Genomic DNA, 57232 nt, shown 5'->3' on the forward strand with positions numbered 1-57232 from the left:
AGCAGATGAGCGCGAACAAGAAGCTGGTGGCGCCCGCCGACTACAAGGGATTGAAGTTCCGCATCCAGTCGTCGAAGGTGCTGGAGGCCCAGTTCCGCGCGCTCGGTTCGATTCCGCAGGTGATGGCGTTCTCCGACGTCTATCAGGCGCTGCAGACCGGCGTGGTCGACGGCCAGGAGAACACCTGGTCGAACATCTACACCCAGAAGATGCATGAGGTGCAGAAGTACGCCACCGTCACCAATCACGGCTACATCGGCTACGTCGTGGTCGTGAACAAGAAGTTCTGGGACGGCCTGCCGGCCGACATCCGAGACGAGCTCAACAAGGCGATGAAGGAAGCCACCGAGTTCGGCAACAACCAGTCGGCCAAGGAGAACGAGGACGCGCTCGCCGACATCAAGAAGGCCGGCAAGACCGAGATCGTCACCTTGACGCCGGAGCAGGACGAGGCGATGCGCAAGGCGATGATGCCGGTCTACAAGGACGTCGCCTCGCGCGTCGGCCAGCCGCTGATCGACGAATTCCTCAAGGAAACGGGCCGCAGCCCGATGAACTGAGGCGTGATCCGGAAAAGCGGACACCGGTTTTCCGATCATGCTCGACAAATCGCGGATCTGAACCGCAAACATAACGAACGCCGCGGCCGCGTGAGGCCGCGGTTTGGGTGCCGTGGCCGGTTGCCGCATCAGGCCATGACAGGGGAGATCAATGCTGCTGAAAATTCTGGACCGGCTCGAGGAAATCATCATCGCGAGCCTGATGGGCGCTGCGACGCTTCTGACCTTCATCACGGTCGTGCACCGCTTCCTGGTCGACGTGCCGGTGCTCTATCCGTATCTGTTCGGCATCAATCTCGCATGGTCGCAGGAACTGTGCATCTACATGTTCATCTGGATGGCGAAGTTCGGCGCCGCCTATGGCGTGCGTACCGGCATCCATGTCGGCGTCGACGTGTTGATCAACCGCCTCAATGATTTCTGGCGCAAGCGCACCATCACCTTCGGCCTGCTCGGCGGCGCGCTGTTCACCGCGATCGTCGGCACCATGGGCGCCAAGTTCGTGTTCGAACTGATGCACACCGACCAGGTCTCGCCGGACATGGAGATCCCGAGCTGGATCGTCTATGCCTGCATCCCGCTCGGCTCCTATCTGATGTGCTTCCGCTTCCTGCAAGTGTGCTGGACCTACTGGAAGACCGGCGAGCTGCCGCACCATGACGCCTCCCATGTCGATGGCGTCGAGACCAGCAAGACCGCGCCCGTCGCGCTTGGAGAAGCGTGATGAGCGCCGCACTGATCTTCGGACTGCTGTTTGCCCTGATGCTGACGGGCATGCCGATCTCGATTTCGCTCGGTCTGACCGTGCTCACCTTCCTGTTCACGATGACCGAGGTGCCGATCGAGAGCGTCGGCCTGAAGCTGTTTTCGGGCCTCGACAATTTCGGCATCATGGCGATCCCGTTCTTCATCCTGGCCGGCACCTTCCTGACCCGCGGCGGCGTCGCGCGGCGGATGATTGCGTTCACGACCTCGCTGGTCGGGCATCTGCCCGGCGGCCTTGGCCTCGCCGGCGTCGCGGCCTGCGCGATGTTCGCGGCGATCTCGGGCTCGAGCGTCGCCACGGTGGTTGCGATCGGCTCGATCATGATGCCGGCGATGGTCGATCACGGCTATCCGAAGCGGTTCGGCGTCGGCGTGATCTCGACCTCGGGCGCGCTCGGCATCCTGGTGCCGCCCTCGATCATCCTGGTGCTGTACGGCGTCTCCACCAACACCTCGATCGGCGCGCTGTTCATGGCCGGCATCGTGCCGGGCGTGCTGCTGGCGCTGATGCTGGCCGCGGTGACCTTCTTCGTCGCGCAGCGCAACGGCTATCCGAAGATGCCGCGCGCAACCATCGGCCAGCAGTTCAAGGCATTCCGCGAGAGCATCTGGGGTCTCTTGCTGATCGCGATCGTGCTCGGCGGCATCTATGGCGGCATCTTCACGCCGACCGAAGCGGCCGCGGTCGCCGCCACTTACGCCTTCTTCATCACCGTGTTCGTCTACAAGGAGCTGAAACTCTCCGAGGTGCCGAAGGTGCTGCTGCAGGCAGCGAGCATGAGCTCGATGCTGCTCTACATCATCACCAATGCGGTGCTGTTCTCGTTCCTGATGACGCATGAACAGATCCCGCAGGAGATGGCGGCCTGGATCATCGACAAGAACTTCTCGGTGTGGATGTTCCTGCTCGTCGTCAACGTCATCCTGCTGCTCGCCGGCAACGTGATGGATCCGTCGTCGATCCTCTTGATCATGGCGCCGATCCTGTTTCCGCTGGCGACCAAGCTCGGCGTGCATCCGGTGCATCTCGGCATCCTGATGATCGTCAACACCGAGGTCGGGCTCTGCCATCCGCCTGTAGGCCTCAACCTCTACATCGCGAGCAGCATTGCCAAGATGGGCATCAGCGAGATCACGATCTCGGTGTTACCGTGGCTGTGCGCGATGCTGGTGTTCCTCGGCCTGATCACCTACGTGCCGGAGATCTCGCTGTGGCTGCCGCGGCTGCTCGGAATGATTTAGCGCAAACAACAGACATCCAAAGCGCGACCTCGCGCTTTGGATGTTTCTGCGGTGCAATGAAAGCGGATTACATCTTGGTAAGGGACGTCTCTCTGTCCAATCCGTAAGTTGAAGGGAGTCGCGGGCGGCATCATCTTCGAGCAAACTTCAAAGGAGGTTTGGATGAAGAAAGTTCTGCTCGCCGGTATCGCGGCGCTCGCGATTGCCGGTTCGACCGCGGTCTATGCCCAGCATCGCCCGTGGTTCCATGGCCAGATGCGGATGAGCCCGGAGGATCGGGCTGCCTTCCTCGACGCGCGCATTGCCGCGGTGCACGCCGGGCTGAAGCTCACCGCCGATCAGGAGAAGCTGTGGCCGCCGGTCGAAGCTGCGGTGCGCGACTTCGCCAAGATGCGGCTCGATCGCGCCAATGCACGAATGGCCGCCGAGAAGACCGATGCGGACAAGGCACAGCCGGATGATCCGGTCGCCCGCCTGCGCGAGCGCGCCGACAATATGACGGCGACCGCAACCTCGCTGAAGAAGATCGCCGATGCCGCCGACCCGCTCTACAAGACGCTCGACGACAACCAGAAGCGGCGGCTGACCATGCTCACCCACATGGAAGGGCGCGGCTTCGGCGCCGAGGGCTGGCGCCGCCATCGCCTCGAGCGCGGCATGGACCGCTGGGAGCGCGACGGCCACGACCATCATTTCGACCGCGACGACGGTCCGGATCAGGAACGCTCCGGCCGGCTCTGAACGCCGCCCGCCGACATCCTCGCCAAGCCGCTGAAAGGCCGCCGGAATCCGGCGGCCTTTCGATTGTCAGAAAGTCGGGAAAAGTTACGCCTGCTTGCTGGACATCGGGGAATCGCTTTGCTAAACGACCGCTCTCTTGCGAGGGTCATTTCCGGACAAGTTCCGGGCGCATAGCTCAGTTGGTAGAGCAGCTGACTCTTAATCAGCGGGTCCCAGGTTCGAGCCCTGGTGCGCCCACCACTCTCAAGGGATTGGCCCGCAAGGGCTTTTTTCATTTTTACGGCAGAACAAACCGGGTCTCGTGCGACGCTTTTTGTGGTCGTACGTCGCACGCCGTGCGACGAGTCAGATAATTGGGGTGCACTGTCACCGGGCGCAGGCGATCGTAGATGGCAACCTTGCACGTTCACAGACGACCCAGGGCTGACGGCGCGGCTCTCGTTCAAATGAGGCGAAACACAGAGTACGAGATTGGCCGCGCGCTACACGACCTTTAGGGCGGAGCCCATGCTCCGCTGAAACACCAGCCAAATGAGACCTACCGGTCTGCGCTCAGCCCTTCATGCCTTCCTTACGCACCTGCAGTTCAAGCCTGTCGATGCCGGAATCGGCGCGAGCCGCATTCCGGGCGCGGTAGTGCTTCACGATCGTCTGCGCGCTTCGGTATGAGTGCCCAGTGATGTCGCAGATCGTCAGCAGGTCGCAGCCAGCTCGATCAAGAAGCATGACGCAGGTATCACGTAGGTCTTGGTCGTGCTTCTGGTCGAGTTCGCCGGCGCCATTTACAAACATCAGCGAAGGACACGGCTTCAGGCGCCATGCTGTTTCATCGCCATTGCTGTCGCGTGCGGTCTGCGCATCCAACCACTTAGCCAATGCACTCTTGCGCTGATCGACCGCTCGAGCGCGCTGCGCCTTATTCTCTTCATCCAGAGGAAAAGGGGCGAACAGCCTGTCGACATCTTTAATCAGTTCAGCGTTCAGTCGCTCTGCGCGTACAATTGCCTGTCGCCCGTTGTCGCGCGCGAGAAAGCCGAAGATTGCCACGGTCCGGGCGGTCGACACCCAATGGCGATAGGTGCTCTCATCATAAGGCTCACCATTGTCCTCATTGACCACGAGTTCGGGCGGTACCTTATCCAGTTGAAGCCGAAGCTTGATTTCCTTTACTCGTGCACGCGAGGCATTCAGCCGTGCGCTGAGTTGTGGCGCCTCTTTGATGTCGACAAGTTCGCCAGTCTTGCTCTGCCGGAACGCGTGCCGGCCCTCAACGTCGCTCTCATTGCGCATAATCAGACGGTCAGTCTGGCGCTGCCCGGTGAACAATGCCAGATGAAAGCTATCGCCGACCGAAGGCCGTTCGATCGCATCGGCTGCGGCAACCCATGCGGAAAACTCGGGCATCGCAACCTGCACGATGCGTCCCTCTGGATGATCGAACTCCATGCCTTCTCGCGGATTGGGTCCGAGACGCCACAGGGTGCTTTCTTGCCCCCAAGTGAATGCCGCTGAGAGCGTGGCTATCATTGAGAGTGCCATATGATGGCCGCGAGCTGATTTCGCATAGTTATAAAAGGCGCGGAACTCCGGTTTTCCGATTGATGTCGGAGTCGCAGTCGCGATCGCCTCGAGTTCTCGGACGGGCTCGGCTACGCCAAGCAGCTTGGCGGCACGGATTTCGGCACGCATCTTCGCCGCCAACTCACGTGATTGCGGTCGGTACAAGATGGCGGAGATACATTTGCGATAGGAAGCTTGCGAAGCTGACGACAACGCCTTGAACTCGACCGACTTGCTCCAATCGTCCAGAAGATCTTCGACCGTGGAACGCTTCCGGATCGTAATTTTCTTCGGTAGCTTGCCGGCGCGGCGCGCCGCCTCAATCTCCGACTTTCGCTTGTCTGAAAAGTCTGATGCTTCTTGGAGATTGAACCACGCACCGACCGGACGTCCTTTTTCATCGTACGGCGGATGGCGCAAGTCGGCATCGACAAAGCCGAGAGCTCTGGCATAAGCGCCGTGCGACGACCGAGGACGGCCATCACGCCACTTCACATGGGGAAACTTGGGATCGGCCATAAAGAGCCTCAGTGCCAGTAAGAGATGGCACCCATTGGAATCTAGCGCGATCTAGTCTGTCAAGAGTCGTGCTGGCCGTAAGCTCTCCGCAGCCGCTCCCGGTGATCCTCGTCGCTTGCTGCTGGCGGCGGCGCGAACGCGTCATTGGCAATCGTCTTTGGGCGCATAGGATGATGTCGGGTAAGCCAAGCATCGAAGCCGGTGCGTTCCCATTTCAGCGGTCCTCGCTCGCTGATCGGCGAAGGCAAGCCGTCGCGCTCATGCCTGAGGCGGCGCGTGCGATAGAAAGTATCCAGTGAGACGCCTATCGCCGTCGCGACCTCGGTCGAAGAATAGGGTGGCTGCATGCTCTGGGGGCGCAAATGCATATTGTCTCGCCACTCTTGGCTTTTTGACCGAAGGGTTTGGTGAGGCAAAATGAGCAGATAAGGTTACAGACGAAAAGCATTCCCCACCGCGCGGAGGGAATTCGGCTTCCTTGGAGTACGAATAGGACACCCCGGCGCTAACACGTCGGGCATTCGTTCGCCTTGGAGCTCACGATAGAACCGTAACTGATGCGGTGGGCCCGACGGCGCCTCATGGGGCTGCAGGTTTCTTTCGTCGGTCAGAACTCGAACATGCAACCAGACCGTTATGAGCGGCGGGATATGCGCGGATCTCGCGCACCGGGGTTCATCGAAAGATCCGACGATTGCGATAATAACCGCGATACAACGCCGTATCGAAGCGAGTCTCCAGCGGCAACGAAGCCGCCGTCAAGAAGTTGACATACAAAACGGCAGAGCCAAAATTCTAACCTCAGTTCTTACAGGCAAACTCTAGATCAGATCGCGAAAATCATCTTTCGGACTGTCCTTGGAGTTAATGAATTTCATATTCACGCGCGGCGGAACGGCAAAGTCGACGTCGAGAAAGGCCGTGCCCAATTTCATTGTGCTCTGAATCCGCTTAGCGGTCGCTGCGCTGGAGATTAGAGCGGAAACTAAGACGCCGTTGCTCGGAGCCTTCGCCACGATGGCGGTCGCCTTTTGCGTGTCGGGATTGCCGCTAGACTTCAGTCGCAGTCGCGCCTTCGGTGGCAGACCCCAGGTGACTTTGAACGTGGTGACCTCATAGCCCATCTGTTCTAACAGAGGCAAAGCATCTCCGACTTGCTGAGTGAACGAATTGAACTCCGACATTAGCTTGCCTGATGTATCGGACAGGTCAGGTAGCGATAGGTCCGGCATTGACGGCAGTGAGACGGATCGGCGCCCTGTCATTCCCAGCGCTGAGGCCCTGAAATTCCCAGTGTCCGTTACCTAGCAGGCTTACAGCCAAACAGCTGTTGCCTAACTCACACAGGCTACAAGAGAGGAGTCGACACCAGGGCCTACACGCCAGCTCCTCCCGAAACGAGACCATACTCAACTATTCCCCAGTACCAGTCCCGTCCCAGGGAGGGGAGTAATCCGTAAGGGCGCTTATCGATTGCCGCCTTCTTCCGGTACCGTGCACAGCGCTCGGATGGCGCATGGACGGCCCCGGTCCGGGCTAGCAGGGCCACGCGCCGAGGTCGTTTCCATAACGCTCGGTAACTGGGCAATGAATGGTGTCGAGTACAGCCTAGTGGCTCTTGCAGTGATCGCGCTCGTCGTCGGCGTGAGCGTGCTTCTAATCGCTTTCTAACTTGTCACATGGACGGCCTAAAGATGGGGCCTAGTAGCCTTGGCGCTCGTTATCATCCCGTCCGCTTGAGATGACTACGCGAGACAAGACATAGAAAATTGTTTCGCCCAGGAAAATCAAGAGTCGTTGTCGGCCTCTGCCGGCGGTGCGCGGCGTCGTGTTTCGGGAGCACGCAGGCTCTTGAAAACAGGAGAGGTCCGGAAGGATCGCATGCCGGCGCTCGCTATAGAAGACATTAGCAAGCCGACAAAATAGCCACCTTGGAGAACCGCTTCGGCGACGAGAATAATGATCAACGCATCCTCAAGGGGGTTGTCGCGAGATAGCAAGAAGATGATGACGACGAAAGGCATGAGGACGATGATCGGCAGAAGCACCATCCATCTAAAAGCAAATCCAGCCGCGGTCCCTATTATTGCCAGCGCGATGGCAAAATACATCATAGTGGCGCCCCCAAGATCGGCGCCCGGAACGCCGCACGCAATGTAATTTGGTCGATGGGCAAGACAAGCTCAAAGTCGATCTTGCTCCAGGCGGACGCAGCAGCGGATTGCGGGAAGACTGCGTGGGATGTCGCACTTGCAGAAGTACTCCTGCAACGCCCCTTTAAAGGACAGCGCGGCCGATCCCATATGCCAAGCCGCCCCATAATAATCGCCAGTGTGGCAGGGCCTTCCCAAATGCTCACAATGTTTGATCTAGCATCGTGTGAGCCGATTCGCGATCGGTTTCACTTTCAAGACAGGTCTGGCGCGGGCCTGAAGGTTCCGTGGCGCCAGACTGATCGGTCGACTATCAGTCGGATGCAGCGCATGAAACGACCGGGTCGATAATCTTCACATTCGTTAAAGCCAAGTTCCATTTAATAGGCGCTATTTGAGAAGCAGACCGCTGGTATGGTGGCTATGATGATCTTGGCGTCGAGGACCATCGACCAATGCTGCGCATAGTAGCTATCAAGGACAACGCGTCTTTGGAAAGTCGTGGTGCTGCGGCCGCTGACCTGCCAAAGACCGGTGATCCCAGGGCGGCATGCGTAATAAGCGTTGATGGCGTCGGAATATCGCCCGAGTTCTTCCTCCGTGACCGGGCGCGGCCCCACGATGCTCATGTCGCCCCGGAGGACGTTGAAGAGTTGCGGGAGTTCATCCAAGCTTGATTTGCGCAGAATAGCGCCAAACGTAGTGACGCGCGGATCGTGGCGCAGCTTCCTGGTCGCGATCCACTCTGCTGCCGCTACGGGATCTGTTTCAAGATGCCGCCTCAGGCGTTCCGGTGCATCGATCGCCATCGTACGAAATTTCAGGCAGTCGAACTGCTTTCCGTTGAACCCGACCCGCTTATGGCGGAATAGCACCGGGCCTGGAGAGAAGCAGATCAAAGCCACGCAGCAAATCACAAAAAATGGCGCGAGCAGCACGATGCCACATAAGGCCAAGATTAAATCTGCAGCTCGCTTGGCGGTGAGGCCTATCGGTTCGGAGGACGTCACTAGAACAAACAGCGTTTCCTGATCTGCACTGTTTGCCTTTGCCAATCCATTCATAGTGAACACTCCGAACGAACGAATGAATATTGCACTGCGAGCAAAATCGCATCGCTCGGCATCGTTCCAATTTTCGAAGAGTCTGCACGAAAGTACCCACTGTTCCCGAACTCACCACAACAAAAGGATTCTTCTGATGGTGTGCGCAGTTCCCATCAGCCGTGCCCAATCGTTGCGCAGGCAAGGGCTGCGGCAGGGTGCCCAAGTTTGGTATGGATGAAGCAGCAAGGGGCAGCCGAGTTGTTAGCCGAACGATATGCCCCTGTGGGCGCCATTTAGTCTCGGGCGCAGATTTTTGGATCGGCGATCGCCGATCACCTGCAATGAACCCAGCTTATCCAGAAAGCGTTGGGCGTTAGTGTTCCAGTTGAACAAATCCTCTGCCAGTTCGAATGCACGATTCTGCATCAGGTCCAAGCGCTCCGTGTCGTCCATCGCGGTCACAACTGTCGCCAGCAGCCTTTCGATGCCTCTTTCGACGATGAACTGATTCTTGAGCTGCGTGGGAATTCCATTAAGGGCCGCATCAACGGCGGCAACCGGAACGCGGGAGAAAATGTAATCCAGTGTTTTGAGTTTAAAGCCGCCGCCAATCTCCTCGGGAACCAGGGCAATTCGCGCATTGCGGAACTCCTTGGCCAGATCATCGACAAAGCCGCGAAACACGACCCAGGGAAACCGCAGCCGCAATCGGGACAGAAGCGGCTCGGGTACGGTTCCAATGACATGAAGTTCCACGCGATGCGCAGCAAAGATGCCACGATCGGCTTCCAGCAGGCGCTCCAGGTTCATCTGTTTGGCAATCCAGTTGAAGGAGCCGACAAGGATTGCGCGTCTTGGAACCTCCTTATTGAGCACTCGGTGCCGCTGCTTCGCCGCAGCGTAACCCGGGGGCAGTACAATAGCGGGAAGCGAGGGATTGATTTCGTTGAACGCCGTACGATCCTCCTCCGTTAGGGTCAGGAGCAAATCGCTGGAACGCGCAATGTGTTGTTCTGCAATCCGGGTCTTCCTTGCATTCTCCTTGAGCAGCAATTTCCGAAGGAAATCACCAGCGAAGTTGCGAGCGATTTGATCCGTGACCCTCGTCTCAAAGTCGTGAGACAGATGGACCAGAGCGGGTCGATTTCGGGCGATCTGCTGGACGCAGGCGACCGCCCAACTCATTCCATATTGATCGATGAGCACGACGTCATATTTGCCGGTCTGAAGCTCCCGCTCGACCATTTTGCGATAGTGTTTGGTGGCAAATCGCGCTCCGACCATGGGAAGATTACTCAGGAGAGATGGCAATCTGGCGTTCGGGGCGCCGTGCACCACCTTCCAGTGGGCCTTGGGCTCCAGTTCGGCAAGGCTACCGGTCTGATCATCGGGGTTCTCTAAGCCCAAAAAGACTACATGGGCTCCCTGACGCGCCACCGCTCCCGCCAATTGAGCAGAATAGATGCGATCGCCCGCGTTGAGTGGAATTGGCATTGTGCGCCCAAGCCATAGAATCGAAATCGTCACCTGGCACTCCGCATGTCGGCCTTCAATTGATCGGCGATGCGTACCGCGAGCGCGACAATCGTGAGCGTCGGGTTGGCATAACCACTGGTTGGGAAAACCGCACTTCCGGCTATGTAAAGATTCTCAACGTCGTGAGTTCGGCACTGCGGGTTGACGACACCTCGCTTTGGATCGTCGCTCATCCGGGCGGTACCGATGTGATGTCCTCCGACCGCGATGGTCTGCTTTACATTTTGATTCAGACCGTCGTCGTCGTAGATGATCGTCGCAACGTTCGTCTCCGCCAGAATGCGTTGCATCTGCCGGTAGCTTGCGGCAATCGACGCCATGTCGTCTGGACACACCCGCCAATCGATACGCAGCTTGGGAACGCCAAAGCGATCCTTGTCATGCAACAATGAAAGGCAACTGTCGTACAATGGCGTCTGCTCTGCGTTATAGTCGAGCGGGTAAGCGCCGTGCTTCGAGTAAAGAGCTACATAGGGGATCCGACGGTATCGGAAATGACGTTTGTAAACCCAGGAGCCCAGGAAACGGATCAGCGGCCAAGGATTCTTGGCGACGTTCGAAAGATGATGAGCCAGCAGAGCGCTGCCCTTTGGCAAACGATCCAGTGACTCTAGCTCGACCGTTGTAATCTTTCGTCGATACTCTGGAAGAACGAATTTCTTTGCAATGTACATCAGCGACAACACTGGATCACCGTGCTGCGGATCGATTGGATTCGCGTGGTGGAGGCGGAAGACCATGTTCCGGAGTTGGCATCGCCTCTGAACCTCGTCAGACAGTCGAATATGATGCTTGGCGTAGACGCCATCCCGCGTCTTCGAAAAATTCCAGGTCGCCGTTCGTCCGGCTGCGACTTGCAGCTGTCCCAAGGTACCCTCGAGGTGCGACATGTAATAGCGGCCGAGCGCTCCGCTCGAGTTGGCAAGACCCGCCGGAAATCTGTCGCTCGATGCCGCCAACAGACGCACGGATTCCAGTCCGCCCGCCGCAACAACGAAATATTTCGCGCAGATCCGAAAGTTGTTGCCGCCGACGGTCGAGCATTCGGCCGCCTCCACCGAGCGGCCGGGTTCATAGCTCAACAATCGGATGCAGGTGGACTCCAGCAAGATCCGCTGTTTAGGCGATCCGATCAGGTCCGATTTGAAACGCCGGCCAAAGTCGGTGGGCGGACTAAAGCGCTCCAGCCCAATCGTAATCTCCCTGGTCGCCAGACCATCGATGAGTGGTCCTGGTACGTCCAAACAGTCAGCATCAAAGGCAAACTCACCTGCGTCGCAATAGGTCAAGGCTTTTGAATAGTATGGCAGCAGCTCGTCGTACGAAATCGGCCAGCCGCTGTTGGCCACGTGGGATCGAGGTCCGAAATCGTTCCGGGTCAGCGGGACGCAGCGGCCTCCCCAAATCGTCGAGGAGCCGCCGAAGCGTCGTTCCCGATACATTTCAGGCGGGGGATGCCGGCTATCGGAGGCGAGTTCGGCCGCGTTCAAACCTTGCGTCAGCTTGTTCGGCCGCCATCCCCCGCTCTCGACTATTATGACCGAAAGCGGCGTACCCAATAATTCGCGTGCAATAACGATGCCGGCAGGTCCGCCGCCGATGATGCAGACCTCCGTGTGGAGCGTCGATCCGGCAGGTATTCGGCGCCCGTCTATGAACATGGCGTAGCTTTCGGGGGCCGGACCGCATCGAGCACCAGATCCAGATGTGGCAGACGGGTCGTGCCGATGAGCACGCGGCTGATTTCACCTCGCGGCAGGGAGGAAACGAGGGCCGTACAAGCGGCGCGCCATCGATCGTCACCGTTGGCGACGTTCATCAGGCCGCGCGCGATGACAAATACGGCCTGACGGTGGGCGCGATCAAGGAAGCGGTCCGTCGTCTCCGTCACCGGCCACAAGGGAAGCTCGATAGCCTCGACGCGTGAATCGTTTAGCGCTAGCAAAGCCGACGCAACGTCTTCGCAGGAGACTCCGATCCTGACGGCCTTGCCGGCTTCACGAAGTCTTTCCAGCGAGCCCAACGCGTCGCCCTGTGCGATGACGTCTGCGGGCGGGCTATGCAGGAGAACAATGTCTGCGTAGTCGGTATTCAGTCGCCCGAGACTGGCTTCGATTGACGCGCGAAGAAAGTGATCGGAAAAATTCTGCGGCAGCGGCGCTTGGCGCGCTTGTGAGACCATGTGGCGCCCGGCTCCAGCGCGCCGGAGCAAGGGCGCGATGACGCCCTTGAATGGCTTTGCCATGCGCATCCAGGTCGGGAAATACTGTCCCGCCTTCGTGACGATCGTGGCCTCCTTGCGCCGGCCGCCGAGTGCCCTGCCCAAAATCCGTTCGCTCTCGCCCTGACCGTAGATGTTGGCGGTATCGAAGAAGCGGATACCGCGATCGAACGCGGCCTGAACCAGCGCTAGGGAATGCGCCTGATCCCGGCCAAGAACCGAACCAAGCCGCGCGCAGCCAAGTCCAAGACGCCGCTGAACGACATCAAACCGGGCCGAGCGGTTCATCTGTAGGAACCTAGGTTATCGATCAGCATTGTGCCCTGCGGCGCCCGATCCTCCACGAACACGGTGGAGGTTTGCGTCGACTTGCGTTCCGTTTTGGAATCATCTCATGCGATCTGAACCGTGCGTCTCCATAATCGTTCCTACGCTGAACGAAGAGAAATACATTCGGGACGCAATCAATTCACTGATCCCAACAGGCGAAAGCCTGGATTACGAGCTGATCGTGCTCGATGGCGGCAGCACCGATCACACGCGGTCGATCGTCGAGAATATGTCCAAACTTAATCCGAGAATTCGCCTGGAGACAAATCCGGCGCGTTACCAGTCCGCGGCGGTAAATCGCGGCGCAATTATCGCAAAGCCGGAGTCCGAGATTATCATCCGCGCCGATTCCCATGCTGAATATCCGCTGGGCTTTGTTGCGGGCCTAGTACGAGAGCTGCAGGAGCGCGACGTCGCATCGGTCGTCGTCTCGATGCGGACCCGCGGAAAAGGCTTTCTTCAGCGTGGAATTGCAGCTGCGCAGAACAGCCGTTTGGGAAACGGCGGCGCGCTCCATCGGATCGCCAAGGTTTCGCGCTATGTAGATCACGGTCATCACGCCGCTTTCGCGCGCAAGACATTCCTGGCGATCGGCGGATATGATGAGAGCTTCACGCACAATGAAGATGCCGAGCTTGATATCCGGCTGAGGAAATCGGGTGAACAAATCTGGCTCTGTTCGGAACTGGCCATTGGGTACTTTCCACGCAACTCCTTCGGCGCGCTTGCCAAACAATATTTCAACCATGGTGCCGGTCGCGCGCGAACAATGTTCAAACACCGCCGTCCGCCAAAAGTCAGGCAATTGCTCCCTTTGGGCGTGCTTGGAATGAATATGCTTAGCTTCGCTGCGGGATGGGGTTTCGGATGGCTCTGTTTTCTCCCGAGTCTGGTTTACGTGGGAGGGTGCCTTGGCGGGGGGGCATTCTTGGCGCTGTCGGCGCGAGATCCGGCCGGGTGCGCCGCCGGTCCTGCCGCAATGATCATGCATCATAGTTGGGCGGCAGGCTTCCTTCACCGTGCTCTTCATGTTTCATTTTCCAACGATCGTCGCGTCGTTTCCGACGAGGCCCTCCGTTAGCGCGAATGTCGATCATAAGTGGTCTGACCGAACGCTTCGACGTAGGCGGCGGCTGCAGCTGGGTATTGGCGATCGCTGAGTTTCCCTGCGAAGGCATCGTTCGAATCCCAGATACTTTGATAGAGCACGTTGTGACCGGCGAACCATCGCGCCGCTCTTTCAATGTAGGGGCCTGCTTCATCGGAATTGATGCCCCATTCGGGATAGGCCGTCGGTTTCTTGTGAAGGCTGGCAAAGTCTTCCAGCCATTGCAGGCCATATTGGCGGTTGACCATTTCATCCCATGCCTGGGCAGGATTCTCTGGGTTCCATTTGATGTTGTAGTAAAAATCCATTCCGATGACGTCGACGTCATCATCGCCGGGATAGGCGTCGACCGGGTTCATGCGTGTTTCGCCCATATTGACGTTCCATTCAAAGCGGAAGCGATCCGACACAGAGCGAAACGCTTCGACAAAGTGCCGATACGCCCTGACAAAATCCTGCTCGTGCCCTGCGGCCGACCACGGCATCCAGTTTCCGTTGAATTCCTCGCCGGTCCGTACGTAGATGACGGGGTCCGACTGGCGCGTTCGGGCCAGAATCTTGGCCGCCTGTACGTAGTGATCCTGATACTGGCCGGTCGCGGCGTCCGATAAGGAACCTCCGTCGGCAAATAGAGGAATAGTCCAGCACATCGGCTTGTTAAACGGCGCCCAGAGATCTACCGACCATTTGATGCTGTCGACCCAGTCTTTCCAAGTGGTCCGGCCTGTATGCGCGACGATTTGATCGACGGGCCTGCCCAGCCAAGCTTCGAACTTTTGCAAGTCGGAAGGGCTGTTCCCGACGAAAGCGCTAAGCGGAGCAGGACCTGCGGAACAAGGCACGCCGCACGAGAGAAACAAAATGGCGGCCAGCGAGGTGCGCAAAGGCATGAGAATCTCCGTTTCCTGTCAGCTGCTTCTTTTGTGGCATGTCGGCGCCGCCGATTTGGTCGCCACCGGAGCTGGGAATTTTGGAACGAAGGCGCGATTTCGCACTTGCCACATGCCAGTTCGCACCTGCCAAAACCATAACAGCGAGATCTGCATGTCGTTCGATGCACTCAGCGAGATTGTTTGGGCAAGGAAGCTCACATTTTTGATGGTCTTCGCCTTGATCGTCGCGGCTGCCGTTGCCTTTACGCGAATGGTTACGCCAATGTTCCAGTCGGAAGCCTTGTTGATGACGACCCTTGAGCGGGCCCAGCGCCAGCAAGCCCAGTTTCCCGACACGCTTCGCTACCAGCTGAATTCACAGATCTACATCATCAATAGCGAGGACGTGCTGCGGCAAGCCATCGGCGAATTCGGGCCGCAAACGCTCTTCCCTGCCGAGAAGCCGTCTGCTTCTTGGCATGCTCCGGACTTCCTGCCGGCGATCTTGGTGATGAGTATTTCGAAAATCGCCGAGTGGCTTCACTCCGACCATCCGGACGAAGGGCGTTCTGACATCAACCGAGCGCTGTCGAAGGTCAAGAAGCGTCTGGCCGTCACCCTTGAAAAGGATTCGCAGATATTGTCGCTGACGTTCCGGCACGAGGATCCAAAAATTGCCGAGCAATTCCTCGGACTGGTCGTTCGCGACTTCCTCCAGCGGCAGGCGGATCTCAGCGGCAATGCCGAAGCACCGGCCTTCTTCCGTCACCAAGCCCTGCGCTATCGCGAGGAGTACAAGAAAGCGTCGGCCGAGTTGAACGAATTCGCCAGAAAGCATTCAACCTATTCGGTCAGCGACGAAGTAGAGCTCGCACTCACGCGGCGCGATAACGCGCTCGCCGCTCTCGCAAAGACGCGCGGTTCCGTCGCGGAGAAGGAAGCCCAAGCCGCTACTTTCCAGAATACCCTGACGCAGCTTCGACGCCGAATTTCTCTCCCGGGCGAGATAACAGGTCCCAAGCAGAGCGCTCCCGGGGGCAATAGCGATGCGTTGACCGATGTCAACAAGGTGCCGGCAAATGAATCTCCTTTGCTGCTGGTGCACGTATTCCAGGCTACAGCACAGTCCCTTGTGAATCTCAATTCGGAGATCGTGGGGTTGCGATCCCTCGAAAAGGCTCAGACCGATTCGTTGGCGGACGTCGACCGAAAGCTCAGCGATCTGTCTTCCATCGCACCTGAGTTCAGTCGCCTTAAGGACCAGCTCAATCAGGTGTCCAAGGTTCTGGAAGAACATGTCAGCCGCGCCGCCGAAGCGCAGCTGAACGCCGATTGGGACGCCAGCGAGAAGCTATCGAATGTGAAGATTGCGCAATCCGCCACGGCTCCCACCGAGCCGGTTTTTCCTCCTAAGCCGCTTTTTATCGCCTTGGGGGCCGTCATCGGGCTGGTGGGTGGGGGAGCGGTGTGCGTGATGCTGGAGGCCGTGCACGCGCGGCGGCGACAAGCTTTTGAGCGCTGGCGAGCTTCGGTCGCCGACGAGCGCTTCAGTGATCCGCCGGTGGACGAGCCGGATGACTGGGCGCTGGCTCATGAGATGATCGATTATCGTCTCCGCCGCCAGGGTCCTGTCGCGTGAGGCGCATTGAAGCCGCCTGAGAAAGCTCTCGATGGCCGAGACTTCGCCAACCGGGGCCACAGCGCTCCCAACCGCACGGTCGGGCTTCGCGATCTGCGCCCTGACGCTGTTGTCCGCCGTCTTTCTTCAAAAGATCGCGCTACCCGGCACGGGCGGCTTATATCCGCTCAGTCTTTTCATTTTTCCCGCCATGACGGCTGTGGCCTTCATTGCGGGCGTGTTTGAGGTCAATACGCCCGCATTCGTCTGGTACGCGATCTTTGTTGCGATGGCAGCGCTGAGCACGGCGCTGTCCCCAAGCCCGCACGTCTCTGTGCTATCGCTGGGATTCATGGTGGTCGCGCAATTTCCGCTGGTCCTCCGGAGCGTCTCGTCCGAGATCTCTTACCCCCGCGTGATGAATTTTCTTTCAACGGTCGGCTGTGTCAGCGCACTGATCGGCGTTTCACAGTTTGCGGGTCAATTCGTCGTCGGCGTCGACGCCGCGTTTTTTCTGGACACGCGCATGCCGGAAAACTTCACCGTTACCGGATACAATTCGCTTATCCCCCTTTACTGGTCTTCGCCGGTCTTCAAGAGTAATGGGGTCTTCTTCCTCGAGCCCTCATTCTTCTGTCAGTTTCTCGCGATAGCACTGGTCGCGGAACTGCTGCTCGGGCCCCGAGCGCTCCGCCTGCTCATTCTCACGGCCGGCCTCGTATGCAGCTACTCAGGCACCGGGTTGACGATGCTGGCGCTGTTCCTTCCAGCCTATTTCCTCCGTCACGGACACTCGCGGCTATTTTTCTTCGCGGCGCTGGTCTCCATCGTGCTGATCATGTTTGGTGACGAGCTCTCCCTTGATGCGTTCACGCGACGAGTGAGCGAATTTTCGGATGTCCAGTCGAGCGGTTGGGCGCGCTTCCTGTCCATGTTCCATGTGCTTCAAAATGTCCTTTTTGCCAACGACCTGACGTTCTTCCTCGGGCGTGGGCCGGGCACGGTCCAGGAGCAGTTTCGACTGCTTTCTTTCAACGCTTTTGACCCGACCTGGGGTAAGGTCATCTATGAATATGGCCTGCTTGGCGCGCTGATCTATTTCAGGTTCTTCTACGTTGCCTTCTGCAGGGGACCGAGGGGCCTCCGGTTTGCGGTTGGGTATACTTACCTGTTCCTGGGCGGATATCTGCTCAATCCGTCTGTCCTGATGCAAGTTGCAGCGCTGGTCGTTTGGTTTGGGAAGACACCCGCCGGAGCAGCGCGATCCGACGAAGTGGCGAAAGGGAAGACGGGCCACGTCGCCATGCCAGCGCTGGGAATACCATGACCGCTCAGGCTACAGACGTAGTGTGAAAAGCAGGGGGACGAACCTTCGCCCGATAACCAGTTCTTACTCAGCTGCCGCCCTCTGTTGCGCGGCAAGCTTCGGCTGCCGCCCCCTGTTGAGCAGCCAGCCCACCGCCCGCGGCCGATAGCCCTGCACAAAACGCAGTTTGATGATCGGCAGGGTGAGCCGACGCGGAAGTACGGCGACCGCGATCATCCATCCCGACACCAGGAGCCGCGTGCTGAAGTGCAGCCCCGGATCGCCTACGGCGGAGGAGAGTGAACTCGACAACAAGGCTGGCCAGCTCGCCTTGATCGGCCCGTCGCAGACATACTTGCGGCAGACGATTTGCTTCATCCACTCGGTGAACGCCCGTTTTTCGATCGGGCGAAGACCGAGCGAAAGGAGCTTCGCATTGACATACTCGGATCGGGCGAGGTCCTCCTCGCAGGCCACGGCGATAAGTATCGGCGAGAACTGCTTGGTCCACATGTTGTCGGGATTGATGTAATATGTGCCAAGTGGTTCTTTCACGGTAACGATGCGGCCGAGCCGGGACGCCACCGTGCTCAAATACCCATCAAAAAATCTCGCGGCGACGGTTTTTGTCCAGCGCGTCGGAAGCGGAAACGCTTGCTCCAGCACCCATCGTGCCCAGGCATTTCCTGACGTCGGAGAAGAAATATAGAAGCCGGTGGCCGCGACGCTCTTCTCGACATCATTCGGGGAGTACGCTTCGGGGAAACGGGGATAGAGACCGGCTGTGGATCCGTCCCTTCTGAGCGTGACTAGGGGAAATTGGACCTTGGTCGTGGTCGATGCGAACAAGGGCACAACCCGGCGAGCGACATCCGGCGCGAGCGTATCATCCGAATCGAGAAAAAAGACAATGTCACCCGTGCTTTTGGAGAAGCCAGCATTGGCGGCGGAGTTTTGACCGCCATTGGCTTTCAACACGGCCTTGATCCGGTTGCCATAGCTGCTGACCACCGCGGGAGAATGATCTGTCGAGCCATCGTCGACGACAATTACTTCCTTGTCCGGCCACTCGATGGCCAGTGCACTATCGATCGCCGTCCCGACACAGTGGCCGTAGTTGAAGTTCGTAATGACGACGCTAATCCGCACGCTTGCCTCGAGGCAGACAAAGGGAGAGCCAAGGCCTGAAGGGGCCATCTCGGGCGAGTTCGCCGTCGGCCGATCATCCGAGTAAAAGCACGGATCCCTCGCTTGTTCCTCGCAAGGCGGAGAAAATCAGACTTCGCACACGTCAGCCTATGTGGCGTCGATCAATCGTTGGACCGCCTGTGGGCGTGAATTCAGCGTATATCGCCAGGCGACCAGCATCCGTGCAACCGAAGTCGGCGCAAGTGCGACGCTCAGGACCCAGATCATCATGCTGGCGTGGCGCAAAGGAGACAACCCTTGCCACTTAGTGAATGACCCGAGCGCGTCTCTCACGCAGTCTGTCAACGTGTCATTCTGGATCGGATGTTGCGCAGGAGCCAGTCGCAGAGAGGCCAAGCGCATACCCGTATTGTAAAACGCGTAGCGCCAACGGTCCGGCGCTATCTCAATCCCGTTTGCTAGAGCGATGCTCGCACTGTATCGGCTGCTTGCAATATGGCGGCGCAGATCATGCGCGATCTTGGCCACATCCAACGTGCGCTGGGCACTACTGTTTTTCGCATGTACTCGGTAATTAACCAACGGCTTGGCGACGGTAAGGACATCTCCAAGGAACGGAGCCGTTGGGATGAAGTAAGTGTCGATGGCCGTGTCCATTCCGTCCTCAAGCGGAAAAATCCGTTCAAGGAAAGAGCGCGCCAGCACGTTGCCCGATGTGGGCGCCGCTGGATATGAAGCCGCCGCCGCAGCCCAAGAGCGGATGTTCTCGGGGGTGGTGTCCCGTCTATACGTTGGGAAAAAGCGACCCGCGGGATTTCCCAACCCGTCAATAATGCTCATACGAAACTGAATCATCGACCATCCAGGTCGCATGACTTTGACGGCCTCTCGCACGATCGACGGTTCGAGAGTGTCATCGGCGTCCAGAAACACAATCCACTCACCGCGACTTTCGGCAAAGCCGTGGGCGGCAGCTCGAGCCTGTCCCTGCTTTTCAAGACAAAGCCTCTTTATACCCACCGAAATAAAGCTGTCGACGACGTCCCGCGACCGATCTGTCGAGCCGTCGTCGACGACGATGACTTCGGTTCGTGGCCAGTCCACTGCCAAGGCACTCGTGATAGCTGCGGCGAGATACTGTTCATAGTTGTGATTGGTGATGATTATCGACACGAGTTCGCCGTTCATTGTTTCTTCCTTCATGTGCGTTTGTCCTTCACGAGGACCACACGCGCCATCCCAGCGAGGGGATCGAGGAATTGCCGGCCAAACACGAGCATCAGGGCCAGGTAGGAAAGTGCTCCGATCAGCCCCAGTTCCAGCAATCTCAGGTGCGGCAAACCGTCAACCGGGAGAAAACCACGTGCAAGCCGCGTGACGACCATCATGGAGATGGAAGCAAAAAACGGTACGAACACGTCGCTCAATTGTTGGGAAATCGTCGTGCCGAGGCGCAAACGCAGGATTACCATCGTTGCAGCGAAGGTTATGAATTCGGCGCCTCCCCACACCGCAAGCGCCACGAAGTCGGGAGTCAGGCGGGTCAGCGCAATGGCAGCCGACATACAGGCAAGAGTCGCAACATTGATCAGGCAAACATCACGGACATGATTGATGCTGCCCAGCAATGGCGCCGCGGGAAAGCGAGCGATTTGCATGAATGTCACCGCACTTAACGCGAGCACGTAGGGTGATGCCGCCGCCCACTTGGTGCCAAAGAGCAGCTGAATGAGTTCGGGCGCCAAAATACCCAGACCGGCAAAGGCGGGATACAGGATTGCCGAGGCGCTCGCCACCGATAATCGGTAAGCCTTCATCAGTCGCAACCGATCGTGCTGCAATTGCGCGAGTGTAGGTAGCAAGACTTGCGACACGGCCGTCGCCGATATGGACCAGACGGTATCGACGAGCCGGAACGCCAAATTTAAGAAGCCCGCCACTTCCGTTCCAAGGAAAACCCCGGCGAACAGCAAGAACAGCCGCTTCGATATGAATCCAGCGACGAGAGACGTGGTGGCGGTCACGCTATAGCCGAACAGATCACAAACGGGCCGCAGGCGGATGGTGAGGCGAATCCGCCGGTTGGGAGTGCAACCAAACAGCGTCGCGGCCCCGAGGACCATGATGGCGAGGTGCTGTATCACAAGCGCCCACAAGCCTAGTCCGAGACAAGCGCTAACGATGCCGAATGTCGCTCCACCGAGACGACCGGCGAGCGTCCGCATGGCCAACAGGCGGAACCGAAATTCCCGACTTTGTTTCGCGGCAAGAACTCCGGCAGGCCCGGTGAGCAGCAATCCGAGCCCTAGCGTTCGCCCGACGTCTGAAACGCGAACATCCTGGACGGCCAATGCCACATACGGAAACGCAAACCAGAGGAGGGCGTATACAATCAGACTGAGAGCAATAGACACCGTGAAAGCACTGTCAAAATGTTTCTCGGATACGACGCTTTGCTGAACCAGCGCGTCGTGGAAAATCATATTGGTAAGGATTCCCGCGGTCTCGACCACTGCAAGTGAGGCTGCAAAGGCGCCGAAATCGCGGGGTTGAAGAAGCTTTGCCAAAACAATGAGCGACAGAAATGCTATGAGCGACGTACTTCCGCTTTCAAGTCCGCTCCAAAGAATGGATTTTGCCGCCGTGTGCCGAAGGGCCATTTTGTTCCTCGTGGCTTTGGGCGGGGAAAGCTACGGAGCATCCTCTGACAAACCACAATTGCCTCAGGCGTGACCGCGTCCAACGTTTCATTCGTTCGGGGGTTCCTAACGGCCCGAGCTCTGAAATTAGGGACAGAGCGCCCGTCTGGGCAGCACCGTTCAGCAAGATTGATCATTTCCAGGCGTAAAGCTTGAATTCCGGCAAATCGGCCTCGCCCGGCTTTCTCAGGACCCACAGGTTATAAGCCGCGAGATCTCTCACTCCCATGGCATGCAAGACGCTGTCGTAGAAGTATGAGACCAGGTAAAACGGGACAAAGAATTCGAGATAAGAGCTGCTGTTGTAACCTGGTAGATGATAAATGACATTGAAGCCGGAATCCCGCACCATCGCTTGGAAGGATGAATAGTTCGTCCTGTCATAGTGCGCAGTAAAGCCGAGATGTTCAGCGCTCTCGCCCATTGACGCGGCCAGCCATTTGCTTGAGGTCGATTTTGGGAGCAGCCTATTGGCGATAGCAAAGGGTGCATAGCGACCTGGAAACTGGGCGATTAAGTATCCACCGGGTCGCAACACTTCGAATGCATTCTCCAGGAACTTTTGATTGTTGTTGAAGTGCTCAATCCCGGAGCTTATCATGACAAGGTCCACAGTACCTGCAGGTACGGGAATTTGCTCGACTGCATCACATTTAATCTTTTCGTCCAGAAGCAGGTTGTCCTCCATCTCGGCGCCATCAATGTCGAGTCCGATGAGCTTGATGCGATACCAGCTTTTGTAATGTTCCGGAAAATGCCATTGTTTTCCTGCCCCGACATCGAGCACGATGTTTGTATTTGGATGAGACAGTAGGATGGCTCCGATCTTGTGATAGGCGGCAAACACATTGGCTTCATGAAAATGATCTGGGGTGATCGTTTGTGATAGCCTTCGGTTGAGGGCGAAGAAGGATCGCAGCAATCTCACTTGAATCTCCGCCCAGTTATTGGACCTGGCATCGCAGGACGTAAGGGCACTCGTCCAGGCCGACATGAGTTTCCGGTTAGCGGTACTCGCTCGAGAATGAATCGGTCCTAATAGCAAGTACCGTTTTGCACAGCCTGATTAGTGTTCTAATCGAGAGCAGCTTGCACCGCCTTCTTAGGATGCACCTTCTGGTGCCAGGCCCAGGCGGTACCGGTGATGGTCGCGAGATCGGAGTGCTTTGGCGAAAACTTCAGCACTTCGCGCGCGGCCGAGGGATCAGCGACTAGATAGGTTGGATCGCCGACGCGCCTCGGCTTGATCACATGCGGCACCTCGCGGCCGGCCTCGACCGCGATCGCTTTGAGGATCTCACGTACCGAAAAGCCCTTGCCGGTGCCGAGATTGAAGGCGCCGCCTCGATGACCGTGCATCAGCGGTTTCAGCGCCGCGACATGGGCGGCCGCGAGATCGGTGACATGGATGTAGTCGCGGATCGCGGTGCCGTCCGGCGTATCGTAATCGTCGCCAAACACCGCGAAGTCCGACAGGTACCCCTGTAGCGTCATCATCGCGCGCGGAATGAGATGGGTCTCGTTATCGCGCAGTTCGCCGATGCCGCCGCCGGCGTCGGCACCGCTGGCGTTGAAATAGCGCAGGCAGAAGGCGCCGAAGCCGTAGGCTTCGCGATAATCGGCCAGCATGCGCTCGATCATCCACTTGGTAGCGCCATAGGTATTGATCGGCGCGCAGGGATAGGTCTCCGGCAGCGCCTGGCTGTCGGCGTGGCCGTAGACCGCACCTGTCGAGGAAAACACCAGCCGCGTGCAACCCGCCTCGCGCATCGTGCCTAGCAACGACAGCGTGCCGCCGACATTGTTGACGTAATATTTCTCGGGCTCGATCATGGACTCGCCGACAAGGCTCGCGGCGGCAAAATGCATGACGGCCTGGATCTTGTATTGCGCAAAAGTGCGCGCGAGCACCGCTCTGTCGAGGAGGTCGCCAACCACAAGCGGTTCGCTGACAAAGCTTTTGTGGCCGGTGGTAAGGTTGTCGTAGACGACGGGCTGATAGCCGGCAGCTTGCAGCGCACGGCAGGCATGAGAGCCGATATAACCCGCGCCGCCGGTGACCAGAATGGCGCAAGACTCAGTCATGAGAAGGATCCGTTTAGCGCAGCGGGCGGTTCAGTACCGCAGCCGTAGGATATCGGGCCGAGCCGTGCATGTTCCAGAATCGTCCTGTTACTCTTGTCACAGCCAGGCGAAAGGCCAACGCAACTGCCTCTTGTTTGCTTCAGTCCCGTTAGCGGGCATACTGCTGCTATCCGAACCGTTCGTCGCAATAATTGTTCCAAGGCTGCACAACAAGAAATGCAACGCACAGACGTCTCTTTCAGGTGCGCTAAGCCGTCGCCGAGCGCATGCGTCGCGAGACGCTGCGTGTAATTATGATGGGTTTTGGTCAAGTGGCAGCAAGACAAGAATGGGTTCCTGCCCGAGGTCGGTCCGATCCAAGGCTGATCTGGTGTGGTTCTCGCATACCCAGCCGGTGCCCTCGCAAAGGACGCATGCTGGCTCACTCATAGGTCCTCCCGGACGCCGCGGAAGAATGGATGCGGCATGAAGGCGCCCTTGCAGTCGCTCTTCGTCGCCTTCCTGATTGGGATCAAGGTCGCGCGGTAGCCGCTAGGGGAATCCGCGAACCGGTCAGAATCGTGGTTGCAGGGCACTAACCCGCTTTGCGCCGCGGCTTGGCCGGAGCCTTTTTCGCCTTGGTGGATTTCGCCGCCGGCGCCGCCTTGCCGCCGCTCTGAATGCTTTGCTTCAAGGCGTCTATCAGGTTGAACACGTTGCTCGGTGCGGGCTTCCGCGTCGCTGCAATGGGCTGCCCCTTGCGCTTCTGGTCGAGCAGCTCCTGCAGCGCCTGCTCGTAGTGGTCCTCGAATTTGTCCGGCTCGAAGTGTCCCGACTTCTGCTCGACGATGTGCTTGGCCAGATCCAGCATATCCTTGGTGATCTTCACATCCTGGATGTCGTCGAAATATTCGCCTGAATCGAGTACTTCATAGGGGTAGCGCAACACTTGCCCATCAGACCCTTGTCCCGGGCCTCCAGCGCAATGACATGCTCGCCGTTGGTCAGCACGACGCGGGCGAGGGCGACCTTGTCGAGCGAGCGGATGGCTTCCCGGATGACGGCATAGGCGTCGTGGCCAAGCTTGCCGTCGGGCACAATGTAATAGGGGCGGACCATGTAAAGATCATCGATCTCCTTCTTCGGAACGAACTCATCGATCTCGATCGTGCGCGTGGATTCGAGGGCAATGTTCTCAAGCTCGTCCTTGGTGACCTCGAGGTACTGATCCTTGTCGACCTGATAGCCTTTGATGATGTCTTCGTTGGCGACCTCTTCGCCGGTGTCGGCGTCAACCTTGAGGTAGCGGATCCGATGGCCGGTATTCTTGTTGATCCGGTTGAAGCTGATCTTGTCGGCTTCAGACGTCGCCGGGAACAATGCGACCGGGCACGTGACAGGTGACAGCCTTAAAAAGCCCCTTCCAATTGGCACGCGGGGCCATACTCAAAACTCCACTTGTACCCAATGACCCGAATATAGGCAGGGGTCGCGGGAAGTGGAGTCCGCCGGTCAGCATTCCGGGCAGGTGTCGCCGACGCTGCGCAGCACTTCGTCGATCGCGGCCTGGCTCTGCTCAGGCGTGGTCCCGGGGAAGGGATGGTTCCAAGCTGCCTCGCGGGCCCGGTTCCGTGCCTCTGGATCGGCGCGGTCGATGGCATGGCCGTGGTGTTCGCACTCGCGCACCGCGTGATGCTCGATGAGGGTGCTGAGCGCCCAGCCCTTCAGGGTGCGATAAGCGGGCCGTGAGGCCTGCAGAGGCAGGCGACGTTGAGCATTGTTCTTCATGATCTGGTCTCGAATCAATCGACACGGCCAGTTATAGCATCTGCGTCAATCGCCCCTCGGCGGAGCCAAGGGTTATGCCCGCTATGCAGCTTAGGAGCCAAGGCCGGTGAGTCGCTGTTCCCGGATTTGCCGCAAGGAATGCGGCGGATGAGGGAGGCCGGAATGGCAAAGAAAGCGAAGAAGCAAACGGCCCGGGGCCGCAAGCAGGACAGGGCACGCGTCGCTGGTGGGCAGGGCTACGAGGTAAGCTATGAGGCGAAAAAGACGGGGAAGTCTGCGGCCTCCGTCAAGAAGGCGGTCAAGAAGGTCGGCAATAGCCGCAAGCAAGTGGAGCGTCGGCTCGGATCGGCAATGAAGAAGTCGCTAGTGACGACGCGGTCGAGATCCCGTTAAGCCGTGCGCCACGAGGAGAGCGGCCATAGCGGTGGCTCCGTTTTTGCCCCACTGGCATCGAAGCCGCCTTGTGAATTCAAAGGCCCAATTACGGAGGCAAATGCGTCATCGACGATGGACACCTGAAGAAATCGAGAGACTAAAGGTTATGATTGCCGGCAAGGCGAGTGCTAACCGCATCGCGGTTGCGCTGAAGCGACCGGCACTCTGTTTTCGAGCGAGCGCGTTCCGTTGGTGAGCCCCTCGGTGGGAGCGTAGACGCCCCGGCGTTAGGACTTTAGTCGCGATCAATCCTATGAACGTCGCCCGGCTCCAGATGCAGATCCGCGAACATTTTCTGCTGCTCTGGCATCAGTAGAATGTCCAACACGTCCGCAGTCCAGCCCTCTGGGACGGCGGCAAGCACGAGGGTGGTCGCTTGGCTTGGCTTTGCCAGCGCTATCCAAATTTGCGTTCGCCTGTCATCGCCAGTTACCTCGACGACGGTGAAGGATGTACCGAACGATTGGGCCATTTCGTTCAATACACTAACGTTCGCCTTGTTTCTAATCCGAGGCGCCGTCCCCTGGACCGCGATTCACCTTTAAACCTTCCTGCAAAGTGCCCAGCGTCTTGGGCGGCTGTAGTCCTGGCGATCTCAGCCACTCATTGATGTGCGAGGCCGTTTCCGCCTGACGGGCACGTCTAAGATATAGCTCGCGCTGGGTGCCTGGAGGTAGTTCTGCTGCAGCTTCTTTGAACTTCGTGGCCTCTTCAGCCAATCGCTCTTCGAATGTCTTGGTGTGCTTGGTTCGGTTGCGACGCTTGATCACGCTGCACCTTTCTGTTGGAGAAGGCGGGAGCGCAAAGCGGCGATCTCATCACCGATAGGAGCCACGGGTCGGGCGGTGACGGTCCACAACTAGCGAATGGGCAGTTTGGCTGCTATAACGTGCCTTAAGTCGTTGAAATTTTTTGAGAATCACTCAAGTTGTGCGAATTACTCATTTTACTTAGAGCCGCGCAGGCGCAGCGATCAGAAAGTTTAGCCAGCTCTACTTCGCGCTGCTGCAATACTCCGCTCACTCATCCATCAGCTTGCGTCGCTTCTCCAAGTGCGACGCCGATAGGCTCTCTCAGTCTCGTTTCCGGCCTGCCTGATCGGTGCGAGGCCTGTGGACGCGTGCGCGGCAAGTGTTGAAGCCCGTTGAGCAAATCGCCCCGGAGCTGCTGTGGATTTGCTGCGGACAAGCAGGGGATATTCTGTGGAGTCGCGGTACTGTCTCAGTCTGAAATTTTCGACAGATTGGCAGCCACCATATCCTCGTTTTCCGCTAACTGGTCGTAGCCCTTTGCCAGCGCCAGATATTGCTCTCGCAAGGCCACATGGGGTGTAGTGGCGGCCATCATCCGGAACTCCTCCGCCACTTTCCGGTGCCGAGCTGCCTCGGCAGCATAGTGAAGGCTGTCCATGGCGCCCTCCCTGGGAAGCTTACCGCCGGCCCTTCTTCCTGTTCAGACCAGGCGCAAGCTCAGCTGCCGTCGATCGCCGATGTGCCGGTCAATGAAGCCCAGCAGCCGCGCCGGCACCTCGGTCTGCTGCAGGTCGCAGCGGCGCTGGATCTCCCGGGCGACGTCTTCGGAGACGTCCTCGGACCAGCGTTCGGCGGTGTTGAAGCCGATGACCCTGATCGGGTCGGCGTACTCCCGGCCATCAGGTCCTGGATGAACCTCGAGGTCGGTGGCCTCCAGGTCGGCTTCCCGCCATGCCCGGCCGATCGGGCCGAAGTCATCGGCGATCAGGTAGACGGTCTGATCGATTGAGGGAACGATCGAGGGAATCCCGCCGGTCCGACGCATACGCAACTCCACAACGGTGGCGCCACCGCGGGGAAGATAGGCGGCGGGGTCTGCGGAGTCGAATCAGTCGGCTACGGTTCCACGATGATCCGGAATGCCTTCCGCTGCTCGGCGGCGGCCTTGGCTCGCTCCAGCGCGACCGGGTAGATCAGCTGCTCACCGGGCTTGAACTCATAAAGGATCGCTCCGGTCTCCGAGACGAACGTGAAGAGCCAGAACCGGCGCCCGGCCGGCGCATGCCCATGCTGGCGCTCATAGCGGGTAGTGTAGACCTCGATCTCAGCCATTAGATGCGCTTGATGATCTCGTCGTTGTCGATGATCTGGAAGGCATCGTTGCTCTTGTCCACCAGTTGACATGCGGCCATCGGACAGCACGACTTGCTCGGCTTCTCTGTCTGGAGCTCGTTTCGCCTGCCTCAGTCCGGCGGACAACTGGCGCAACCTGGCTCGCGCCCGCTTGGGCGGATTGTCGAAGTGTTTGCCCTTCGTGAGACCGTATCCATACTGGCTTTCCCCTGGTAGCGCTGCGGTCTGATCGCGTAGCTCCTTGGCTCTCTCGATAGGCGCTCTTCAAGAGAATTGGTCCGGTTTGCGAGTCGCCAGCCGCTTCGCCAGAGCCTCGGCCTCTTCTTTTGTCAGCTTCTCTCCGAATGCCCCGTCCTTTTCTATCTGGGCTGGTCCTTTGAGTTCGCTATCGTAAACCATCCAGCCTTTACCACCTTGCCGAACGAGGAACCGACCTTGCATCCGGCGTCCAATAATTTCCATTGCAAGCACCACCTGTAAAAACCAGGTCGTTAGCTAGCTCGCAGAATGACGCACCCGACATTGAAGTATGTGAATCGCGAGTATCGACTTTAGGCGAACAGGTCTTTGCCCGGCTGGAGTATCCTGACGAACTTTTCCCAATAAGCAGCAGTGTTGCAGGCGGGCCATAGCGAGAAATTTGAGCCGGGTGCAAGGTTCAAGCACCGATCGGCGGATCGGGTGGCGGCTCCAGCACCAGCCTCTTGGTCCCCAGAGGTGCTGGGGCCGTTTTTTTACATGTGTAAATGCAGGCGGCGTCCATCTTGTGCGCAGGATAGCTCGGACAAGCAGACCTTTGGCCCCGGCGCATGTACCGCTCGCTGGGGCCGTTTCTTTTCCGGACATGATCGTAGGAACGAACGGCACTACGCGTAGTCCAAGCTCCCGTGGTCTCTGCCACGAAATGCCCGGGAGTAGCGATCCTCGGCACTTGCGTTAGGCGCCGGGATCGCTGGTTTAGCGCATCACGCGAACAGGTCTTTCCCCTCCTGCTTCATCCTCACGAACGTCCCGCTCTCGGGTACTCGAGCCAGCCTTGGCTGATCGCATGCTGAAGGCCGGCCCAATACTCGGCTGGCGTCGCCTTGTCCTGGTAGAGCATCGGATAATTGATCTTCTCAATGTAGATCCTGCCAACCTGGATCGGCTCGAACGCGCGGGCGTGCTCCATGATCCGGCGGGCGGCTTTCTCAGGGTCGGAGTAGGGACGATCGCCCTTCATCTGCATTGTGGAATTTCCGTCGACTTGCCCTCCAGGGCGCTCATACCGGCTTGAGTCTATCTCTCGGTTTTCGGTTGATGAGCATTTCAGCGCGCCGCTTTGCCAGCTCGGGCAACCTCGTGCGCACGGTGCTATGTAGCACCTCTTCACCCAGCTCGATGATGATCTCGAATTGATCGTCGTATTGGCGTGTCACACGGAACGTAACGCCTCGGTGGATATAGCTTGTCGGCATGAGCGCGATTTAGCAATTCGACGCAGCCGCCCGTACCGTAAAGATACGGGCAATCGTCCCGCCGCTGGAATAGCGCTATGCGATGTTCGTTACAGGACAGCGGCGATGTCGATCCCGTATCGCGCTAGTGCGATGGACAGCACCAAACCGAAAAGGCTGAACAGGGTTACGACAGCAAGGCCTGAAAGGGGGCGTCAGGTCTTGTCGGGAGACCCGACAGCGCGCAGCATCTTGTCTGCCCTCGTGCCCGGTGGCTCGACCACGAGGCTGTCGAATTCCATCTTGGACGAAGCCTTAATCACGGGATCGGCGGGCAGGCAATCGTTTGGGGCGTACCAGGGCGCCTTTTCAATGGCTCCGCCCTCCAGCGCCTTCGCCATCAATTGGCCGATCTCAGGTCCGGTCAATGGGACGAGACTGCCATCCTCATGCTTGTAGAGCTGGGGGCAGAAATAAAGCGCATGGATCCGCGGATCATAGCCGTCCAGAATGATGAAGTATTCGGGCTTACGAAAAAGCCTTCGCTTCTTCACCAGCTGCCGGTCCTTCGTAGTGAGGGCAACACGCAGCTTTTCGCGTTCGTGCCCCACGATGGTGGCGGCTTCCAGAAGAATGAGCCAGTCCTTCGTATTCGCGTTGTCCTCATGGATGGAGACTAGAGTTCCTTGCTGTCTACCGAAGATACCCATGCGCTCCATCCGAATTCAGGCCGACACAAGTTCTGGCCGGACTCCAAGTGATGCCGGCGAGGACTAGTCGACAACCGAGAGCATCGACGGCCCGGAGCGCCGTCACGCTTCCTCAATCGTATGCACGGCGAACCTGGAAAGTCCACCGTCGATCGCCTCGGGCACCGACCCGCTTTGAGAGCTTAAACAGCCGACAAACGATCTTCTTTGTCAGGTCCGCGCAGCACAATCTTCAGGGCGTCGTCGGACAGCGGCCGTTGCAGCATCTTCGCCTCATCCCATGGCGCCCGCATCCAGACGTCGCGCTCCTCGGTCGTCAGGATCACGGGCATAGCTCTTAGGGTGGATGGGCTCGACGATCGCGTTCGGTGTTGTCGTCAGGAATCCGTAGACGAGATGGGGGCCTGGCATCGGCTTCGACTTCGTCCCACGATCGCCCTTGAACTCGGTCCAGATGCCGGCGAAAGCGGTCAGCGGCCGGTCATCCTTCCCGAGCACCCCTTCTATTTTGCAAATAAGTCCCAGCGCCCCGAGGAAGAGCGCTGGGACTGACGGTGAGGGCGGTCGGGGGCAGGACCGTGTGTGCCTTCACCCGATTGCTTAATTTTCCCGGCTATGCATCTTTCCAACTAAATGGCCATTTTCAGCGTTGCCGCCTGAGACTTACGGCTCCACGATGATCCGGAATTGCGTTGCTCGGCGGTGGCGCGAGCCCTCTCCAGCGCCGCTGGTTAGATCAGCTGCTCGTTTAGCTTTAGCTCGTAGAGCAGGGCTCCGGTTTCGGAGACCAGGGTGAAGTGCCTGAACCGATAGCCGGCCGGCTGGCGGCCGTGCCTCGTAACGGCCGGTGTAGACCTCGATCTCAGCCATCGGCTCTCTCCCGTCATACGCGCGGAGGCCTTGGCCTTTTCCAACGCCCGGTGGCTGTCGTCCGCTTGACTGACAGATCGCCGGCCCCGCGTTGTCGTCCCAGTAGAAATAGTAGCTCTTGTCAGGAAGCTTTACCTCGAAGCTGCCGCTGTCAGGTACCTGCTCTGTCGTATGCTTGATAATCTGGACGCGCTGGTCTTCTGCCATCACGGCCCCCGGAACGGGATCACGTCACCGTCGGCCGCGCGCATGACAACCTTCGCAAGATCCATGATCTTGAAGCCTCGCTCAGCCAGCATCTCGGCAACACCTTGGCGGTCCATTTCGTGAACGATCGCCTCTGCAACCTTCATCAGGCGGGCTGTCTCGGCGGTGGTGTCGGTCATGAACAGTTTCCGAAGTTATCGCTCGCTATGGCGCACGCCGCAGCGGGCAGCTTCGCCCAGTTGGAGAGAGAAAGGAGAAGAAATTGAGCGTTATCCGATTCTGCTCCGCCAGCATCTTCGCCTCGTTGCCCCACTCGGGATGCAACTCACAGTGTTTTGCGAACGCTTTCTTTGAGCAGATTGGAGAATTGCCAAATCCGCCAGTGATCGTTCGAAGCGCTTCGCCAGCCTCGAGACGAGTCATAAAGGATGCAGCCTCAGTTGGGTTCATCGTGAAAACGTGACCGTTGCATATATCCGACATGCATGCCTTACACATGGTCTGCAGTTCCAGTCGCTTGCCGCGATTGAAGGAGACTGTTGGAAGATCCAGCTCGCACCTCCGACAGTGCCTAGTCTCAGCGGCTTGTGGGCTTGTCATGTGATCGCTCCGTTGCGCGGAATTGCGCGAAAGCGGAGCCCAATCCTGAGTCGCGTCGACTGAGTGTTCTGATCAGGTCGGAATAGCTGCGGAAATGAAGCGGGTTCTGCCTAAAGCCTTAATGGCGCGGGGGCGGCCGGTAGTTGCCCATGGTGGCGGAGGCGGTCTGAAGCTAAAGCTGCCGTAGTTTTACGGAAGCTGCGTAGTCCGATTAGTCGTTGTCATTTTCAATTCGCGAGGCAGAGTTGGCTGGCTTCGCGGATTTTGAGGAGCGATAGATGATTGATCAAAGAACCGCGCCTTATGCGGCGCTGCTATTGCGCGTTACTATTAGCGGATACTTCATCGCTGCGCTGTACGGCAAATTTTTTCTAAGGGGGATCAGCGTCTGGTGGGGTGGGCTTGTTAAGGCCGGCTACCCGGACTGGGTGCTTGCATATACCATTAGCGCCGAATTCGCGTCTGCAATTTTGCTACTGCTGGGCATCTATACCCGTTGGGTCAGCCTGTACACGCTCCCAATGATGCTCGGCGCAACTCACTACTGGATGGTTCGCAAAAACTTCTGGTTCGTGGAGGGCGGATGGGCAATGCCATTCGCTTGGTCAGTTATGCTGCTTGTGCAGGCACTGCTAGGAGATGGGGCGCTCGCATGGAAGATGCCGAGCTTGCCATGGGGACGCGGCTATAAACAACGAACGGCGGTCTAGTTTGGATTTGAGGACGGCTTATTTGCAGTTGAAGAACGATTCGACCTGATCAAGTCCGCTATTGGCAGGGCAACTGTCAGAGTTAGGCAAGGCACACCAAGCATCAGCACAGCGAAAATCGCCGGGTTGAGTGTGCCGAACAGCCACATGCCGCCTATTACCAACTCAACCGCGGCCAATGCGAACAAACGGCCCTTAATTGCCCTGTCCATTTCTTTCCCTTGATGGCGCCCCAGTTGGCGGCCTCTGCTTGATCGAATTCCGCATGGCGTAGAAGACGCCAAGAAATCCTCCCGCTGCACCTAACAGTGCATCAAGCGGATCGCCTCTTCCCAGCATAGCGCCGATCCCTCCGCCGAGTGCGCCGCATAGGCCGCCGATCCAAGGTCTCATTCAGATCTCATTCAGCGGAGGGCTATCGTCAGAAAATCAGTCCACGTCGATCCTCTCCTCGCTCCGGGGCAAGGTACATCGGATTTTTGCGGCGGTTCACGAGCCGCTCGGACGTGTCGCATTCACCGATCGGTCGACAAGTGTGGATCACTTCCACCCCGTCGTCTCGGCAATCGGGGCAGGGGTCTTTCATTAGTGGTGCGGAGACAGTTGCCGACTCGTGGAGGCGACTATCTGGGTCGCGTTCGGCGCGCTCTTTGAGCATTGTGAATGCACGCTCGCGGTCGCCTTCATCATCCGAGATCAAGAGGGGATAGACCACTGTGTATAAATCCTGCGGAACGATCATCTCGCCCAGATCAGGCACATCCAGGATCGCAGGGGCAATCAGTCCAGCTAAGGGTGGGATACCGATCGTGCGACCGTGAAATCTCACGAACCGTTCTGGCGCTCGACGTACCGGGTTGGCGTAAATCGGATTGCGCGGCACATAGATTGGCCGCTGCAGGGTCGGCCTGCTGTATGTCGCCGGGACGTACCTGGGCTGAATGTATTGATGCCGGGTTACATACACTCGCGCGGCGGGCGCTACTCGGTAGACCGGCGTAGAGCGAACGGCAGGGGCCGCCCGGAATGAGCCGCTCGACCTTGCGCCACCACCGTAGGAATGGCCGCCTCCGCCGGCTCGCGCAAAACATTGCGATGAAATCATCGTAGCCGCGGCTACCACCGCGGTGACCGCCAAGAACCTTTTCATATCGGCCGCCCTGAAAATGATTATTCTGAAAGGGCGACAGTCTCCCGCAACCTGCGGGCGAGCACAAGTGACTAGCTATTTCGTCTGCAGGCCCAATTCCACCAAGCGGCGGATAGCCTCTGGGCGGCCGGGCCAGGCAAGCTTGGCTACGCCGCCGCGGGTAGACCAAAACTTTGGCCTCCATGGCCATCCAACCGAAGGCGCTTAACATGCTTTGGTGCGGTTTGCGGCTTCTGCCTCCCGCGCAAGCCGTTCTGCCTTCAGGCGCTCTCGATTCTCGTGGAATGCCTTTTGCGCCTTGGCGTAATCAGTCAAGGCTTCCTTGGCTTCCGCCTGCCTGAAGATCTTACGAGCTTCTCTTTCTGCCCCTGTCGGCGTGCTTCTCCGCTCTCGATCGTATGCCATTGCGGCACCTCCTTCGGATCAACGAATGGAGCCGGCTTTCGATCCTACCAGAAACGAAGGGGGCTCCTTTCGGCGGATCATTTCCGGTTACGATCGCGCCGCACCTTTTGGAATTCGGCTGGCCCTTTGACGAGCTGGCGCTTGCGGTCGGCTTGCTCTTCCGAACTGGCGGTGCTGTCCGCTATTTTGTCGATTGCTTTGTCTGCCATGTCGCGAGCGCGCTGGCGCTGGCTTTCACTTTTGGGTCGGGCTGCAGTGGCTGACGCCAAGCCGATCTCGACGAGCCGGCGGATGGCCTCTGTGCGGACAGGTGAGTCGCTCTGGTCGGCGGCCCAAGCGTCGATAGCAGTGCGCAGCTCGACGGAAAGACGAATAGAAGTCACCGGGTCTTGCCCTGTGGCTGGTCGTCCTCGCTTTTTCCGTACTACGTTTTTCTTTGACGTCTTCATAAAAACGTAATACGCTTATTCGGCTTGGAAAACAAGTGGCCCGTCTCGGTGCGTCAACACCGCGACGAGCCTAGCCCAAAACATGGAGTGACCCATGCCTCAGGTTGATTCTGAGAATAGCATAGCTTTGCGTGTGCCCGACCAAGGGCCAGTTTGCCGCTCCACCGACATTCCCCCAGAGCAGATATTCAAGGCCATCTGGCGCCTGCGCCGCGAGGCCATGGACGAGATAGCCCGGCTGATCCGGTTTTTCGACGACACTGATAACCACATGGAGCGTGAGGCGGACGACAACGAAGAACCGTGGCTGGGCTTCCAGGAGGCGTTTCCCGGTCTCGGTGCGGGCCGTGGAGGTTCAGTCGACGATCGGGAAATGGACCTTGGGACTTTCGACCGCATGCTGGACCAGACGAACGCGTCCCGGCATTACTTTACTGAGGCGCCGGCAGCTCCCGACGCCGAGCACGAGATGACTGCGGATCTTGAGCCGAGCCTTGGTAGTCTTGATTAGAATGACAGTCAGGAGCGCTGGGCCGCGGGCGGACGACGCGACATCGAGGGCGACCCGGCGGAGGCGGGCATCGGAGACTATGACGGCTTGCTCGAGCAGGCAGGGACGCAGGACACGTTTCAGGGGACCATGGGCTGAAAGCTGATACCTCGGCTCGCCGGCAGCATCGGCGGGCCCTGTCGCCTCAGATCTCACCACTTCGTGAACGCTCCACCGGGGTCCAAAGCCGGAAAGCTTGGATACCGACCCATTGATGCGCGACCCGCATCTGCCCCAGCATCGATGTATTGATTTGCCCCGTGGCCAACGGGATAGCGCGGAATCCACCCCTTCATTGGGCCTCGGTTTCGCGAGATTAGCGAACCACGTGCGGCAGCCCGCGAGGTGGCGCTGAATGCCGAGTGGACTGCGCCCGAGCTTGGTAGCAGCCGGACCGTTCCCGGCAGCGTGAACGCAGCAATCGTCAGCTACTATCAATCGACCGTCTTCAGGGCGCTGGCTGGCTCGACGCAGCAAAGCAGGCGCGCAATCCTTGAGCGCTTTAGGGAAGAGCACGGCAACAAGTGCATCGCACTGATGCATGCTCAGGCTCTTCAGAACATCCTGAATAGCAGGACGGCGATCGTACAGCGCAACTGGCGGAAGGCCCTTCGTGGCTTGATCGACCATTGCCTCGCGCTCGGAATGATGAAGGTCGACCCGCTTGCGAGTGTGAAGCTGGCCAAGCTCCAGAAGTCGAGCGGGCACCACACCTGGTCGGACGAGGAAATCGCTCAATACGAGAAGCGGCACGAATCGGGCACAAAGGCTCGACTCGCCATTGCGCTATTGCTGCAGACGGGCCACGCCCGCGCCGACGTCGTTCGAATGGGGCGCCAGCACATCAAGGCCGGCAAGCTCTCAATGCGCAGACAGAAAACGAATGTACAGTTCGACATCCCGCTGTTGCCCGCACTTGAAGCGGAGCTTGATCGGCACCCGATGACGGATCAGCTCACGTTTCTCACCACGAGTTTCGACAAGCCATTTACCGCCGCCGGCTTTTGGCAACTGGTTTCGTGAGCGATGCAATGAGGCGGGCTTGACTCAATGCGCGGCTCACGGGCTACGTAAGGCCGCAGCAGTTCGCCACGCGCTCAACGGTGCGACAGCTCCGGAATTGATGGCGTGGTTCGGCTGGAAGACGATCGGCGAGGCCCAGCGATATATCGAGGAAGCAAACCGCATCAAGCTTGCGGAGAGTGCGGGCGAGAAGATCATTTCCGGAACAGGAATTGGCAAACCAACGAACCAGTTTGCCAAAAACAAACGTAAGCCATTGAAATCTAGAAGGTCGAAATCATGACTGGCGATCCCGGCAGGATTCGAACGGCAACCCGCGGAGCAGAAATCCGCTACGCGCATTTGGAATCGCGCTTCGCCAACCACCGATTGACCACCGAAACCCCGTGAACAAAGGGCGATAAAGGTGGTCAATCAGGATCGAGCTTCATTGTTTTTGTTGATTTTTTCGGTCGCTGATTACGTTCGGGACGCAGGGCTGCAGGACGAGCTCAAGCGCCTGTTTGGGGTCGTTACGAACCCTTTGATGTAAGCCATCCGGGCGCACCATAAGCTCACCGCGCCAGTTGGATCCGTAAGGCTCCGTCATATCGATGGGTCGAGCCCTGATAGGGTTTGGCAATTCGCGGCCATGAACTGCCATTGATGAACGCGAAATAGATCCGTTGGGAGGCGCGTCCTTGGAAGTCTCGCCATCAAGATTTGTGTTGGTGGGCGTGTCGCGCGGCGGTGCGTCTTCCACAATCAGGCGCATTTGATTTTGCCTGACTGGCGACCTCGCAGCCCCTGCTCGACACGGGATCCATCTCGTCTGGGGGCGACCTTCAACACCAGGACCGATCGAATGTATCCAATCGACGCATTTTGGCTTCGCTGCACCTCAAAGGGAAGCAAGCGGTGAGATGCAGCTTCACCCTTATAATATATTGAAATATATGGAATTTAATCCAATATAGCGGACCATTGTGATTTGCGTTGGACATCTGGCGTTGGGTTGTTTGGATACCAACGTTGACTTCTGGATACATTTTGTCCAATTTCTTCCCAACAAATCAATCTGGGGAGGGGCGGGTGACCGGCATTTCGGGCGCGCGCGTGCCGAAATTGACGCAGACGACCGCCGTGCTAGCGATGTGCGCGGTCTTGATCGTCGTTTTCTCGATCTTCCTGAAGGGCTTCCTGACGCTCGGCAATCTGTTCGCGCTGGCGCGTAACATTTCGATACTTGGCATTCTCGCGCTCGGCATGGCGGTTGTCGTGATCGGCCGCGGACTTGATCTGTCGCAAGTCGCCTCCTTCGCTGCCTCCACCGCGATCGCGATCATTCTGATGAACTCGGGCTATGCGACGCCGGTGGCGCTGCTGATCGGGTTCGTCATGGCAATTGCCATCGGTGTCCTGAACGGGTTTCTCATCTCGGTGATCGAGATGCCGCCGCTGCTGACGACGCTCGCATCCAGCCTTGCAGTGTTGGGCATCGTACGCACCACGGCTGTGCAGCACTATGTCGTGTACCTTTCGAAGGGGCACGACGAGTTCCTGCGGCTGGGCGGAAACATCTGGGGGGGCGCCCCGATCTCGATCCTGATCTTCGCGGCCACTGCGCTCGTCGTGCATCTCTTCCTGTCGCGCACGGTCATCGGGCGCTTCGTCTATGCCCACGGCGACAACCCCGATGCCGCGCGCCAGACCGGTCTGCCGACCCGTCCGCTGACCATGATCGAATACGCGCTGTGTGCGGCGATCGGCTACGTCGGCGGCGTCGTGATGGTCGCGCAGACGGCGCTGATGCATCTCCAGGTCGCGGAATCGACGATCATTTTCGATGTCATCATGGTCGTGGTGCTCGGTGGCGTCAGCCTCGTCGGCGGCCGCGGCAATGTGATGAGCGTCATCGCCGGAACGCTACTGATCGGCGTGCTGCTGAACGGCATGACCATCATGGACATGGACGTGCAGACCCAGAATATCGTCAAGGGAATTGTGTTGCTGATCGCAATCCTGCTCGATTCCCGCCTGCATCCGCGCGACGAAGAGACGTCGAAGCAGGGCGATTGAAGCCCTGTTTCCATCAACGGGCCGCAACAGTCGGCCGGCATAGAAGGGGAGGAAGAAACATGACGAAAGCAGTGCACAGGAAGGCGCTCGCCGGCTTCGGACTGGCGGCGATTGTGGCAACCGCCGTGCTGGTGACGGTGCCATCGTGGGCGGCCGGGCCTCGCGACCAGTTGCGCGAGAAATTCGACAAGGCGCTCAAGGGCAAGACGGTGGCCTGGTCGCCAGTCTGGATGGGTGTTCTGGAATCCGAGTGGACGCGCGTGATGAAGGACCGTTTCGATGATTACGGCATCAAGCTCGTCACGCGTGACGCCAACATGAAGTCCGACATCCAGCTTCAGACCGTCAGCGACTACATCAACGAAAAGCCTGATGTGCTTGTTGTTCAAAATCCGAACGTCACGCTGCTCGCCAAGGAGCTCAAGCGTGCGATGGATGCGGGCATCTATGTCGTGCAGGTCAACATGGCGTCGAACACCCTGAGCGACGCCTATGTCGGCGTCGATGCCAAGGATCTCGGCACCAAAATCGCCCGCGAGGTGATCAACCAGTGCGGCGGCGGCAAGGGTTCGGGGGAGATCGCGATCCTCGAAGGCGAGGCGACCGCGGCCTATTCGCTCGACATGAAGAACGGCGCCATGGAAGTGTTCAAGACCGACCCGTCGATCAAGGTCGTGTCGTCGCAGCCGACAAGCTGGGACGCCAACAAGGCCGGCGATATCACGACCACCGTGTTGCAGCAGCATCCCAAGCTGTGCGGGATCCTCAGCGTCTGGGGACCGCAAACTGCCGGCGCAGCGCAGGCGATCAAGGCGGCCAACATGGGCGACAAGGTGAAGGTGTTCGTTGCCAGCGACGGGCAGCCCGCGGATTGCGATCTGCTGGAACAGGGCGCGTTCTCCGCGAACCTGTCGTATCGCGCCGACGTGCAGGGACAGACCATTGCCGACGCGGTGATCGCGCTCTTGCAGAGCGGCGACAAGCCGGGCTCGAAGAACGTCGCCTATTACACGACCCCCGCCTGGGTGAAGTCGAAGGACGATCGGATGTACTGCTTCAGCATCCCGAAGGGCGCGAAGTAAACGTTCCGGCGCCCGCGCCCCCTGCGGCGCGGGCATCCCGGAGTTGCCGATCCGCATTCCCTGCGTCGTCCCGCCGTTCGGCCGCGCCTGCGCCGAACCCGCCGGAGTCTGTTGATGAAAAGCCTGCAACGAGCCTGGCACCGCCATTCGCCCCAGTTGTTCCTGGGTGAGCTGCTTGAGAAGCGGTGGATGGAGCCGATCATTCCATTCACGCTCACGATCGCGGTGTTCCTGGCATTCGCGGTGATGATCCCGCGCTACCTGACGGCGGGCAGCCTTCAGGAACTGATGCGGAACTTCGCGGAGCAGGGGATGGTCGCGGTCGCGATGGCCTTCTCGGTGCTGTCAGGTGGCATCGATCTGTCGGTCGGCGCGGTGTTCGCGATGTCGAACTTCCTCGCACTCTATCTGTATCTCATTGTCGGGCTGCCGCTGCCGTTGATGATCGTTCTTGTCATCCTGTTCGGCGCCGCAATGGGGGCGATCAACGGTGGCCTGATTGCCTACGGCAAAACCCGGCCGTTCCTGACGACCCTGGTCGTCCTCATCATCGTCCGCGCGGCCTACAACAAGGTGACGGTTGCGTTCACGGATGAGCTCGCAAGCATCGATAGCGGGTCCAGTGCATGGGATTTCATGGGGTCGGGCAGAGCTCTCGGCATTCCCGTCAATATGCTGGTATTGATCGTGCTTGCCGTCGGAACACACTTCTTTCTCACACGTATCAAGCCAGGCGTCCACATCATGGCGGTTGGATCGAGCCGCAAGGCGGCCCGCCACGCCGGTGTCAACGTCAAGCGCGTGCTGTTCTCGGCGTATGTGATGTCAGGGGCAATCGCGGCACTGGCGGGGATCCTTTATGCAGCTCGGCAAAGCAGTTCGGGCACCGACACCGGCGTCGGCTGGGAGATCAACGCGCTGGCCGCGGTGGTCCTTGGCGGCATCAGTCTTGCCGGCGGCCGCGGTACCATCGCGCGCGCCGTTATGGGCGCAGCGATCATCTTCATGCTCACCAGCGGCATGGTGCGGCTCGGGATTTCCGGCAACCTGACGACCGCCATCATCGGCATCATCCTGCTGCTCGCGGTCGGCTTCAATGTGAAGTGGGTCAAGAACAAGGGCAAGGTGCTGCAAAAGGTCTATGTCACCCCTAGCTGGGTCGATTTCGAGCCCCCGCCGTCGGTCGAGCGCGGCAGCGGCACGCCGTTCGCGGAGAACGACCGCCTGAAGAATGCGGAGGCGATCGCGCTCAACATGATCGAGGGCCCGGAGGACGTCATCCTCGACCGCAAGGACAACCTCTATACCGTCAACCGCAACGGCTCGATCATTCGCTTCCTCGCGCCTGACTATACCGCGCGTGAGGAGTTCGCGCGCATCGGCGGCCGGCCCCTCGGGTTGGCATTTGATCGGGACCAGAACCTCCTTGTCTGCATCGCCGGGATGGGCGTGTATGGCGTCAAGCCCGATCGATCGGTCTTCAAGGTCACCGACCGCACCACACGTACGCGTACACGCCTCAAGGACGACTCGCGGCTCTATCTCGCCGACGATCTCGACGTCGCGCCCGACGGCAAGATCTACTTCAGCGAAGCCTCGACGCGCTACGAGCTGACCGACTGGGCGCTCGACGGCTTTGAGGGCCGCGGCAACGGCCGGCTGATCTGCCACGATCCGAAAACCGGCGCCACCAAGACCGTCCTCAAAAACCTGACATTCCCCAACGGCATCTGCATCTCGCATGACGGCCGGTCGGTGCTGTGGGCGAGCACCTGGCTGTGCCAGGTCAACCGCTACTGGATCGCCGGCCCGAAGGCAGGCACCAGCGAGATCCTGATCGACAACCTTCCAGGCTATTGCGACAACATCAACCGCGCCTCGGATGGCAAATATTGGCTTGCCTTCGTCGGCCTGCGCACGCCGGTCTATGACCTTGCCATGCGCAATCCCGTTTTTCGCACCCGGATGGTCAAGCAGATCCCACCGGACGAGTGGCTGTGCCCGGGGATCAACTACGGTTGCGTGGCCAAGTTCGACGACAATGGCGTCGTGACCGAATCGCTCTGGGATCCGGGCGGGCTTTCGCATCCAACGATCACCTCGGTCCGCGAACACAAGGGCTACCTCTATATCGGGGGTCTCGAGAACAACCGCATCGGCCGTATCCGCCTGCAGGACGCTGATCCGACCTGGGAAGCGCACAAATCCTATTGGGAAGAGGCCTGAGCCATGTCTCTGCTTGGCGACATCGTCGATCGCGTGTTGTTCCCGAACCGGGAGCTTCATGGCATTCCGGTGCTCGACGGCGCGTTCTCCCCGAACCAGCGGCTCGATGGCGCTCGCCAGCTCGGCGCGGAGATCGAACGGCCGGATGACATCGCATTCGGGCAGGACGGTGCGCTTTATGTCTCGACCGGCAACAGCATCCTGCGTTGCACTGGGGATGATTTCGATGCGCGGGAGGTGTTCGCAACGCTTGACGGTCCTGTCGGCGGGCTTGCCTCAGCGCCGGACGGCAGGCTGCTGGCTTGCGTCTCTGGCGTTGGATTGGTGGCCCTTTCGCCAGCCGGCAAGATCGTCGCAAAGCTCGAAAGCGTCGGTGGTGAGAAGGTTGCCTGTGCGTTGTCGGTGACGGTAGCCCCCGATGGGGCGATCTATCTGACCGACGGTTCGCGTACCAACCAGGCTGACCTCTGGCTTACCGACTTGATGCAGAATCGCGCCCCGTCGGGCCGGCTTATCGCTTGCGATGCCTCGCTCGGTGGCGCGAGCGTGCGTGCGGACAAGCTTGCTTGGCCGCTGGGCGTGGTCGCTTCCAGCGACGGCAATGAGGTGTGGGTCGCCGAATCCTGGGCTCATCGCCTGACCGCTTTTCCACGCGCCGGCGGTGAGAGACGCGTGATCGTCAAGAACTATACCGGCTATCCGGCGCGTCTTGGCCGCGGCGCGGACGGAGAGGTCTGGATGGCCTTCCTGGCGCTTCGCACGCAGCTGACCGAATTCGTACTGCGCGAACGGGCATTCTGCGAAGAAATGATGCGGACGGTACCATCGGAGCTTTGGATCGGGCCGGTGCTGGATGGTCGCCTCAATCCGCGCGAGCCGACCCAGATCGGCCGCATCAAGAAGCTCGGCATTCAGAAGCCGTGGGCGCCGCCGCGTTCGTATGGTCTCGTTGCGCGGCTGGATGCCAATGGCATGGCGGTGGAGACGTTGCACAGCCGAGTAGATGGTCGGGTCCATGGAGTGACCGCCGTCCGCCCGATTGGCTCTCGCGTGCTCGCGGTGTCCAAGGGACGCGATTGCCTGGTTGAACTGCCGCGTGGTCGCGGCGCCCAGAAAGGATGAGCGCCATGCCCGCGGAACAACAGGCAGGCACCCCGCTGCTGCAGGTCGTCAATGGCAGCAAGGTCTATGGCGGCCTGCACGCGATCGACGGCGTCAATTTCGATCTGCGGCCGGGCGAAATCCACGCGCTGCTGGGTGAGAACGGTGCGGGAAAGTCGACGCTGTGCAAGGCGATCGCCGGCGCAATCGTCCTGACCTCCGGGGACTATATGATCCGCGGACGCAAGGTCTCGTTTTCCTCGCCAAAGGAGGCGCTCGAGGGCGGCGTCGCGATGGTGTACCAGGAATCCAGCCTGGTGCCGTCGATGACGGTCGCGCAGAATCTCGAACTCGGCATGGAGAAGTGGGTTACTGTCTACAGCAAGATCAATATTGCGGCGACGCAGTCGTTGCAATCGATGAACTTCAATGTCGATCCGCTGGTGCTGGTCGAGAATCTCGGAACTGCCAAGCGGCAGATGGTCGAGATCGTGCGTGCCGTACGCCACAATGCACAGGTCTTCATCTTCGATGAACCGACTGCGTCGTTGACGCCCGAAGAAACGCAGCATCTGTTCCATCTTCTCAACACCCTGAAAGAGAAGGGCGCCGGCATCATCTTCATCTCGCATGCGCTGGAAGAAGCGCTCAATATCGCCGATCGCATCACCGTACTCCGGGACGGCAAGCTCGTCGCCACGGTGCCCGCGAAGGACGTCACCCGCGACTCGCTCGTCCGCATGATGGTTGGCCGCGAGGAAACGGCAGCTCAGTACGCGACCCACGGGGCTGATCCGGATGCACCGAAGCCGCAGTCGGCGCGCGGAGAGAAGGTGCTTTCGGTCGAGAATGTGACGATGGGCAGCATCGTCAAGAATATGTCCTTCTCGGTCTTCAACGGGGAAGTCGTCGGCATTTTCGGACTGGTCGGCGCAGGACGTTCCGAGATTGCGCAGATCGTCAGCGGCGCGCGCAAGCGCAACTTCCTGCGCGGCGGGATGATCTATCTCCGGGACAAGCCCATCCGCTACCGGGTGCCGCGGCAGGCGGTGCGCGACGGAATCGCATATATCACCGAGGATCGGAAAGTCGACGGCTTCTTCGAGACAATGACGGTGGATCAGAATATCTATCTTGGCTATCTGTCGTCGCCGCGCATCAGGCGGTTCTTCTACTCCGCGCGCGAGATGAAGCGGATTGCCGATCGATGGATCTCGGCACTCTCCATCTCGGCGCTGAAGCGAACATTGAAGATTGTAGAATATTCCGGCGGCAATCAGCAGAAGGTCGTGGTGGGGAAGTCTCTGGCGCAGGAACCGACAGTGGTCATCTTCGACGAGCCGACGCGAGGGGTCGATGTCAGCGCCATTCCGCAGATCCACCAGGCAATTCGCGGGCTGGCGGGCGAGAACAAGGCGGTCGTCGTGATCTCCTCCTATTTGCCGGAGATCCTGGCGATCTCGGATCGGATACTGGTCGCGCGCGGCGGGCGTATCGTCGAGGAAATGACGCGGGCCGATGCGACCGAGGACAAAATCATGTACGCGGCCATTCACTGACAAGGAGGGCCTTTCATGAGTGCCTATCAGCGGCCTCCCCATTGGAACGACACGGCGCGCGACGCTAACGAAGACGATCCGGAGGGCGGTCGGCTGATGAGCGAGCGGATCGCAAGTGAAATCCGCAGCGCGGTGTTGAGCGGGGAGATGCGGCCGGGTACGCGGATCCGGCAGGAGCTTCTTGCGGCGCATTTCGGAGCGAGTCGCATTCCCGTGCGCGAAGCCCTGAAGCAGCTCGAGAACGAGGGGCTGGTCGTGATGGCGCCGAACCGCGGTGCCTGGATTGCCGACGTCAACTCGGAAGAATCGATTGAGATTTACAAGATACGTGAAGCGGTCGAGCCCCTTGCCGTCGGCGAAAGCGTACCGAACCTGACCGACGAGGACATCGAGGCGCTTGACCGCATCGTACGCGAACTCGAGCAGGTCACGACGCTCGAGGAATACATCCAGCTTGATCGGGAGTTTCATCTGCGTACCTATTCGCGCGCGCAGATGCCGCAATTGCTGGCGATGGTCGAGCGCTTCTGGAACAGCACGCAGCATTTCCGGCGGCAATTCGTCAGCGAAACGTATGCCAAGGACGGCTTCCCTTTCTCCGATCCCCAGCACGTCCTGATCATGGATGCGATCCGGGCGCGCGATGTCGACGCCGCGCAGGTGCTGGTACGCCTCCACATCCGGCGCACGCGCGTTGTCATTCAGGCTAAGGAGAGCGGGATGGCCCGACCGCCCCTTGCGAGCCGCGCCGCGTCGCCGCACGCCCGTCTCGGCTCGGTCTATCGAGGGAAAAGGTCCAATGACTAGTTTCCGGAGCGCCGGCGTCGTCCGCGACACGTTGATGATGGCGGTCGGCCATCAGAGCGGCAGGGTCGGGCGCGGCGGGAATCGTTGCGACCGCGGCGGCAACGGGCAATGAGGATGATGGCCGAATCCGATTCCGCATCACGGCTGCGCGCTTATGAGGAAGCCGCAGGCCGGCTGCGGGCGCGTCTCGTGGATTCGCCTGTCGTTGTTCCCGATTGCAGTATGCTGACGGTGCTCGATCTGTTTCGCTCCGCGCCGCGCGAGGCACCGGCACTGTTCTATTTCGATGCGATGCAGACCTATGGCGATGTTGACCGATACAGCGACCGGCTCGCCGCTGTGTTCGCACGCAAAGGGGTTGGGCGGGGGGACCGGGTCGCCGTCATTCTTCAGAATGTGCCGCAATTCGTCATCGTCAGCGTGGCGGCCTGGAAGGTCGGGGCCATTGTCGTCAGCCTCAACCCGATGTACCGCACGCCGGAGCTTCGGAAACTGTTCAAGGACTGCGAACCCAAGGTGGTGATTTGCCACGATGACCATTGGGACAATGTTCTCACGGCGGCCACTACGGTCAATCCCGAACTGGTGCTCTGGACTGCCGCTCGCGAATTCCAGATGAGAAACGATGTCCGCGTGCTGCCGGAGCCGGGCCGAGCGCCGCAGGCTCATGCGCTGGACATGATCCTCGCCGAAGACCAACCGGCTCCGCCGGCTCCGGTTCTGAGCTCCGACGATATCGGCCTGCTGCTCTACACGTCCGGAACCACGGGCGTTCCCAAGGGTGCGATGCTGGCGCATCGTAATCTGGTGGCGACGGCGGCGATCTGCCGCGATCATTTTGAGCTGAACGGCATGTCGCGGATCTTTGGTGTCGCGCCGCTGTTCCACATCACCGGCTTCGAGATCCAAATGGTCGCGGCTTTCGCCGCGCACGCGGCGATGGTGCTGACCTATCGCTTCCAGCCGCAGGTCGCGCTCGATGCCTTTCTTGAATGGCGGCCGACATTCATCGTGGGCGCCATTACCGCGTTCATCGGGCTCATGAACCAGGCCGACGCGACCAGCCGCCATTTCGAGAGCTTTGTACATCTCTATTCCGGCGGCGCGCCGATTGCTCCCTCGGTCATCGACGCGTTCGCGAAACGGTTTGGGAGGGCGATCCGCAGTTCCTACGGAATGACTGAACTGACCTCTGCAAGTCACCTTGCACCCAACGAAGGTCCGATTCCCGTCGATCCAGAGTCCGGTGCGCTTTCTATCGGCAGGCCGACGGCCGCTGTCGATGCGATCGTCGTTGACGACGAGCGTCGCCCGCTCGGGCCCGGCGAGCATGGCGAAGTAGTTGTGCGCGGTTCGGGCGTGATGGCGGGCTACTGGAAAAAGCCAACGGAAACCGACGAGGTGCTGAGCAATGGTTGGCTGCACAGCGGCGACGTCGGCTTCTTTGACGAGAACGGCTGGTTCTATCTGGTGGACCGCAAGAAAGACATGATCTCTGCCTCCGGCTTCAAGGTCTGGCCACGCGAGGTTGAGGACGTGATCTACGGCTTTCCGGGTGTGCGCGAGGCAGCCGTCGTCGGCGCCGCCGATTCCTATCGGGGAGAGACGGTGGTGGCGTTCGTGTCCGCCCAAGCCGGTACGATAATCGATGTCGCCGCGCTCTCCCGCTTCTGTCGCGAGCGACTGGCAGCCTACAAATGCCCCGTCGACATTCGCGTGTTGGACGATCTGCCGAAGACGGAATCCGGAAAGATCACCCGAAACACGCTCAGGGACGGCCTGCGCACCCGTTAAGGAGAATTTACGTGGATATCACCCAAAGCGAACGCAGCCTTGAACTGGCCGAGCGCATCCAGCGCTTTATGATGGAGCACATCTATCCGAATGAGCACCGATACTATCAGGAGGCGGAGCGGCTCGGGCCCTGGGCCGTGCATCCGGTTGTCGAGGAACTGAAGCCACTCGCCCAACGTGCCGGCTTGTGGAACCTGTTTCTGCCTGCTCACGAGGACGGGCTGACGAATCTCGAATATGCGCCGCTGTGTGAAATCATGGGGCGCTCGCATCTTGCTCCCGAGGTCTTCAATTGTAGTGCGCCGGACACCGGCAACATGGAGACGATCCTGCGTTATGGTACGGCGGCGCAGAAAGAGCGCTGGCTGAAGCCGTTGCTCGCCGGCGAAATTCGTTCTTCGTTCGCGATGACCGAGCCCGACGTTGCCTCGTCGGACGCGACCAATGTCTCCAGCCTGATCGTGCGTGACGGCGACGATTACGTGATCAACGGCCGCAAGTGGTACACGACCGGTGCCACCGATCCGCGGTGCAAGATCATCATCTTCATGGGTCAGAGCGATCCAGCGCACCCTGACCGTCACAAGCGCCAATCGATGATTCTTGTGCCGAAAGATACGCCGGGCGTGCACGTCGTCCGTTCGCTGCCGGTACTCGGATTTTACGGCGTGCCGGATCGCGCATCCGAGGTGATGTTCACCAATGTGCGCGTGCCGGCCACCAATATGCTGCTTGGCGAGGGGCGTGGATTTGAGATCGCGCAAGGACGGCTTGGGCCAGGGCGCATCCATCATTGCATGCGGTTGATCGGCCTTTCCGAGCGCGTGCTCGAGCGCATGTGTCGGCGAGCGCTGAAACGTGTTGCTTTCGGCAAGCCTCTCGCCGAGCAAACGGTTACGCTTGAACGCTTGGCCGAAGCGCGCATGAAGATCGAGCAGGCCCGCCTGCTGACTCTCAGAGCGGCCTATATGATGGATACGGTCGGCAACAAGGCCGCGCGGCAGGAAATCGCGATGATCAAGGTCGTCGCGCCAAACATGGCGCAGACGATTGTTGACTGGGCCATACAGGTTTTCGGTGGGGGTGGAACCAACAACGACCATTTCCTTTCTGCGGCGCTCGCTACGACCCGCTTGCTGCGGCTAGCCGACGGACCCGATGAGGTCCACCGCAACCAGATAGGCAAGCTCGAGTTGCACCGCTGGCTCAATTCCGATCCTGCCCGGACCGGCGGCGGAGCCGATCCGATGTCCCCAGAAGAATCTGAATCATGGTCTGAAGGAGGCCTGTGGCCACGTCCAAAGAGTCGATCCTAGGTTCGGAAGGTGCGGGGTCTTGGCGATCGTGTGTCGAGACTGCCCGGTCTACGTGCACTTGCCGCAAGCCAACAGCGCGGTGTTGGAAACCCCAATCTTCCCGGTTTGAGTTTCTTCGCCGCGATGAAGCGACGAGCGATCGCCAGCAATTAACTCATTCGCCCTCGCTCGTTTGGCCAATGGCGGGCGGAGTGCGAGCGACCCACGAACGAAAAGTGGACGTATCTGGTGCGGTTTCTGGTGCGGCCGTTCCGGTGAGGGCAACGAGAACCCGGTAAGATATTGATCTCTTTGGTGGGCCCGGCAGGACTCGAACCTGCAACCAGACCGTTATGAGCGGCGGGATAGCGACTGGCTTTGCTGATTTTGCTGACTTTTTGTTTGAATTTGATCGCGTTCGTTACGCTTCTGCTGAGTCGTTTCTGGCGCGAAACTGGTGCAGAACGCGAGCTCATGCAGACGGGCCGGGCTTGAAATCCGTAACGTCTCCCTCTTCACGATGATCATCAAGCGGGTCGACTTTACCCTCTCAAGGCTGAAACAGGGGTTCGATTCCCCTAGGGAGCGCCAGAAATTTCAATGACTTAGATCCGTTTTGGAGAAGTCGTTGAATATCCGTTGAATAAGCGTCGGCGAACGTTGGCGAACTCCGCCGCGCTAATCACTAGGCCCAGCCGCAGCATATTCTCGCTTCCATCGCCGGCTAGGCTTCGTCGTATTCTGCTGTACGTTGAGATCGTCACGAGCACCTGCTGTGGTGATCATCACACCCGCTGCTCACGGTGAATCAGGCGTGAAACTCTGCTTGATGAACTTGCCAGTTTCATCGACCAAAACGCTGAAGCGTCCACCGTCGATCGCCTGTTCGATCTCCTGCTGCGTCTTCCCTGCGACTCGTATCTGCTTCACGCTTTCGCCGAACGAGTCGCGCAGCAGGCGTCCTCGCAGTGCAAAGTTGAGTTCACCCAACTCGAAGGGATCTGGCATCACGGCCTTCTCGGTGATCGTCTCGTTCCCCATGTCGCACTCGGTATAGAAACGCGGGCGCTCTTTCAGACTCAGATTCATGAAGGCGAAGTCAACCATGACCTCGCGAGCTTGGATCTCTGACAACGATCCTTCGATTTTCTCGAGTTTTGGCATCGCGCCATTTATTGCTCCGCATGCGTCGTTGAACGTCGTGACCAGCGCAACATTTCCCAGCCTCAGCAGCATGGTCTGGGCGTCGAATATGTCGCCATAGTCAAATTCCTCACGCCATCCCGCGGTCTTCGCTGCAAAAGCTCCCAACGATCCAAACACTTCTTTCTCCAGAGAAGCTCCGTTCACGAAGCATCGCACAAGGCAGTGCATATGATGCAGTGCCTGCCAGTCATACAGGTCTCCGATCTTGTCATCCGGTTTGCGAAGATCGTGGTGTATTCGAAACTCCCTGTCCTTGAGATGGACCTTGAGAAAGATCAGGCCCAGCCAGACGAAGAACTCCAAACCGTTGCCCTCGGCGATGTGCTTCTGCACGGCCTCCGGGCCGGCATTGACGACCTTGCTGATCCGCTCTTCGATCTGGCGTCCCATCAGCGAGTTGCAGTCCTGGCAGCAGGGGACTTTGAAGCGTCCATACTTGACGGTCCCGCCATTCGGCAGGGTGATCGTCCTGTCGAACAGATTAAATTTCCGCAGCACCCACTCGGGAATAACATGCTCGTCGTTGAACACTTTTGACCCAGGCTGCGCGCCGCAGATAAAGCAGCAGCGGCCAAGACAGATGTCGTTCACGAACCGATCTTTGCTGAAGAACAGAACATTACCGCTATGATCCAGGAACGAGCCGTCTGATGTCTTATGCCAAGCCATTGTCACCAACCGTCGGCGCCGCGAGCTTAAGCCCTACGCCGCCCGGCACTGTCCTGCTACTGAAAGGGGATCGCCGAATTGCGGCACCCCGGGCTGGGATATCGAAGTGAACACGCTCCGGCCAGTGGGCCTCGGTCCTGCTTAAGGGATATTTATGTCGAGGAACTCAAGAAAAGCTCAACGGCGACGGAAATGGCGGCGCCGCCTCAAGTCTGGGGTACGAACGCCGTCCGATGCGATACATCAGGCGCTCGGGGAGTTTTTGACCGAGATGGGCCGCGTCGAGTTCAGGATGCTCCTGTTGATGGACCTCATCAATGAGGCACCGCTCGAAGCTCTGTTCGACGAATATTCCGGGCGAACATTCGCAGACAAGATCAAGATCTTCAAGAAATGGTGTGACTTCGGGGGTGTGCCCGATGAACACAAGGCGACGCTGCAACGCCTCTACAAGGACCTGGATGAGTTGCGGCCGATACGCAATTTCCTCGTCCATGGCGAGACATGGGAAGGTGCCTTCAAGGGCAAGCCGCGCCAGCCCTATCGGGTCGGGCTCGTGAAAAAGAACCTTGAATATCTCGACGAATTCGAGCGCGCCGACCACGGTCCAAACGTCTTCGATGTCCAGCAGGTGCGCGACGCGACCAGGCGCTGCGCCGGGATTCACCAGGAGCTGGCCGAGTTGCGCGACGCGATTGCCGTGACCGCGGTGCCATGTGAAGAACAAGTCACAGACGCTCCGTGACCAAGCGCGCTATCTTTGGAGACAATGACCTTTTCCGACAACGCAATTCTCGCCAAACTGCGCGAATACGCTGATCGCGCCCGGCGCCTTTTCTCAAATCCGCAAAAGCCGGAGCGTGAGCGCATGATCGTGCGCGCATTCCTCCGTTGTGCCGGGGAAGCCTTCGAGGACGGCGAGATCATCGCGAGCAGCGAAGAGCCGATCGACGTCAGATTCCGAAGCGCCGATTTCCAAATCATGGAGATCATTGGCAACAAGAGACGCGGACTGGAGTGGCGTCAGCGTCAGGACCGATATCGCGATGCACAACGTGTCGCAGATGTACTGGAGCCGTACACGCCATCGCAGCCGATGTCGTTCGACGACGCGGCAGAGCTCGTCGCCGATCGTCTGTCGGAGAAAGCCGCGCGTTATGGCACCGCCACGTGCGCGAGCTTGGACGCCTTGGTCTACGTCGATCTTCACAATCGGCACCTGTGGCCGCTTGAGCCCGCCGATCATGCGCGGGCCGCTGCCGTGCTTCAAGCCCAGGGTTGGAGATCTGTCTCCATGCTCTTTGTGCCCTACGGCGTCGTACTGCTCGCGGTGCCAACCGCTCCGGCGGTCATAGGCGCGAGAGCCGGGCGGGTTCTGAACGAATGGCCCGGACTCGATGGGCTATTTGACCCCTAATAGGCCACTGGCGATCTGCGCTTGTCCTTGCCGAACGGCCTCAGCGGGGATTTCTGCTCATCTTCGTCGGACCTTGGACGATCGGATCAGTGCGCCGGCGTGAAAATTCCGATAAAACCGCCGGTAACACTAAAGCACGAAGCCCAATCCCGAAACCGGCAACAGCGGTCGTCTCGATGTACAATCTTCTTGTTTCCTCCAATGCTCAGGCCTGGAACGGCGAGCCCTGGCAGATCGAATTCTCGCGCTGTGTCCGCGAATACACCGAAAACGCGATCACCGAGCGGTTCGGAGCACTGGACGAGGCCGCCGTCTCGGAACTCAAACGTCTGCCGTGTATCTTCGCCTACGAAGCATTTAACCAGCTCGCGCCGAAATTCGGCCTGATCCGTGATATCGCCAAGCGGCAGGGACAGGTTCGGATCGAATACGAGCTCCAAGCGATTGATCCATTTCTGTCCGCCGACGATCTGGAACAGCTCACCTTCGAGCTCGACATCGGTAATTGGGAGATGAACCGGACGCATTGGGCGGTCAAGGACGTCAATCTTGCGAAGGAATTGCATGCCGCGCGGCGTATTACGCTGCCGTCATGGACCGGGCAGGCAACCAAGACTGTCGATATCACTAGGCATGATTTCGACGTGGCTCTTTCTTTTCCGGGAGAGGTGAGAGCGATCGTCGAACAAGTCGCGCGCGAGCTGGAGGCAAGAATCGGCCCGAACTCCTACTTCTACGACAGCAACTACGTGTCGCAACTGGCGCGGCCATCGCTCGACACCTTGTTGCAGGAGATCTATCGGTATCGTTCCAAGCTCATCGTCGTGTTCCTGGGCTCCGATTATCAGAGGAAGGACTGGTGCGGCATCGAGTTTCGGGCGACCCGGGAGATCATCATGGAGCGCGACAATGCCCGCATCATGTTCGTGCGAACCGACGACGGCGCAGTCGACGGCGTTTTCAAGACCGACGGCTACGTCGACGCGCGCAGGTTCAGCCCGGCGCAGATCGCACAATTCATCTGCGAGCGCTTGGCCGTGCTTGCCCCCGCCTAGTCACTATGGACAGGACACCGATGACCTCCGATGTAGATGAAGCGCCGAAGGAAATCTCGGAGGTTACGCGCCGCGCCGTTATCGACCATTTCAGCATTGCGAAGCTGAGTTGGGCCGGCCGGCTGCAGGACGACGAATTTCTGGCAAGACTTTACGACTTATCGAAGCTGCCGTCCTTTGACCATCGCTATCAAGATGCCGCCGGCGACATCTATCAGCACTGTGTACGTAATAGCGACTGGGAGAGCGACTGGGTCTTCTACGATCGCCGATTCAATTTGATGTACGGACCGGATGCCGAATTTCTCCGCTTTCTCTGCGAGACCGTGCACCCGGTCGTACGGCCCGCCGACGATGAAGTATCGACGCTCGTGCGCGTCTATAACGAGGCGCTGACGCCTGACGGCTATCAAGTGGTGGCCGGAAAGACGATTTCCGGCAAACCGATCTTTGTCGCGCAATCCGCCCGCCGCGCGGTCGTCTTCGAGGAGCCGACCGGCTGGCAGAAAGTCGACCGCCAGCTCCAGGAGATGCGGCTTCGGCTCGATAGCGCCGAGACGGAGGAGCAATATCAAGGCGTCGGGCTGCTCTGCCGCGAGGCGCTGATCTCCGTGGCGCAGGAGGTTTACGATCCCGCCCAGCATCCGCTCATCGACGACAAGACCCCGAGCGGCACCGACGCCAAGCGGATGCTGGAGGCAATTTTCGAAGCGGAGCTGAAAGGCTCAAGCAACGAAGAGGCCCGCGCTCACGCCAAGGCGGCGGTCCGCCTGGCCTTGGCGCTCCAGCACAAGCGGTTCGCCGATTTTAGAACCGCCGCGCTCTGCGCCGAAGGGACTTGGTCGGTCGTGAACATGCTCGCAATCATCGCCGGCCGGAGAGGCCGGCGCCTCACGTAGTCTTCGGCCCGGACGGTAACGTCACCACGCGGCGATCGACCATCAGGTGCCGCCGCTTCGCCGCGCCGGGGTCGGTGAGCCGCGGCGTGATCGGCCTTCCAGTCGGGCAAACGATCTTGCGGAGCCGGTCGAAGCGGAATTCGTAGATCGGCTCCTCGCCGCCGCGCTTCGAAGGAGCCTTCAACAGGTCGGCGGATTCAAAGGTGAAGCCATTACTTACGGTGACCTCGCCGCCGTCCTTCAGCCGTTTGGAGGCCCACTCAGGATCGTTGTTCTCGACTTCGTACAGGAGGACTAATCCTCGGTCGTCTTCTTCAAAGCTGATCATGCCGGACGACCAATGCTCTGCGCCCATGACCACGGTCGCAAGGAAACTGGCGCACGCTCAAACATAGAACTTAAATGGCTGACGTTCCTCTCCTTTCGCCGACCCCATGGTGAGGACGTCTCCGACCATCCGCGCAAATCGGACAGTGACGGGCAGGCCATCATTGAAGTTGCAGGAATTGTAGTTGATTTTGGTGAGACCCATGATGTCTGCGAGCACCGTGCGGATGTCCGGCTTTGCGTTTTTGCTCTTCATGACGGTGATATGCAGCGGATTGGGTGTCTCTGGCCCAATGTAAGTATCGAGCTGTGGCACATAACCCGTCGTCCAGAGATAGGCCGTCTGATCATCGAGCAGGAGCGCGGTCCCGCGCAGCACGGGATAGTCGCCATCGCGGAAAAGCTTGGTCTCGCCGCCTGTCGATCGAATGCGGACGCCGATGATGTTGGTTCCTTTCGGCGCCGCCTCGACAAAGGCGTTCCACTCTTCGTCGTTAAAATAGGTCTGCCCATGGATGAAAAGCTCCTTAGGCGGGCCGCCATGCGTCTCGGCGTAGGTCTTCAGCACCAAAGCGAGCAGGTTTTTCGCCGCTGGTGCCTTGAGATGAAACTCGTAATCTCCGGTTCTCCACGGTCCATTAGCACCGCGGAAGACAACACCGTCTCCCTCGTTGAGGAACATCTGCGCCGCGCAGCAGGCATGACCATCGGGGTCGTTGGGCAGGCTCTTGTAGACCATGCCGATGTAACAGACCCCCGGTCGAACGTCGGCCAGCCGCCACGGCGGCTTGGGCTGCGTCTTGTAGTAAAGCCCGGTCGCGAGATTCCAGGCGACCGTTGCGGCATCCTGTGTCTTGCGCAGCGGATAACCGGCCTTATTGAGGAAAGCGTCGGGCGCAATCGTCGTCTCACGGACCAGCTGCGTCGGCGCGATCGCCAGGAATTCGGCTTTGATCCTGCGATGAAAATCGGGAACGTCCTCGAAAATCGCCTCCTCGGTCTGATCAATGGCGCCCATGGCAGCGAGTAGCGGGACACTCTCCTTCGCCTTCTGCCGCTTCGTGAACTCGCCCTTTTCCAGCGGCAGGCCGGTCCGCTTGGACTGAGGCCTGCATCGCTCGTAAACGATTTCGGGCAGAGCCAGGATCCAGACGTCGACGGATCGTTCGTCGTTGCGCAGATGCTGCTTGACGCGATCGATGTAGAGCCGTGCGACCTTGTCGACGGCCTCGTTGAGGTTGACGATGCGCGTTGCGCGATCGATGTCCTTCCACGGAATCGACAGCGCGCTGCATTCGTCCGGATCGAATGAAATGCCGAACGCCTCATCTAAGCCCGGGAAGTTCGTCAGGTGCAACCGATCGGCCTTCTCGCCTTTTCCGGGCGGCGGAACACGGACAGCCGATTTGAGCTTGCGACCCCATGCACGAAAATGCGCGATCCCATCAGTGGTGCCAACCACGCCGACCCGGATTTCCCGGCTTTTCTTCGCCTTGGCGTGAGGTCCATACAGGAACAGTCCGTCCTTGGGATGCGGACTGCGCTGCGAAGACGCAAACTCCAGCGGCGGTTCGCCGAAGTGTTCGACCCGAAGCGATTTGTCCGGAAATCTCACGCGTCGGCCTCGTCATCGTTGTCGGGGCGACCGAGGGTACTGATGTCGGCTTCTTCCTCATCGGCGTCAAGAACATCGGGAAGCGCTGTGCTCACCGGTGAAGTGAACAACATCGGCGCGGCTTCGATTAGGAGCGGAGCGTTCGCCGACAGCGCTAGCCGAATATAGGCCGACTCGCCGGACAATAGCTCAAGGAATGCGAGCATGCGTCCGTGCCACTGCTTGTTGCGCCAACCCTTGCAAATGCTTCGGCGCAGGCGGTGTAGCTTCCTTGCGTCATCGATGCCGAGCCCCTCGGCCGTATCGTTGTCGACCGAGAACAATACCCTCGACTTGAGTTTCAGATGCCAGAACGGCCAGAAATAAGGCATCGCAGTGACGCCGAACTGCCAGATATGTCCCTTCGCGACATTGCGCAGCATCGAGGACCGCCGGTCGCCTTGCTTGCCCCAGGGGATGCGGTGTCCCGTCGGTGCCTGCGCGGCCGAAGCGTGGAAGCCGACAGCGTTGGAATATTGATACTCGACGAAGCCTTTCTCTCTGCAGAAGGACAGCCAGGCCTTCTTAATCATTGCAATGACTAGGTTGGAAGCGACTTGACGCTCAATCCCAAGCGCAGAAAAGCCATTGTTGATAAATTCCAGCAGAGGGATCTCGTACTTCAGCTTGAATCGGCCGGCAGACGCGAACGCGACGTCGACTTCGGATTGTTCAGCAAAAGTGATGATCCCGGCACCCTGTTTCGCGCACGGATAGCCGAAATCCTCGAGCGCCCGATCCAGCAATCGGTCCTCGATCACCCCGGTGCTCTCAAAGAATCGGATGACGTCGGGCGCTTCCGCGGCGCGCAGCCAGTTCGAGGTCAGTCGCTCGGCCTCCTCGACGAGCGGGATCGCGCCACGCCGCCGGAAAATCTCCCAATTCGGATCGATCACCGGCTGGCCGGAAGGACGCGGGACTTTCTGGCGCTGCAGCGCGTCAAGTAGGAGACCGACGCCTTCTCCCCAGCCGCGCACAAAATCGACGGGAACCGCATCCCCGATGCCCTTGACTTTCTTTCCCGGTTCGAGCCGGAGCGGAATAATGAAGCGGGAATCGTCGAGCTCCTTGGACAACTCCAGCGCGACGTCGAGATCATCCTGGACATGAGGGTCAGCGAGCGTGGCATCGCGGCAGATGAGTAGAACTTTCACGGCCCGGTATTGCAGCGCCTCATTGATCTGTCGGCGCCATCGGTCACCGGGCTGAAGCGTGAGGATGTCGGCGAACACGCGGTACCCCTCAGCCTCGAGCTTGGGCGCGAGCCAAAGCGCAAACTCATCGTCGACAGGCGATGCTTTGATCAGAAATATGGTGTCTCGCGCTACTTTCTCGACAGGCGCTGCATTCCCGGCAGCCTCCGCAGGCGGAAGGAGATTGGCAAGAACTGCGGGAACCACCCCGGGCTTTGACAGAGCCTTTCCAACCGCTTCCGTGACAACCGTTTCCAGAACCGAGGTGCTCTGCGCCCAAAGCTTTTGATGGGCTTTCTCGATGTCCGGATATTTTCGAAGCAGAGCGTTGAGGTCGCCGGGACCGAAAATGTCGCCCGGCGTTTGCAGCGACGGGCCGATGATCTGCGCTAACGCGTTCTTGTTTTTTGGCGTGAGCGGCGCCGATGTCACGAGGATATAGCGCGTCGCTGCCAGCCGATCGATCGAGAGCCGCTCCTTCGCCATCTTTGACTTCAGCGCCGCAAAACCGGACCCGTGGTAGTGCTTCGCCTGCATCACAATCGATCCGTCGGCTCGCGCATGGCGGCCGTCCATCCCGTCGTCCGGGCCTGCCGGAAAGGCCTCGAAGCGCAGGTCTATCTCTCGCCCGACGAGGTCGCGGGCCAGATCTTCAAATTCGCTATGGGACAGACCTGAAAAGTCATAATTCATGCTTCCAGAATGAGTGCTCGTTTCCTAAGCAGTCAAGCGAGGGATCGCGGTATTGCTTGGTCCCTAAGTCTTACCAACAACAAGATAAACCTGCTTTTGTGGACGTGCCCAAGCAACGAAAACAAGCTTCGGTCGCGGAGCGCTGAGCCAGCGAATCTCCAACAACCGCCCATGTCCGAAGCCAGCTTCCCACCGCTTCGCTTCGCTGCGCGACGGCGGTGTCGCCAAGGACGATGCGTTGCCGAAAATGACGAGCGGGTTGGACCTCAT

General features: G+C 59.2%; 54 protein-coding genes, 1 tRNA gene and 2 pseudogenes (1 of these 57 running past the window's edge). 24 read left to right on the forward strand and 33 right to left on the reverse strand.

Going from position 1 to position 57232, the window contains the following annotated elements:
- The 5 genes from XH92_RS14115 to XH92_RS14135 form a co-directional block, all read left to right on the forward strand.
- Positions 1-560 carry the 3' portion of a TRAP transporter substrate-binding protein gene (locus XH92_RS14115; protein ID WP_194459743.1) on the forward strand. It extends 445 nt beyond the left edge of the window, so the window shows 560 of its 1005 coding nt (coding positions 446-1005); its start codon lies off the left edge, out of view; the stop codon is at positions 558-560.
- Between the two features lie 151 nt (positions 561-711).
- Positions 712-1284 carry a TRAP transporter small permease gene (locus XH92_RS14120; protein ID WP_050405137.1) on the forward strand — a complete coding sequence of 191 codons (573 nt, stop codon included), beginning with the start codon at positions 712-714 and terminating at the stop codon, positions 1282-1284.
- Complete coding sequence (locus tag XH92_RS14125; RefSeq protein WP_050405138.1) at positions 1284-2567, forward strand: TRAP transporter large permease; 1284 nt, start codon at positions 1284-1286, stop codon at positions 2565-2567. The genes XH92_RS14120 and XH92_RS14125 overlap by 1 nt, the downstream gene beginning before the upstream one ends.
- A 162-nt stretch (positions 2568-2729) precedes the next feature.
- A complete protein-coding gene (locus XH92_RS14130) occupies positions 2730-3308 on the forward strand; it encodes a Spy/CpxP family protein refolding chaperone (RefSeq protein ID WP_194459744.1) in 579 nt (192 codons plus the stop codon).
- A 164-nt stretch (positions 3309-3472) separates the two neighbouring features.
- Positions 3473-3548: transfer RNA gene (locus tag XH92_RS14135), tRNA-Lys, on the forward strand.
- Positions 3549-3860: 312 nt separating this feature from the next.
- Here the strand turns inward: XH92_RS14135 and XH92_RS14140 are convergent.
- The 7 genes from XH92_RS14140 to XH92_RS14170 all read right to left on the reverse strand — a co-directional run bounded on the left by XH92_RS14140 (position 3861) and on the right by XH92_RS14170 (position 12631).
- The gene (locus XH92_RS14140; protein ID WP_194459745.1) at positions 3861-5387 is read right to left on the reverse strand and encodes a hypothetical protein; all 1527 of its coding nucleotides are present in this window, start codon (positions 5385-5387) and stop codon (positions 3861-3863) included.
- Between the two features lie 821 nt (positions 5388-6208).
- Entirely contained in the window at positions 6209-6571 is a 363-nt protein-coding gene (locus XH92_RS14145) for a hypothetical protein (RefSeq protein ID WP_194459746.1), read from the reverse strand.
- 603 nt (positions 6572-7174) lie between these two features.
- Positions 7175-7501 (reverse strand): hypothetical protein, encoded by a 327-nt coding sequence (locus XH92_RS14150; RefSeq protein ID WP_194459747.1) that lies wholly within the window; start codon positions 7499-7501, stop codon positions 7175-7177.
- Positions 7502-7920: 419 nt separating this feature from the next.
- Positions 7921-8604, reverse strand: a complete 684-nt coding sequence (locus XH92_RS14155; RefSeq protein ID WP_194459748.1) for a sugar transferase — start codon at positions 8602-8604, stop codon at positions 7921-7923.
- Positions 8605-8847: 243 nt separating this feature from the next.
- Positions 8848-10113 (reverse strand): glycosyltransferase, encoded by a 1266-nt coding sequence (locus tag XH92_RS14160; protein WP_246788411.1) that lies wholly within the window; start codon positions 10111-10113, stop codon positions 8848-8850.
- Positions 10110-11783 (reverse strand): GMC oxidoreductase, encoded by a 1674-nt coding sequence (locus XH92_RS14165; RefSeq protein WP_194459749.1) that lies wholly within the window; start codon positions 11781-11783, stop codon positions 10110-10112. Before XH92_RS14165 ends, XH92_RS14160 begins: the two co-directional genes overlap by 4 nt.
- Positions 11774-12631 carry an aldo/keto reductase gene (locus XH92_RS14170; protein WP_194459750.1) on the reverse strand — a complete coding sequence of 286 codons (858 nt, stop codon included), beginning with the start codon at positions 12629-12631 and terminating at the stop codon, positions 11774-11776. The genes XH92_RS14165 and XH92_RS14170 overlap by 10 nt, the downstream gene beginning before the upstream one ends.
- Before the next feature lie 106 nt (positions 12632-12737).
- Here XH92_RS14170 and XH92_RS14175 point away from each other — a divergent pair, with 106 nt between their 5' ends.
- Positions 12738-13754: a glycosyltransferase family 2 protein gene (locus XH92_RS14175; protein WP_194459751.1), complete on the forward strand. Its 1017-nt coding sequence runs from the start codon at positions 12738-12740 to the stop codon at positions 13752-13754.
- Here XH92_RS14175 and XH92_RS14180 read toward each other — a convergent pair.
- Entirely contained in the window at positions 13751-14671 is a 921-nt protein-coding gene (locus XH92_RS14180) for a glycosyl hydrolase (protein ID WP_194459752.1), read from the reverse strand. The genes XH92_RS14175 and XH92_RS14180 overlap by 4 nt on opposite strands.
- Between XH92_RS14180 and XH92_RS14185 the strand changes: the two genes are divergently transcribed.
- Entirely contained in the window at positions 14643-16292 is a 1650-nt protein-coding gene (locus XH92_RS14185) for a Wzz/FepE/Etk N-terminal domain-containing protein (protein WP_246788413.1), read from the forward strand. The genes XH92_RS14180 and XH92_RS14185 overlap by 29 nt on opposite strands.
- A gap of 31 nt (positions 16293-16323) precedes the next feature.
- Positions 16324-17598, forward strand: coding sequence for a hypothetical protein (locus XH92_RS14190; protein ID WP_194459753.1), 1275 nt, complete (start codon positions 16324-16326; stop codon positions 17596-17598).
- Between the two features lie 63 nt (positions 17599-17661).
- Here the strand turns inward: XH92_RS14190 and XH92_RS14195 are convergent, their stop codons facing one another.
- The 7 genes and pseudogenes from XH92_RS14195 to XH92_RS14225 all read right to left on the reverse strand — a co-directional run bounded on the left by XH92_RS14195 (position 17662) and on the right by XH92_RS14225 (position 25277).
- The gene (locus tag XH92_RS14195) at positions 17662-18726 is read right to left on the reverse strand and encodes a glycosyltransferase family 2 protein (protein WP_194459754.1); all 1065 of its coding nucleotides are present in this window, start codon (positions 18724-18726) and stop codon (positions 17662-17664) included.
- A gap of 147 nt (positions 18727-18873) precedes the next feature.
- A complete protein-coding gene (locus XH92_RS14200) occupies positions 18874-19929 on the reverse strand; it encodes a glycosyltransferase family 2 protein (protein WP_194459755.1) in 1056 nt (351 codons plus the stop codon).
- A complete protein-coding gene (locus XH92_RS14205) occupies positions 19926-21386 on the reverse strand; it encodes an oligosaccharide flippase family protein (RefSeq protein WP_194459756.1) in 1461 nt (486 codons plus the stop codon). The genes XH92_RS14200 and XH92_RS14205 overlap by 4 nt, the downstream gene beginning before the upstream one ends.
- A 172-nt stretch (positions 21387-21558) precedes the next feature.
- Positions 21559-22353, reverse strand: coding sequence for a class I SAM-dependent methyltransferase (locus XH92_RS14210; protein WP_194459757.1), 795 nt, complete (start codon positions 22351-22353; stop codon positions 21559-21561).
- 146 nt (positions 22354-22499) lie between these two features.
- A complete protein-coding gene (gene galE, locus XH92_RS14215) occupies positions 22500-23510 on the reverse strand; it encodes a UDP-glucose 4-epimerase GalE (protein WP_194459758.1) in 1011 nt (336 codons plus the stop codon).
- Between the two features lie 574 nt (positions 23511-24084).
- Positions 24085-24933 (reverse strand): annotated as a pseudogene (locus XH92_RS14220) (Ku protein).
- Between the two features lie 68 nt (positions 24934-25001).
- Complete coding sequence (locus XH92_RS14225) at positions 25002-25277, reverse strand: hypothetical protein (protein WP_194459759.1); 276 nt, start codon at positions 25275-25277, stop codon at positions 25002-25004.
- Between the two features lie 147 nt (positions 25278-25424).
- Between XH92_RS14225 and XH92_RS14230 the strand changes: the two genes are divergently transcribed.
- Entirely contained in the window at positions 25425-25670 is a 246-nt protein-coding gene (locus tag XH92_RS14230) for a DUF3606 domain-containing protein (protein ID WP_194459760.1), read from the forward strand.
- Between the two features lie 277 nt (positions 25671-25947).
- On the opposite strand, the gene XH92_RS14235 is transcribed toward XH92_RS14230, so the two are convergent.
- From XH92_RS14235 to XH92_RS14275, 9 genes and pseudogenes are all read right to left on the reverse strand, one after another.
- Positions 25948-26184: a hypothetical protein gene (locus XH92_RS14235; protein WP_194461260.1), complete on the reverse strand. Its 237-nt coding sequence runs from the start codon at positions 26182-26184 to the stop codon at positions 25948-25950.
- Between the two features lie 749 nt (positions 26185-26933).
- Positions 26934-27122, reverse strand: a complete 189-nt coding sequence (locus XH92_RS14240; protein ID WP_194459761.1) for a hypothetical protein — start codon at positions 27120-27122, stop codon at positions 26934-26936.
- A gap of 42 nt (positions 27123-27164) precedes the next feature.
- Complete coding sequence (locus tag XH92_RS14245; RefSeq protein ID WP_194459762.1) at positions 27165-27509, reverse strand: hypothetical protein; 345 nt, start codon at positions 27507-27509, stop codon at positions 27165-27167.
- A gap of 71 nt (positions 27510-27580) precedes the next feature.
- Entirely contained in the window at positions 27581-27796 is a 216-nt protein-coding gene (locus XH92_RS14250) for a hypothetical protein (RefSeq protein WP_194459763.1), read from the reverse strand.
- Between the two features lie 285 nt (positions 27797-28081).
- Positions 28082-28279 (reverse strand): hypothetical protein, encoded by a 198-nt coding sequence (locus tag XH92_RS14255; protein ID WP_194461723.1) that lies wholly within the window; start codon positions 28277-28279, stop codon positions 28082-28084.
- Between the two features lie 538 nt (positions 28280-28817).
- Positions 28818-29045, reverse strand: a complete 228-nt coding sequence (locus XH92_RS14260) for a hypothetical protein (RefSeq protein ID WP_246788415.1) — start codon at positions 29043-29045, stop codon at positions 28818-28820.
- A gap of 423 nt (positions 29046-29468) precedes the next feature.
- The gene (locus XH92_RS14265; RefSeq protein WP_194459764.1) at positions 29469-29963 is read right to left on the reverse strand and encodes a hypothetical protein; all 495 of its coding nucleotides are present in this window, start codon (positions 29961-29963) and stop codon (positions 29469-29471) included.
- A gap of 182 nt (positions 29964-30145) precedes the next feature.
- Positions 30146-30449, reverse strand: a pseudogene (locus tag XH92_RS42970) (SOS response-associated peptidase family protein); the annotation flags it as partial.
- 590 nt (positions 30450-31039) lie between these two features.
- Positions 31040-31219 carry a hypothetical protein gene (locus XH92_RS14275; protein ID WP_194459765.1) on the reverse strand — a complete coding sequence of 60 codons (180 nt, stop codon included), beginning with the start codon at positions 31217-31219 and terminating at the stop codon, positions 31040-31042.
- Positions 31220-31918: 699 nt separating this feature from the next.
- Between XH92_RS14275 and XH92_RS14280 the strand changes: the two genes are divergently transcribed.
- Positions 31919-32350, forward strand: a complete 432-nt coding sequence (locus tag XH92_RS14280; RefSeq protein ID WP_194459766.1) for a DoxX family protein — start codon at positions 31919-31921, stop codon at positions 32348-32350.
- A 421-nt stretch (positions 32351-32771) separates the two neighbouring features.
- Here XH92_RS14280 and XH92_RS14285 read toward each other — a convergent pair whose 3' ends face one another.
- The 3 genes from XH92_RS14285 to XH92_RS14295 all read right to left on the reverse strand — a co-directional run bounded on the left by XH92_RS14285 (position 32772) and on the right by XH92_RS14295 (position 34288).
- Positions 32772-33110 (reverse strand): hypothetical protein, encoded by a 339-nt coding sequence (locus tag XH92_RS14285; RefSeq protein WP_194459767.1) that lies wholly within the window; start codon positions 33108-33110, stop codon positions 32772-32774.
- Between the two features lie 594 nt (positions 33111-33704).
- Positions 33705-33905: a hypothetical protein gene (locus XH92_RS14290; protein ID WP_194459768.1), complete on the reverse strand. Its 201-nt coding sequence runs from the start codon at positions 33903-33905 to the stop codon at positions 33705-33707.
- A gap of 77 nt (positions 33906-33982) precedes the next feature.
- On the reverse strand, positions 33983-34288 hold the full coding sequence (locus tag XH92_RS14295) for a hypothetical protein (protein WP_246788417.1): 306 nt from the start codon (positions 34286-34288) through the stop codon (positions 33983-33985).
- A 160-nt stretch (positions 34289-34448) separates the two neighbouring features.
- Here XH92_RS14295 and XH92_RS14300 point away from each other — a divergent pair, with 160 nt between their 5' ends.
- Together XH92_RS14300 and XH92_RS14305 are read left to right on the forward strand one after the other, a co-directional pair.
- Positions 34449-34865 carry a hypothetical protein gene (locus XH92_RS14300; RefSeq protein ID WP_194459770.1) on the forward strand — a complete coding sequence of 139 codons (417 nt, stop codon included), beginning with the start codon at positions 34449-34451 and terminating at the stop codon, positions 34863-34865.
- Positions 34866-35249: 384 nt separating this feature from the next.
- On the forward strand, positions 35250-35927 hold the full coding sequence (locus XH92_RS14305) for a hypothetical protein (protein WP_194459771.1): 678 nt from the start codon (positions 35250-35252) through the stop codon (positions 35925-35927).
- Positions 35928-35963: 36 nt separating this feature from the next.
- Here XH92_RS14305 and XH92_RS14310 read toward each other — a convergent pair whose 3' ends face one another.
- Positions 35964-36341, reverse strand: a complete 378-nt coding sequence (locus XH92_RS14310; RefSeq protein WP_194459772.1) for a hypothetical protein — start codon at positions 36339-36341, stop codon at positions 35964-35966.
- 13 nt (positions 36342-36354) lie between these two features.
- Positions 36355-36681: a hypothetical protein gene (locus XH92_RS14315; RefSeq protein ID WP_194459773.1), complete on the reverse strand. Its 327-nt coding sequence runs from the start codon at positions 36679-36681 to the stop codon at positions 36355-36357.
- Between the two features lie 317 nt (positions 36682-36998).
- Here XH92_RS14315 and XH92_RS14320 point away from each other — a divergent pair, with 317 nt between their 5' ends.
- The 8 genes from XH92_RS14320 (at position 36999) to XH92_RS14355 (ending at position 47870) form a co-directional block, all read left to right on the forward strand.
- Positions 36999-37985, forward strand: a complete 987-nt coding sequence (locus XH92_RS14320; protein ID WP_194459774.1) for an ABC transporter permease — start codon at positions 36999-37001, stop codon at positions 37983-37985.
- Between the two features lie 59 nt (positions 37986-38044).
- Positions 38045-39067 carry a sugar ABC transporter substrate-binding protein gene (locus XH92_RS14325; RefSeq protein ID WP_194459775.1) on the forward strand — a complete coding sequence of 341 codons (1023 nt, stop codon included), beginning with the start codon at positions 38045-38047 and terminating at the stop codon, positions 39065-39067.
- Positions 39068-39181: 114 nt separating this feature from the next.
- Positions 39182-41293, forward strand: coding sequence for an SMP-30/gluconolactonase/LRE family protein (locus XH92_RS14330; RefSeq protein WP_194459776.1), 2112 nt, complete (start codon positions 39182-39184; stop codon positions 41291-41293).
- A 69-nt stretch (positions 41294-41362) separates the two neighbouring features.
- Positions 41363-42415, forward strand: a complete 1053-nt coding sequence (locus tag XH92_RS14335; protein WP_246788418.1) for an SMP-30/gluconolactonase/LRE family protein — start codon at positions 41363-41365, stop codon at positions 42413-42415.
- On the forward strand, positions 42412-43953 hold the full coding sequence (locus tag XH92_RS14340; RefSeq protein WP_194459778.1) for a sugar ABC transporter ATP-binding protein: 1542 nt from the start codon (positions 42412-42414) through the stop codon (positions 43951-43953). The genes XH92_RS14335 and XH92_RS14340 overlap by 4 nt, the downstream gene beginning before the upstream one ends.
- A 15-nt stretch (positions 43954-43968) precedes the next feature.
- Positions 43969-44760: a GntR family transcriptional regulator gene (locus XH92_RS14345; protein ID WP_210345553.1), complete on the forward strand. Its 792-nt coding sequence runs from the start codon at positions 43969-43971 to the stop codon at positions 44758-44760.
- A gap of 114 nt (positions 44761-44874) precedes the next feature.
- Entirely contained in the window at positions 44875-46554 is a 1680-nt protein-coding gene (locus tag XH92_RS14350; RefSeq protein ID WP_194459779.1) for an AMP-binding protein, read from the forward strand.
- A gap of 68 nt (positions 46555-46622) precedes the next feature.
- Entirely contained in the window at positions 46623-47870 is a 1248-nt protein-coding gene (locus XH92_RS14355; RefSeq protein WP_246788550.1) for an acyl-CoA dehydrogenase family protein, read from the forward strand.
- A 777-nt stretch (positions 47871-48647) separates the two neighbouring features.
- Here the strand turns inward: XH92_RS14355 and XH92_RS14360 are convergent.
- Positions 48648-49724 (reverse strand): hypothetical protein, encoded by a 1077-nt coding sequence (locus XH92_RS14360; protein ID WP_194459781.1) that lies wholly within the window; start codon positions 49722-49724, stop codon positions 48648-48650.
- Positions 49725-50028: 304 nt separating this feature from the next.
- Between XH92_RS14360 and XH92_RS14365 the strand changes: the two genes are divergently transcribed.
- The 4 genes from XH92_RS14365 to XH92_RS14380 all read left to right on the forward strand — a co-directional run bounded on the left by XH92_RS14365 (position 50029) and on the right by XH92_RS14380 (position 53095).
- Positions 50029-50469 (forward strand): hypothetical protein, encoded by a 441-nt coding sequence (locus tag XH92_RS14365; RefSeq protein WP_194459782.1) that lies wholly within the window; start codon positions 50029-50031, stop codon positions 50467-50469.
- A gap of 24 nt (positions 50470-50493) precedes the next feature.
- Positions 50494-51141 carry a DUF1780 domain-containing protein gene (locus XH92_RS14370; protein WP_194459783.1) on the forward strand — a complete coding sequence of 216 codons (648 nt, stop codon included), beginning with the start codon at positions 50494-50496 and terminating at the stop codon, positions 51139-51141.
- Positions 51142-51317: 176 nt separating this feature from the next.
- On the forward strand, positions 51318-52196 hold the full coding sequence (locus tag XH92_RS14375; protein ID WP_194459784.1) for a toll/interleukin-1 receptor domain-containing protein: 879 nt from the start codon (positions 51318-51320) through the stop codon (positions 52194-52196).
- 20 nt (positions 52197-52216) lie between these two features.
- Positions 52217-53095 (forward strand): hypothetical protein, encoded by an 879-nt coding sequence (locus tag XH92_RS14380; protein WP_194459785.1) that lies wholly within the window; start codon positions 52217-52219, stop codon positions 53093-53095.
- Here the strand turns inward: XH92_RS14380 and XH92_RS14385 are convergent.
- Genes XH92_RS14385 through XH92_RS14395 form a run of 3 tightly spaced genes read right to left on the reverse strand, consistent with a single transcriptional unit; the run spans position 53088 to position 56962 of the window.
- Positions 53088-53450: a hypothetical protein gene (locus XH92_RS14385; protein ID WP_194459786.1), complete on the reverse strand. Its 363-nt coding sequence runs from the start codon at positions 53448-53450 to the stop codon at positions 53088-53090. The genes XH92_RS14380 and XH92_RS14385 overlap by 8 nt on opposite strands.
- A gap of 30 nt (positions 53451-53480) precedes the next feature.
- Positions 53481-55037, reverse strand: coding sequence for a hypothetical protein (locus tag XH92_RS14390; RefSeq protein WP_194459787.1), 1557 nt, complete (start codon positions 55035-55037; stop codon positions 53481-53483).
- On the reverse strand, positions 55034-56962 hold the full coding sequence (locus XH92_RS14395; protein WP_194459788.1) for a toll/interleukin-1 receptor domain-containing protein: 1929 nt from the start codon (positions 56960-56962) through the stop codon (positions 55034-55036). Before XH92_RS14395 ends, XH92_RS14390 begins: the two co-directional genes overlap by 4 nt.
- Positions 56963-57232: the final 270 nt, after the last annotated feature.

The organism is Bradyrhizobium sp. CCBAU 53421 (assembly GCF_015291625.1).
Taxonomy (GTDB): Bacteria; Pseudomonadota; Alphaproteobacteria; order Rhizobiales; family Xanthobacteraceae; genus Bradyrhizobium.

Excerpts from the sequence above, each read along its gene's own strand:
- XH92_RS14155 (WP_194459748.1), bottom strand. The coding sequence starts at position 8,604 with ATGAATGGATTGGCAAAGGCAAACAGTGCAGATCAGGAAACGCTGTTT.
- XH92_RS14205 (WP_194459756.1), bottom strand. The coding sequence starts at position 21,386 with ATGGCCCTTCGGCACACGGCGGCAAAATCCATTCTTTGGAGCGGACTT.
- XH92_RS14370 (WP_194459783.1), top strand. The coding sequence starts at position 50,494 with ATGACCTTTTCCGACAACGCAATTCTCGCCAAACTGCGCGAATACGCT.
- XH92_RS14245 (WP_194459762.1), bottom strand. The coding sequence starts at position 27,509 with ATGCGTCGGACCGGCGGGATTCCCTCGATCGTTCCCTCAATCGATCAG.
- XH92_RS14260 (WP_246788415.1), bottom strand. The coding sequence starts at position 29,045 with ATGCAGATGAAGGGCGATCGTCCCTACTCCGACCCTGAGAAAGCCGCC.
- XH92_RS14225 (WP_194459759.1), bottom strand. The coding sequence starts at position 25,277 with ATGAAGAACAATGCTCAACGTCGCCTGCCTCTGCAGGCCTCACGGCCC.
- XH92_RS14145 (WP_194459746.1), bottom strand. The coding sequence starts at position 6,571 with ATGTCGGAGTTCAATTCGTTCACTCAGCAAGTCGGAGATGCTTTGCCT.
- XH92_RS14395 (WP_194459788.1), bottom strand. The coding sequence starts at position 56,962 with ATGAATTATGACTTTTCAGGTCTGTCCCATAGCGAATTTGAAGATCTG.
- XH92_RS14385 (WP_194459786.1), bottom strand. The coding sequence starts at position 53,450 with ATGGGCGCAGAGCATTGGTCGTCCGGCATGATCAGCTTTGAAGAAGAC.
- XH92_RS14360 (WP_194459781.1), bottom strand. The coding sequence starts at position 49,724 with ATGGCTTGGCATAAGACATCAGACGGCTCGTTCCTGGATCATAGCGGT.
- XH92_RS14170 (WP_194459750.1), bottom strand. The coding sequence starts at position 12,631 with ATGAACCGCTCGGCCCGGTTTGATGTCGTTCAGCGGCGTCTTGGACTT.
- XH92_RS14125 (WP_050405138.1), top strand. The coding sequence starts at position 1,284 with ATGAGCGCCGCACTGATCTTCGGACTGCTGTTTGCCCTGATGCTGACG.
- XH92_RS14330 (WP_194459776.1), top strand. The coding sequence starts at position 39,182 with ATGAAAAGCCTGCAACGAGCCTGGCACCGCCATTCGCCCCAGTTGTTC.
- XH92_RS14140 (WP_194459745.1), bottom strand. The coding sequence starts at position 5,387 with ATGGCCGATCCCAAGTTTCCCCATGTGAAGTGGCGTGATGGCCGTCCT.
- XH92_RS14350 (WP_194459779.1), top strand. The coding sequence starts at position 44,875 with ATGATGGCCGAATCCGATTCCGCATCACGGCTGCGCGCTTATGAGGAA.
- XH92_RS14275 (WP_194459765.1), bottom strand. The coding sequence starts at position 31,219 with ATGACCGACACCACCGCCGAGACAGCCCGCCTGATGAAGGTTGCAGAG.
- galE (WP_194459758.1), bottom strand. The coding sequence starts at position 23,510 with ATGACTGAGTCTTGCGCCATTCTGGTCACCGGCGGCGCGGGTTATATC.
- XH92_RS14120 (WP_050405137.1), top strand. The coding sequence starts at position 712 with ATGCTGCTGAAAATTCTGGACCGGCTCGAGGAAATCATCATCGCGAGC.
- XH92_RS14315 (WP_194459773.1), bottom strand. The coding sequence starts at position 36,681 with ATGCGCCTGATTGTGGAAGACGCACCGCCGCGCGACACGCCCACCAAC.
- XH92_RS14380 (WP_194459785.1), top strand. The coding sequence starts at position 52,217 with ATGACCTCCGATGTAGATGAAGCGCCGAAGGAAATCTCGGAGGTTACG.
- XH92_RS14355 (WP_246788550.1), top strand. The coding sequence starts at position 46,623 with ATGATGGAGCACATCTATCCGAATGAGCACCGATACTATCAGGAGGCG.
- XH92_RS14175 (WP_194459751.1), top strand. The coding sequence starts at position 12,738 with ATGCGATCTGAACCGTGCGTCTCCATAATCGTTCCTACGCTGAACGAA.
- XH92_RS14300 (WP_194459770.1), top strand. The coding sequence starts at position 34,449 with ATGCCTCAGGTTGATTCTGAGAATAGCATAGCTTTGCGTGTGCCCGAC.
- XH92_RS14235 (WP_194461260.1), bottom strand. The coding sequence starts at position 26,184 with ATGGCCCAATCGTTCGGTACATCCTTCACCGTCGTCGAGGTAACTGGC.
- XH92_RS14340 (WP_194459778.1), top strand. The coding sequence starts at position 42,412 with ATGAGCGCCATGCCCGCGGAACAACAGGCAGGCACCCCGCTGCTGCAG.
- XH92_RS14365 (WP_194459782.1), top strand. The coding sequence starts at position 50,029 with ATGGACCTCATCAATGAGGCACCGCTCGAAGCTCTGTTCGACGAATAT.
- XH92_RS14240 (WP_194459761.1), bottom strand. The coding sequence starts at position 27,122 with ATGGACAGCCTTCACTATGCTGCCGAGGCAGCTCGGCACCGGAAAGTG.
- XH92_RS14150 (WP_194459747.1), bottom strand. The coding sequence starts at position 7,501 with ATGATGTATTTTGCCATCGCGCTGGCAATAATAGGGACCGCGGCTGGA.
- XH92_RS14180 (WP_194459752.1), bottom strand. The coding sequence starts at position 14,671 with ATGCCTTTGCGCACCTCGCTGGCCGCCATTTTGTTTCTCTCGTGCGGC.
- XH92_RS14255 (WP_194461723.1), bottom strand. The coding sequence starts at position 28,279 with ATGGAAATTATTGGACGCCGGATGCAAGGTCGGTTCCTCGTTCGGCAA.
- XH92_RS14345 (WP_210345553.1), top strand. The coding sequence starts at position 43,969 with ATGAGTGCCTATCAGCGGCCTCCCCATTGGAACGACACGGCGCGCGAC.
- XH92_RS14375 (WP_194459784.1), top strand. The coding sequence starts at position 51,318 with ATGTACAATCTTCTTGTTTCCTCCAATGCTCAGGCCTGGAACGGCGAG.
- XH92_RS14290 (WP_194459768.1), bottom strand. The coding sequence starts at position 33,905 with ATGGCATACGATCGAGAGCGGAGAAGCACGCCGACAGGGGCAGAAAGA.
- XH92_RS14130 (WP_194459744.1), top strand. The coding sequence starts at position 2,730 with ATGAAGAAAGTTCTGCTCGCCGGTATCGCGGCGCTCGCGATTGCCGGT.
- XH92_RS14165 (WP_194459749.1), bottom strand. The coding sequence starts at position 11,783 with ATGTTCATAGACGGGCGCCGAATACCTGCCGGATCGACGCTCCACACG.
- XH92_RS14250 (WP_194459763.1), bottom strand. The coding sequence starts at position 27,796 with ATGGCTGAGATCGAGGTCTACACTACCCGCTATGAGCGCCAGCATGGG.
- XH92_RS14265 (WP_194459764.1), bottom strand. The coding sequence starts at position 29,963 with ATGGGTATCTTCGGTAGACAGCAAGGAACTCTAGTCTCCATCCATGAG.
- XH92_RS14200 (WP_194459755.1), bottom strand. The coding sequence starts at position 19,929 with ATGAAGGAAGAAACAATGAACGGCGAACTCGTGTCGATAATCATCACC.
- XH92_RS14185 (WP_246788413.1), top strand. The coding sequence starts at position 14,643 with ATGGCGGCCAGCGAGGTGCGCAAAGGCATGAGAATCTCCGTTTCCTGT.
- XH92_RS14230 (WP_194459760.1), top strand. The coding sequence starts at position 25,425 with ATGAGGGAGGCCGGAATGGCAAAGAAAGCGAAGAAGCAAACGGCCCGG.
- XH92_RS14280 (WP_194459766.1), top strand. The coding sequence starts at position 31,919 with ATGATTGATCAAAGAACCGCGCCTTATGCGGCGCTGCTATTGCGCGTT.
- XH92_RS14325 (WP_194459775.1), top strand. The coding sequence starts at position 38,045 with ATGACGAAAGCAGTGCACAGGAAGGCGCTCGCCGGCTTCGGACTGGCG.
- XH92_RS14190 (WP_194459753.1), top strand. The coding sequence starts at position 16,324 with ATGGCCGAGACTTCGCCAACCGGGGCCACAGCGCTCCCAACCGCACGG.